Annotated in this window: 31 protein-coding genes (1 of these 31 running past the window's edge); 27 read left to right on the top strand and 4 right to left on the bottom strand. The window is 59.0% G+C overall.

Annotated elements, in window-relative coordinates; genetic code table 11:
• The coding region (locus K9B32_RS23685) for a peroxidase family protein (protein WP_224566623.1) at positions 1-8,232 on the bottom strand (8,232 nt) is incomplete at its 3' end.
• Between the two features lie 394 nt (positions 8,233-8,626).
• Between K9B32_RS23685 and K9B32_RS23680 the strand changes: the two genes are divergently transcribed.
• The 14 genes from K9B32_RS23680 to K9B32_RS23615 all read left to right on the top strand — a co-directional run bounded on the left by K9B32_RS23680 (position 8,627) and on the right by K9B32_RS23615 (position 32,774).
• On the top strand, positions 8,627-10,036 hold the full coding sequence (locus tag K9B32_RS23680; RefSeq protein WP_224566621.1) for a sensor histidine kinase: 1,410 nt from the start codon (positions 8,627-8,629) through the stop codon (positions 10,034-10,036).
• Between the two features lie 144 nt (positions 10,037-10,180).
• Complete coding sequence (locus K9B32_RS23675) at positions 10,181-10,930, top strand: GntR family transcriptional regulator (RefSeq protein WP_224566619.1); 750 nt, start codon at positions 10,181-10,183, stop codon at positions 10,928-10,930.
• 68 nt (positions 10,931-10,998) lie between these two features.
• A complete protein-coding gene (locus K9B32_RS23670) occupies positions 10,999-12,516 on the top strand; it encodes a putative N-acetylmannosamine-6-phosphate 2-epimerase (RefSeq protein ID WP_224566617.1) in 1,518 nt (505 codons plus the stop codon).
• 45 nt (positions 12,517-12,561) lie between these two features.
• Positions 12,562-13,893, top strand: coding sequence for an ABC transporter substrate-binding protein (locus K9B32_RS23665; RefSeq protein ID WP_224566615.1), 1,332 nt, complete (start codon positions 12,562-12,564; stop codon positions 13,891-13,893).
• Between the two features lie 51 nt (positions 13,894-13,944).
• Entirely contained in the window at positions 13,945-14,811 is an 867-nt protein-coding gene (locus tag K9B32_RS23660) for a carbohydrate ABC transporter permease (protein ID WP_224566613.1), read from the top strand.
• A 2-nt stretch (positions 14,812-14,813) separates the two neighbouring features.
• On the top strand, positions 14,814-15,635 hold the full coding sequence (locus K9B32_RS23655) for a carbohydrate ABC transporter permease (RefSeq protein WP_224566611.1): 822 nt from the start codon (positions 14,814-14,816) through the stop codon (positions 15,633-15,635).
• Between the two features lie 599 nt (positions 15,636-16,234).
• On the top strand, positions 16,235-17,530 hold the full coding sequence (locus tag K9B32_RS23650) for a nucleotide sugar dehydrogenase (protein ID WP_318013362.1): 1,296 nt from the start codon (positions 16,235-16,237) through the stop codon (positions 17,528-17,530).
• A 113-nt stretch (positions 17,531-17,643) separates the two neighbouring features.
• Entirely contained in the window at positions 17,644-19,299 is a 1,656-nt protein-coding gene (locus K9B32_RS23645) for a glycosyltransferase (protein ID WP_224566607.1), read from the top strand.
• Positions 19,300-19,309: 10 nt separating this feature from the next.
• Positions 19,310-20,440, top strand: a complete 1,131-nt coding sequence (locus K9B32_RS23640) for a PilZ domain-containing protein (protein WP_224566605.1) — start codon at positions 19,310-19,312, stop codon at positions 20,438-20,440.
• Between the two features lie 23 nt (positions 20,441-20,463).
• Positions 20,464-24,207 (top strand): NosD domain-containing protein, encoded by a 3,744-nt coding sequence (locus K9B32_RS23635; protein WP_224566603.1) that lies wholly within the window; start codon positions 20,464-20,466, stop codon positions 24,205-24,207.
• Complete coding sequence (locus K9B32_RS23630; RefSeq protein WP_224566601.1) at positions 24,204-25,370, top strand: alginate lyase family protein; 1,167 nt, start codon at positions 24,204-24,206, stop codon at positions 25,368-25,370. The genes K9B32_RS23635 and K9B32_RS23630 overlap by 4 nt, the downstream gene beginning before the upstream one ends.
• Positions 25,367-28,315, top strand: coding sequence for a tetratricopeptide repeat protein (locus K9B32_RS23625; RefSeq protein WP_224566600.1), 2,949 nt, complete (start codon positions 25,367-25,369; stop codon positions 28,313-28,315). The genes K9B32_RS23630 and K9B32_RS23625 overlap by 4 nt, the downstream gene beginning before the upstream one ends.
• A gap of 268 nt (positions 28,316-28,583) precedes the next feature.
• Complete coding sequence (locus K9B32_RS23620; RefSeq protein WP_224566589.1) at positions 28,584-31,457, top strand: tetratricopeptide repeat protein; 2,874 nt, start codon at positions 28,584-28,586, stop codon at positions 31,455-31,457.
• Between the two features lie 24 nt (positions 31,458-31,481).
• Positions 31,482-32,774: a tetratricopeptide repeat protein gene (locus tag K9B32_RS23615; protein ID WP_224566587.1), complete on the top strand. Its 1,293-nt coding sequence runs from the start codon at positions 31,482-31,484 to the stop codon at positions 32,772-32,774.
• Between the two features lie 32 nt (positions 32,775-32,806).
• Here K9B32_RS23615 and K9B32_RS23610 read toward each other — a convergent pair whose 3' ends face one another.
• On the bottom strand, positions 32,807-33,619 hold the full coding sequence (locus K9B32_RS23610; RefSeq protein WP_224566585.1) for a hypothetical protein: 813 nt from the start codon (positions 33,617-33,619) through the stop codon (positions 32,807-32,809).
• A 466-nt stretch (positions 33,620-34,085) separates the two neighbouring features.
• On the opposite strand from K9B32_RS23610, the gene K9B32_RS23605 reads away from it, so the two are divergent.
• From K9B32_RS23605 to K9B32_RS23545, 13 genes are all read left to right on the top strand, one after another.
• Entirely contained in the window at positions 34,086-34,457 is a 372-nt protein-coding gene (locus K9B32_RS23605; RefSeq protein ID WP_224566583.1) for a hypothetical protein, read from the top strand.
• A 563-nt stretch (positions 34,458-35,020) separates the two neighbouring features.
• The gene (locus tag K9B32_RS23600) at positions 35,021-36,460 is read left to right on the top strand and encodes an exopolysaccharide biosynthesis polyprenyl glycosylphosphotransferase (RefSeq protein WP_224566581.1); all 1,440 of its coding nucleotides are present in this window, start codon (positions 35,021-35,023) and stop codon (positions 36,458-36,460) included.
• Between the two features lie 45 nt (positions 36,461-36,505).
• The gene (gene rfbB / locus K9B32_RS23595) at positions 36,506-37,555 is read left to right on the top strand and encodes a dTDP-glucose 4,6-dehydratase (protein WP_224566565.1); all 1,050 of its coding nucleotides are present in this window, start codon (positions 36,506-36,508) and stop codon (positions 37,553-37,555) included.
• On the top strand, positions 37,552-38,448 hold the full coding sequence (rfbD, locus tag K9B32_RS23590) for a dTDP-4-dehydrorhamnose reductase (protein WP_224566563.1): 897 nt from the start codon (positions 37,552-37,554) through the stop codon (positions 38,446-38,448). Before rfbB ends, rfbD begins: the two co-directional genes overlap by 4 nt.
• Positions 38,445-39,329 (top strand): glucose-1-phosphate thymidylyltransferase RfbA, encoded by an 885-nt coding sequence (rfbA, locus tag K9B32_RS23585; protein ID WP_224566561.1) that lies wholly within the window; start codon positions 38,445-38,447, stop codon positions 39,327-39,329. Before rfbD ends, rfbA begins: the two co-directional genes overlap by 4 nt.
• Positions 39,326-39,874 (top strand): dTDP-4-dehydrorhamnose 3,5-epimerase, encoded by a 549-nt coding sequence (gene rfbC, locus K9B32_RS23580; RefSeq protein ID WP_224566559.1) that lies wholly within the window; start codon positions 39,326-39,328, stop codon positions 39,872-39,874. Before rfbA ends, rfbC begins: the two co-directional genes overlap by 4 nt.
• A 397-nt stretch (positions 39,875-40,271) precedes the next feature.
• Positions 40,272-41,309, top strand: a complete 1,038-nt coding sequence (locus tag K9B32_RS23575) for a LacI family DNA-binding transcriptional regulator (protein WP_224566631.1) — start codon at positions 40,272-40,274, stop codon at positions 41,307-41,309.
• A 245-nt stretch (positions 41,310-41,554) separates the two neighbouring features.
• Positions 41,555-42,634: a Gfo/Idh/MocA family protein gene (locus tag K9B32_RS23570; RefSeq protein WP_263491067.1), complete on the top strand. Its 1,080-nt coding sequence runs from the start codon at positions 41,555-41,557 to the stop codon at positions 42,632-42,634.
• 11 nt (positions 42,635-42,645) lie between these two features.
• Positions 42,646-43,548, top strand: a complete 903-nt coding sequence (locus tag K9B32_RS23565; protein ID WP_224566554.1) for a sugar phosphate isomerase/epimerase family protein — start codon at positions 42,646-42,648, stop codon at positions 43,546-43,548.
• A gap of 65 nt (positions 43,549-43,613) precedes the next feature.
• Positions 43,614-44,846: an ABC transporter substrate-binding protein gene (locus K9B32_RS23560; protein WP_224566552.1), complete on the top strand. Its 1,233-nt coding sequence runs from the start codon at positions 43,614-43,616 to the stop codon at positions 44,844-44,846.
• Positions 44,847-44,957: 111 nt separating this feature from the next.
• Complete coding sequence (locus K9B32_RS23555; RefSeq protein WP_112660748.1) at positions 44,958-45,860, top strand: carbohydrate ABC transporter permease; 903 nt, start codon at positions 44,958-44,960, stop codon at positions 45,858-45,860.
• Positions 45,857-46,684, top strand: coding sequence for a carbohydrate ABC transporter permease (locus tag K9B32_RS23550; RefSeq protein ID WP_224566550.1), 828 nt, complete (start codon positions 45,857-45,859; stop codon positions 46,682-46,684). The genes K9B32_RS23555 and K9B32_RS23550 overlap by 4 nt, the downstream gene beginning before the upstream one ends.
• Positions 46,681-47,751 carry an ABC transporter ATP-binding protein gene (locus K9B32_RS23545; protein WP_224566548.1) on the top strand — a complete coding sequence of 357 codons (1,071 nt, stop codon included), beginning with the start codon at positions 46,681-46,683 and terminating at the stop codon, positions 47,749-47,751. The genes K9B32_RS23550 and K9B32_RS23545 overlap by 4 nt, the downstream gene beginning before the upstream one ends.
• Before the next feature lie 45 nt (positions 47,752-47,796).
• Here the strand turns inward: K9B32_RS23545 and K9B32_RS23540 are convergent, their stop codons facing one another.
• Positions 47,797-48,828 carry an aldo/keto reductase gene (locus tag K9B32_RS23540; protein ID WP_224566546.1) on the bottom strand — a complete coding sequence of 344 codons (1,032 nt, stop codon included), beginning with the start codon at positions 48,826-48,828 and terminating at the stop codon, positions 47,797-47,799.
• Between the two features lie 48 nt (positions 48,829-48,876).
• Positions 48,877-48,981, bottom strand: partial view of an ABC transporter ATP-binding protein gene (locus K9B32_RS23535; protein ID WP_224566544.1) — the 3' end only. It continues 1,794 nt past the right edge of the window; only the last 105 of its 1,899 coding nucleotides appear in the window; its start codon lies beyond the right edge, outside the window; the stop codon is at positions 48,877-48,879.

The following is a 48,981-nucleotide window of genomic DNA, read 5'->3' as shown; positions in this document are numbered from 1 at the left end:
AAGCGGATCCGAGCCACCGTCATCGGAGCCATCATCGCCTCCGCCGTCATCGCCACCACCGTTGTTCTGGCCATTGTCGTCGCCGCCAGACTGGTCGTCGTCGTCATCGTCATCGCCGCCGGACGAGGTGTCATCATCGTCATCATCATCGTCGCCGCCAGACTGGTCGTCGTCGTCATCATCGTCGCCGTCGTCACCTCCCGGGCCGCTGTTGTCATCATCGTCATCGTCGTCATCTTCGTCATTGAGAGGCTCGGTTTCGAAGATGTGTTCAGAAAGGCCCGTCAGGCCGGTATTGCGGGCCACGATATCGGCGAACTCCTGGCCGTCGACAAACTCCTCGTAGAAATCGAAGTTGTCGAAACGGTTCAGGTAGTAGAAGCGGTCGGCTTCCTGCAGGCGATCGAACTGCTCCTGCAGCACGACCCAGAAGGTTTGCCCGACCATGCCACCGTTGATGTGCTTTTCGGCGAGACCGCCGACCCAAAGATCAACACGGTCGATGCCCTTGACGATGCCGGTGCCGTCTGCCTGGATCGCAACCTGAATGTCAGGATTGATCGCCTGGAAGCTGGCAATATCGCCCGCCTGCAGCACGAGATCGGGATAGGCCTGGCGGAACTGGTTGATCACGGTGTCCGACAGGCCATTGCGGGCCTGGAAGTCCTCCCAGGACGTGTAGGCCGAGAGCTCGCCGACATAGCCGAGCGCTTCCCTGATGTAGGGATCGGTCGATGCCGCCAGATCCATGCGCACCTGGTTCAAAGTACCGAGCCCGACATCCCAGGCGCGGGCGACATTGAAGGAGAACAGGTCGGCACTGATGCGGACGAGATCGTTGCGCACCGCGTCGACGATGTTGAAGTCCACTTCCTCCGCATCCTGAGAAACGATACCGCCGAGGATCGAATTGACACCGAGCTGCTCGTAACCAGGTTGTGGCACGTAGCCGGGAGGCAAAGGGCCCTTGAAGACGCTTGGATCATTGCTCGGATTGAGGAAGGCGTCGAAGAGTGCAACCTGCCTCGGCTCGCCATCCGGCCCGATCACGGTCATCGTCTGGCCGATCAGCGAATGGCCAACGCGATAGACCGCTGCTGCGAATTCGTGCGAGATCGCGGCCGTGGCATTGGAGTTGTATTCTTCGAAGCCATGAGTTCCATCGCCCCGGATGCCGCCGATCAGCATATCGGCAAACTCGGTGAACACGACACGCTGATACTCGGCCTCATTCACCATCTTGGCGGCCTGGAAGAGCTCTTCGGCCGTTCCCTGGAAGCCAGACTGCTCCAGAAGTTCCACATGGAAGTTGTGATTGCGCGCCCAGATCGTGTGCATCGAGGTCAGCGCAAAGTTTTCGTTGCCACGCCCATCGCCGACGACATAGTGATCGAGCAGGCTGATGAACGGGTTGGTGTCGAGGAGCAGCGCATGGCCACTGCCCATGAAGTTGGACGTCATCTGCGGCAGCATCGCCTCATTGATGTGACCGGTCGCATCGACCAGACCAGCGAAATAATCGCGGAAGCTGATCTGTCCGCCTGGCACCGCCGGATCATGGAAGATCGTATTGGCCTGCCAGTGATGCATGATCAGTTCACGCAGCGTCGGTAGCAGCCGGAACTCAGTGTTGGACGGATCCACCGCACCCTGCAGCAGGTGCGAACCAAAGCCCTGGTTCCCATCGCTCTCACGCAGGAACTGACCGATCAGCTCATGCGATCCGTAGGCCTGGTTCTGGTCGACAAAGGGCGAGGTCTTGTTGAGATGCTGCGTCACGCCATTGTCGTCGATGTCGTAGACGGTGCCACGTGTCAGATCCGCGGGGTTCCCGGAACCAGGCGCTCCATTGCCCGGCGCACCGATCTGGAGCGTTCCGTTGCCGCCTTTCGGCAGGAAGTCGAGGCCATGATCGAAGTACTGGCCGAACGCCATGAAGAAGATGTTGGCGTTGGCCGTGTTCTTCGCAAGGTTGGCTTCCTGGGCTCCCAGCACGTTGCTGATGCTGCGTGGATCGAGCCCTTCAAAGATCGGGTTGACCTGATTGTTGCCGGTCGCCGGATCGTATTCGCCAAAGTGCGCATTGGTGATCCGGATGAACGGCTGGTCGGCGGCACCCCAATCAGGGTTGCCTTCGTTGTTGCCATGGCCAGACAGACTGCGCACGCCACCGAAGCCTTCAGTGTCGTCGTCATCCTCGAAGGCAGGCAGCCCGTTCACCAGGTTCTTGAGACCCGCGAGATCGGCTGCCGTGAAGGCAAACGGTCCTAAGTTCGGGTCGTCATCCGGGGGGACGAACTGCGGCGGGACGACACCAGTGAAGGTGATCGAATGCGTGCCGTTCGACAGGGTCCTCGTTCCGTTGACGTTGTCGCTCAAGGTGTAGCCGGAGATCACCGACCCCGGAGCCAGCTCGACCACGTCCTGCGGGCGCAGGGTGCCGATGATGGTGTCGTCACCGCCATTCGAGCGGAAGACGATGCGGTGCTGCGAGTCGAGACCGGTAATGTCAACCGTGTCGTCGCCGCTGGTGCCGTCGATGGTGATCGTGCTCGGATCGAGATCCGACCCTGCGAAATCGCCAGAGACCACGAAGGTGTCGTTGCCACCACCGCCGTTGATGTCGATCTCGTCCATCCCGGCCAGTTCTGCCACGACGATCGAAGGCCCGGCGCCGACGCTGCGGGAGATAACGATTTCGGTAGTGGCCTGGAGGGAGCTGGCAGGCAGACCGGTCCGAGACAGAAAGTCCGCCTCGGTTTCGACGAAGAATGTCTCATCGCTGTTGTCGCCGCGGACGCGGAAGCGGTCAGTGCCAGCGCCACCATCGATGATGTCGCGGCCGTCGCCGACTTCCCACGCAATCGTGTCGTCGCCAGCGCCGGCGTTGATCACGTCATCACCCAGACCGCCGACGAGGTCATCGTCGCCACCGAGCGCGTTGATCGTGTCGTTGCCGCCAAGCGCGTCGATAGCGTCCGCGCCTTCGGTTCCCGTGATGATGTCGGCACCTTCCGTGGGAATCGTGTCTGGCAAGCCCGCTTCGACTTCGGCGAGCGTTACAACAGCATCGTTGAACTGGAAGTTCTCGATGCTGATGACGGCATCCTCTTCGGTCGCGCCAACCACCTCCAGCTGACCTTCGGCGTTGATCTCGAAGGTGAAATCGGCCCGATTGCCGGCAAAGACAGCGGTATCGTCGCCTTCGCCGCCGTCGAGAATATCGTTGCCGCCACCGCCCGTGAGGGTATCCTCTCCCAGTCCGCCGAAGATTTCGTCGTCGCCTGCGCCGCCTATCAGGTCATCGTCTCCAGCCAGGCCGAAGATGACGTCGTTGCCGCCGAGGCCGTCGATCGTGTCGTCACCGGGCGTGCCGACCAGTACGTCATCACCTTCTGTCGCCACGAGATTGGTAGCCGGAACGAGCGGGTCGGTTGGTATTGAAGCAACCGCATACGGAATGCCCCGCGCATCCGTGTAGCGGACGATGGCCCGAATACGGACGTCTGCCCCGACTTCGAATTCGCCATCGTTTGCCGGCGTGAACGACGGACCGCGAAAGCCGGTATCGACGAAAACGCCCGGATCCGTTTCGATCTGCCATTCGATCACCAACGGCGGAAAGATTTTGCCGCCATTCGGGTTATCCGCATCGGTGACATTCGCCAGGGAACCATCGGGATCCATCTGCACTCTGAGAAGCTGCCCAATCTGAGCCACCCCTTCGATAAGAGGGTTGCCCAACGGCGCATTGTCGTCAACAGGAACGAGTTCCACGGTCTCATCGGCGAATTGCAGGCGTTCGATGTTGCTGACTTTGTCGATGCCATCGTTCACGGCAACGCCAGCGACCGCAGTATCGACGAGATGCCGAACGGTCGTCTGTTCGTCACCGTCACTGGCGAAATCAAGGCCTTCGATCGCATATTCGCTCCGACCGCCCCGGAAAACCGCCGTATCAATATCGCCGGCGCCATCATCGGTCCTGATCTCGCGCACGATATGCATCTGATCGGGGCTGACGACGCGATTGACCAGCAATTCGAAGAGTGACTTTCCGATCCATGCTGGTTCAGGAGCTTCCGCCGCTGTGAACACGTGCTTCATGCTGTCGACGGAGGCGATCTCATCCGCTTCCACATTGTCCGATCCCGCAGTTATGCGGATCCTGACGTTCAGCCAACGATCGCCATCGAGAATGTCATCGCCACCATTGCCCTGCAACAAATCGTGGCCGCCGCCGCCGAGCAGGATGTTGCCGCTCTGGAAGAGACCATCCGCATCGAGTTCGACGATCTCGGAGAGCCCGGCAATGCGATTCAACCCCGCCGCATCGAGGCTGTCATTGAAGAAGATGTTCTCCGTCGTCGCGACAGTATCGCCAGGCGCGATCACACCAAATGTGCGCTCGTCGCCAATCAGAGTGTCGTTATGGTCCCAGCCGGACAGCGCCTCGATCTTGTCGAAGCGGTTGCGCAGAACATCCTCCTGTTCAGTCGTGAAGATCGGAATGTTCATATCCGCATGGGCATTGCGAGCAACGTCCTTGAAGATCGCCCAGTCGAAGCCGAACATACCTTCATTGCGCATGACGCTCTCGCCCTGCACCATGATGTCGTCGCCGGACTCGCCGTCGAAGTCGTTCTCGTCGTTGCCGGCGAACATGACGTCGTGGCCGTTGATGACGCTGTTGAAGAACAGTTCCGAATTGTCCCCTGCCGTCGTATCGAAGCCGCCGGCGCCCTCGATCCAGTCGTCGCCTTCATTGCCCATCAAAAGATCGACGCCTTCGCCGCCTAGGATGAAGTCGTCACCCTCGCCGCCGAAGACTTCCGTGTCGTCGACGCCGACGAAGATCGCATCCTTTCCTTTGCCGCCCATCAGGACATCGATCCCGTTGGAATTGGCGATCACGTCGTTGCCTTCGTCGCCCTTCAAAAAGTCGCCGGTATCGCCGCTGTCGGTGATGATATCGTCGCCGGCACCGCCATTGACGAGGTCGACGCCGGCGCCCGATTCGATGCGATCGTTGCCGGCATCGCCCCAGATGCCGTCGTCACCGAAATCGGTGATGATGGTGTCGTCATTGTTCGTACCGCCAACGACGATGTGCTCGCCGCCGGTGAAGCGCAGATAATTCGGGTCCGCACCTAATGTACCGGGATCGTTGCGCACTACCTTGCCGAGCCCCATGGCCTCGAGCGCGGCGTCGGTGCCTAGCGGATCAACGCCTGCCGCCGCGCCATTGTAGTCGGCCTGGTTGGCGGAATTGACTTCGAGGACGAAGTCGTACTTCGCGAAGGAATCGACGCCGATATGGCGATTGATGATGTCGTCCGCCGTGCCGCGGATGCCGTCTGCCCCTGGCTGAGAAATGTCGGTGTTCGCCATGATCATCTTGGCAAACGAGTTCTGCTCCAGCATGTTGAGGAAGTTCTGGCCCTGCGTGCGGGTCAGATAGTAAAGGCGATCGCCGTCCTGCAGCGCTTCAAGCTGCGCTTCGAAGACCGCGTTGAAGGTCGAGCCCAGGAAGCCGCCAAACGGCATCTGCTTTTCGGCAAGGCCGCCAATCCAGAGATCAATGGTATTGAGGCCGCTATTGCCGGCGTTCCACGTTCCGGTGCTGTTCAAGAAGTCCAGCCGATCACCCGGAACCACGCTCACCGTGCCGGAGGGCTCGCCGAACACGAGAGCCCAGGCGGCGTCGCGCTTGCCGGCGACCGTCGTTTGCGCGGTGATCGAACTGTGGGTGCCATAGGCAGCAATGAAATTCACAACCGAGATCGGGTTCTTCAGATTAGCCGCGAAGTCGGTCCAGCTGTCGTAGGGCGTCAGGAAGCTCGAACCGCTCGCCGCAAAGAGTTGACTGCGGGCCTCGTTCAGCGACGGAATGCCGGTATCGCGTCCGCGCGCGATGTTGATCGTCGCAAGGTCGAGCGGAAGGCCGAGCAGACTGTTGCGCAGTGCACCGGTGATGAATTCGTCGATCTCGTTGCCGCGCTCGACGGTCATGCCGCGAACGATGGCGCCAGCCGCCTCCTCCGCCGTTAGTGCGCCATCATTGTTGAAGGCAATGGGGTTCAGGAATGCCGTAATCAGTCCCATGTTGTCAGTGCCGGTTACGACACCATCCTCGTTGATGAAGACGCGCGGCATGTTCTCCGTCAGCATCGAATGGCCGAAGCGATAGACGGTGTTGGCAAACTCCGAGAAGATCGACGGATTGATGTCGGTGATGTTGTTGAAGACGAACAGGTCGATCGCCGGCTGGACCTTGCGGGCAAACTCCTCGAAGACGAGGTGTTGGTACTGCATCTCGGTCGCGAAGCGGGCACCCTGGAACAGACGCTCGCCGTCCCAATCGAGACTATCCGCGAAGGCGAGTTGTTGAAGCGCCGTCATCGTCGCAAAACCATCGGGCAGCCCCGTGATGTCGCCAACCAGCCATTCGTTGATGAAGTCAAGATCGCCGCCCTGCAGAATGATCAGCTTCTGGGAGTCGATCTGGCGGTTGTGCTCCGAGTGGAAGATATGGTGGACGGTGGTCAGGCCGATGTTTTCGTTGCCGCGGCCGTCGCCGGTGATGAAGTGTCGGTCGAGCAGCTCGTCGTCGTAGGCAACCTTGCGGCCGCGGAAGTCCGTGGCGATAGTGTTTCCGGCGACATCGTCGGCGTCTGCCGTGACAGGCGTATCACCGAGAGGGCCTTCGGGGCCGTCCGGATCGTAGACGGTGTTGGGCACGGCATTGTGAGCGATGTCGTCGAGGAAGGCGTGCCCCGTGCGAATGGCGCCGGCCGCGAAGGTGTTCACCGGAACGAAAGGCGTGCCGGCAACCGGATCGGCTGGGATGCCGGAAACCGTGATGTCATCTTCCGTGTTCGGTATTCCGTCCGCGCCCATACCGATGATGACTTGCGCGTAACCGGTTACCGGATCCGGGATGAAATTGCCGTAGGCATCCGTGCGCAGGAGCGGAATGTTCAAAACATCCAGGTCCGTCAACTCGATACCGAGCATCAGGGCCTGCGCTTTCACGTCGGCCCAGGTCGGCAAACCGTTCTGGGTGGTGACGGCGCCTTCCGTGTGGGTGCCATCCAGCAGCTTGCCCGTTGCGACAGGCTTGCCGTCGGCGTTGAGCTTGTACTCACGCAGGAATACCTGATGGGATGCGTGCGAGGTATAGGTCTGGTTCTGATCGACAAACGACGTTGTCGTATTGGTCTGCGTGTCGCCATTCGGAGTCGCGCGGGTCAGCACCATGAAGTTGGTACGAGCGTCATCCGGCGTGCCGGCGATCCCGTCCGGTCCCTCGTCGTAGAGGGGATCGTCAGGCTGCAGCGGAATATAAACGGTGCCGTTGCCTCCCTTGGTGATCAGGTCGAGACCGTGATCGAAGAACTGGCCGAAGAATGTCATCCACGCGTTGAACGGCGCGGACAGGCCCTCATCCGGCGCAACGTTCGGGATAACGAGCGTCCCTTGATCGTTCACAGTAAGACCAAGCTCTTCGGCGAGCGCTATGAATGCCGCAGCAGGATCGAGCGCGACCTCTTGTGCATGGATGAGAGCTTCTTCGGCGGCGGTAAGTGCTTCCGCCGCGTCCTGGATGTCGTCGATCGTTGTCGGGATGGCCGGGTTGTAGGCCAAGATCGCAGTGTCCAGCGCATCATTCGCTGCAGTGACCTCGCCTTGGGCAGCGACAACTGCTGCGTCGGCTTGAGCCTGCGTCACGCGAGCGGCAAACAGACGCTGGAGATCAGCTTGCGGGTCTTCGGAACCTGCGAATGTCAGCGCAGCGAAGAGTGCCGCGGGATTGGTGACGCCCATGTCGACGACGAGGTTGGAGATGATGCGCGGATCGGCGTCGGCGACGTTATTGGGAACGCCGTAGTCGCTGTTCGTCACTGTCGTACCACCCAGGGGCATGGTATCGCCATCTGCATGGTTCACCAGGGTCCCGTCGAGTAGCCTCGGCATCGCTTGATCTGCCGCGCCCCATGTCTCACGGCCCGGCACAACACTATTGTAGGTTCCGTCAACCGTCCTCAGACCGGCAGGAACATGTGGATCGGGAATGGCAAGCAGGGCACCCGGCGTCCCCGCCGAAACGACGTCCCCATCCGCATTGACATAAATCTCGGTCAGCGGCGTGCCGCCGGCATGCGCCTCAGCAATCTTGATCTGACGCAGAATGAAAATCATGTCCTGCAGATTCAGCGTAAACGCAGTCATTCCCCTCTCCTCTCCGGGCGCAAATCCCCACCCCCCCCGACGGAATATACAGCCGCCAGAAAGTGAAATACTTTTCGGTTACTTTACTTATATATTTCGAAATTTCGGGCAGACAGAGAACAAGGTCCTGCGATTGCCAAGACTATGGTATCCAAAATAAGCAACAAAGGTCGCAATACTTAAACCACCAAAGGCCCGAGGAAACGGTCCTGAAGGACACTTCGCAATGGGCTAAAGGACACCAATGGGTGGGTGCATCGAGGCGCCGCCACCATGACTGAACGTGATCAGTATTTGTTGCCAGCGGGAAAAATATTCGCAAACATTAATATAATCAGGGCCGTCCCGATTCGGGGGAAGTATGGTGTTGACGCAAAGCGAGGCGAAGAGGGGGATGCAAACGCGCTTGGTCGCTGTATGGCAATGGGCACGCGACAAAGTGCGCAATGCACGCCTCGAGGTAAAATTCATCCTTATTGCGTCGCTGATTGTTCTCGCGCTGATGTTCGTGCTCGGTCTTTGGACCACGAAGAGCATCGAGAAGGCGATCATGAAGGGTGCCGGCAGCGTGGGCGCAGCCTATCTGCAGACATTCGTGGAACCGCTCATTTCCGAGGAGGACATCCGCACGAAGAGTCTCTCGCCTGAGGTAAAGGCGAAGCTCGATCTGCTCCTTGGCGATAGTCCGCTTGGGCAGCATGTGCGTGAGATCAAGATCTGGAACCCGGACGCCAGTCTGTTTTATTCGACGGCCGGACGGAAAGTGGACCAGGAAGAGGTCTTTGACGAGCTAAAGCGCGCGCTCACTGGAGAGGTGGTCGTATCGCGTACGATGATTTCCAAGCATGCTTACTCCGGCGAGGAGCGACACGCTGAGTACATCGAGGTCTATGCGCCGCTGGTTCGTGACAACGCCGGCCAGGTCGTCCTCGTCGGAGAATTCTACGAGCAACCCGACTACCTGCTTGCCGAGATCGCCGGCGCGTGGCGGTCGACGCTGATGATCGTACTGTTCGTGTCCGTTCCCATGCTCGCCCTTCTCTATATGATCGTGCGTAGCGGCAGCCGCCTTATCGACGACCAGCACACCGCCATCAGAGCCAGCCTGCGGCATGCGCTGGAATTGTCCAATCAGAATAGGCGCCTGCGGATTGAAGCGGAGCGCGCAAGGCAGGAGGCCGGCAAGCTCAACGAAAAGATCCTCGACCAGATCGGCAGCGACCTCCACGATGGGCCAATACAGGTGCTCACCCTGGTCAAGCTGCGGCTGAGTGACATGAAGCCCTCACTGGGAGGCGGCGACACGGTGGATGTTCCCGTCGAGGGTATTGGCAGACTGCTGCGGCTTGTAACGGTCGTCCTCGACGAAATCCGCAACATCTCCTCAGGCCTCGTCCTGCCGGAACTCGATAACATTTCCCTCAATGAAACCATCCTGCTTGCCGTTCGCCGCCACACAGACCTGACCGGCAATCGCGTGGCCATCAAAGGGGCGCTCGACGTCGATCCCAGCAGGGGGCATTTGAATATCTGCGTCTATCGTTTCATCCAGGAGGCCTTGATCAATGCCCACAGGCATGCGCCTGGAAATGTACAGCAGCTGCGCTACGGCACGCGACGCAATCGCATCGTGATCGCCATCGCCGACATCGGCAGCCCACCCAAAGCGCCGGCCCTTGCCCCTCAACGAATCCGGCTGGGCAAGCTGATGCAGAAACGGCGCATTCGTGCCTTCGGCGGCAAGGTACGCACGATCCGCCGCAGCAACGGTACGTTGGTGATTGTCGTCCTGCCACTGGAGTAGTTTTTGGGACAGCCGTGCGAACGGCGCGACCAAGGCTGCGTCGGTACCATCACGCAGCATTTGCATGAATGAGATAATACCAGTATAGCTCCAGATGACGATTTCCAAGAATCTTTTAGCGATCGATCGGTCGCGAGGTGAGCTATGCCGGATATCAGCTTGATTGAAGATCTCGCCAGGCAATTGAGCCTGGCGGCAGCAGACGTGCCCCTTTACAAGCGGCTCAAGTCGGCCATCGAAGCTGCCATTCGCTCCAACGCCGTGAAGGCCGGTGCCGTCCTGCCCGGCGAACGGGTCCTTGCCGAGAGCCTGTCGCTCTCTCGCGTGACGGTGCGCAAAGCGTTGGCATTGCTTGAGGAAGAAGGCCTTCTCAATCGTCGCCATGGCTTCAAGACGGAGATCGGATCGCGGGTCGAGAAGTCGATGTCGACGTTGACCAGCTTCACAGAAGACATCCGCGCACGTGGTATGGTGGCCGGATGTGTGTGGATTTCCAAGCAGATAAGTCGCCCATCGCCCACGGAGATGATGGCGCTAGGCGTATCGGCAAACGCAAGTGTTATCCGAATGAAACGTGTGCGCACGGCTGATGGCACACCCATCGCAGTCGAGACCTCAACCGTACCGACGCGCTTTCTTCCATCGCCTGATCTGGTCCGGGACTCACTTTACGAGGCTCTTGAGGCGCGTGGTTGCATGCCGCAACGGGCAATCCAGCGCATGCGCTCGAAGGCGGCGTCCAGCGAGGATGCGGGGCATCTTCATTGCGAGATAGGCGCGCCACTCCTGATGACCGAAAGACGCTGTTTCCTGCCCGACGACCAGATCGTGGAATATTGTGAGACACGGTACAAAGGCGACGTCTACGATTTCGTCTTCGAACTGCAGCGATAAGACCAGATACAAACTGGTTGTAATCTGGTATTTTCCTTCTATCGTGATGCCGAACTGGAGTGTCGCGAGTGCAACGGGAAGACATCAGGAATAGCCTCATCGTATCTTGCCAGCCGGTTCCCGGCGGGCCGATGGATGATGCCGATTTCGTCGCTGGCTTTGCGAAAGCGGCACGTGATGCCGGCGCCAAGGCGTTGAGGATCGAGTCGGTCGCCTATGTCAAAGCCGTGCGCGCCGTCGTTTCTGCTCCAATCGTCGGCATCGTCAAGCGGGATCTTCCCGATACTCAGGTTCGCATCACGCCTTTCGTCGCCGATGCCGAAGCGCTGGCCGATGCCGGTGCCGATATCATCGCCTTTGACGCGACGAACCGGCCTCGCCCGGCTTCGGTGGAGGAGCTTATCCGCACCGCGAAGGCGAAGGGCAAGCTGACGATGGCGGACTGCTCGTCGCTCGACGACGCAAGGCGGGCGCTTGCCGCAGGCGTCGATTTCGTCGGCACCACGCTCTCTGGCTACGTTGGCGGGCCGGAACCGCTCGACCCCGATATCGAACTCGTCACGGCGATGCGGCAACTCACACCTTTTGTCATCGCCGAGGGCCGCATCCGCTCCCCCGAGCAGGCTCGAGCAGCAGCACAAGCGGGGGCGTTTGCCGTCGTCGTGGGCTCGGCCATCACCCGCACCGAACACGTCACTTCATGGTTCAATGAGGCAATCGACAAGGCATATCACAACGCCCATCGCGAGACGGTGCTTTCCATCGACATCGGCGGAACCAAGACGATGGCAGCGCTCGTCAGCGGCGATGCCGTTCTGGAAGAGATTGTCGTTGCGACCGAACGAGACGCCGGCCCTGACGCCTGGCTTTCGGGCGTGTCTGCAAGCACGGCAACCTGGCGGGACCGATACACACGGATCGGCATTGCGGTGACCGGCTTCATCGAAGGCGGCAACTGGTCAGCGCTCAATCCGGCGACGCTCCCGATTCCCGATCGCTACCCGCTTGTCGACCGCGTTGAGGCCCTGTTTGGCAGGCCGGCTTTTGCCATCAACGATGCGCAGGCCGCAGCCTGGGGCGAATACAAGTTTGGGGCAGGGACAGGCAGTAACCTGGTCTTTCTGACGATCTCGACCGGTATCGGGGGAGGGGTTGTTATCAACGGCAAGCCGCTGTCAGGGCTTGCCGGCCACTTTGGCCTGATCCGGTCTCCATCGCAGGGGCAGGCTGCTTTCGAAGATCAGACCTCGGGCAAATGGATCGCCAACGAGGCGTTGAAGACCGGCCATCCGGCCGATGCCGTCGAGGTATTCGACCGCGCCCGCAACAAAGAGAGCTGGGCGAGCGACATCATGTCCGGTTCGGCTTATCGCGCCGCGACACTGTGCCGGGATATCCAAATGATGTTCGATCCTGATGTGATCGTCATTGGCGGCGGCATCGGCCTGGCCGAGGGCTATCTCGATCTTATGCGCACTCACCTATCGGGCCTGTCGTCGAGGCTTACCCCGCGTCTTGTCGCGGCAAAGCTCGGCCATCGTGCAGGCATCATTGGCGCCGCAGACCTTGCCGGAGAGGGCAAGTAGCGGTGGGCGAATGGCATGAAACCAAACAAAAGAAAGGGAACGACGATGAAATTCAAAATGAGGTCTCTTCCTGTTGTGGCGGCGCTTCTGGCGAGCGTCACGCTGCCGGGCATGGCAAACGCAACTGTAACGGTACTCGGTTGGCCGGGTGGCTCGGAGGAAACCGCGCTCAGAGCCACGGTCGAAGCCTACAACGCCCAGGCCGGCATCGGTGATGCCGATAAGGTGCAGCTGCTGTTCTTCAACCGCGACGGTTTCTTCGACAAGCTGCAGGCCGACATGGCCGCCGGCTCAAATGCTTTCGACGTCAACCTCGTTGCCACCTATTCAATCGGCCGTTACGCGCCTTACATGGAGCCGGTGGAACTGGGTTCGGATGCAGCAAAGGTGTTTGGCGAATCCGTCCTCAAGACGATGCAGTTTGAGGGCAAGCAATATGGCGTGCCCACGGATTTGTCCTTGCACTTCATGTACTATCGCAAGGATTTGCTTGACGCGCTGATGAAGGACGAGGCGGCAAGGAAGACATACGGGGAAATTGCCCAGAAATATCTCGGCAAGGAGCTTCAGCCGAAGGATCCCGACAGTTGGACCTGGGACGATTGGGCAGCAACCTCACTCTATTTCAGCAAGCAGGCAAATCCTGCAAGCCCGGTGCGCTACGGCACCGTGCTGCAGATGAAAAACCTGCTCTTCAACATGATGGTCTTTCAATCCCTGCCGCGGTCCTATGGCGGCGACTGGATGGACAAGGATGGCAAGATCACCGTCGATTCCGACGCGTATAAAGCCGGCCTTGAGCTCTACAAGAAACTTTATGATGCCGGCGCTTCGCCAAAGGATTCGCTCAGCTACGAATACGCCGAGACCAACGCCGCGTATGGCTCGGGCCAGGCGGCGAGCGCGCTGCAGTGGAATGCGGCAGCGGCCGATCTGACCAACGCGGAAAAGTCGCCAGCGGTCGCGGACGTGACCGGCATCGTTGCGCCGCCCGCCGGCCCCGACGGTCGCGCGGATCACATCCACGGCCTCGGTCTCGGCCTCAACAAGAATGCCAAGAACAAGGAAGGCGCGACCAAATTCCTGAAATGGCTGGCAACCGAAGATGCCGCACTTCTTTATGCCAAGAGCGGCGGCTCTCCGGCCCTCTCGCCCGATGTCGTCGCCAAGGTCTCCAGCGAGCGTCCCGATCTCGTCAAGCTCGGCGAGTTCGCCAGCAAGTACGGCTACGTGATGAACGGCGCCACCTCCGCCAACGCTTTGTCGGTTTACGAGCTCCAGGCGAAGGAATTCACGGGCTACTGGTCCGGTCAGCAGGGCCTCGACGAGGCGCTTGCCCATGTCAAGACGGGCATGCAGGATCTGTTGAAGAAGTAAGGCAAACCCGGCGTCAGGTTTGGCCTGGCGCCGGCAATCCGGCGGACCATAATGGCTATTGTAAACCGTGCCGAAGGCAGAGCCTACCTGACGCCGCTTGTGGCGTTCCTGCTGCTCTTTCTGGGCTTTCCTTCTATCGTCAATCTCATCTACTCGGTCTCAACCGTCAGCTTTGAGAACCTGCGCAGTCCAAGCGTCAGCGGGTTCGGCAACTACGCGTCGGTGCTTGCCGATCGGGAATTCTGGCAGGCCGTATCCTTCTCGATGCGCTTTGGCATCCTGACCGCTCTTGCCGAATGCCTGATCGGCCTGTTCCTGGCGATCTTCCTTGCGCCGCTACTTGCCAAGCGATCGTTTCTGATGGCACCGTTGATGCTGCCATTGATGGTGGCGCCTGCGATGATCGGCCTGATGTATCGGCTTGTGCTGCACGAGTTCGCCGGGCCGGTACCCTACTATCTTTTCCTATGGTTCGGTGACAGCCCGGCCTTCCTCGACATCAACAATGCCTTTCGCACCCTCGTTGTCGTCGAGACGCTGCAGTGGACGCCGTTCGCCTTTCTGCTTTTCTACATGGCCTACGTGGCGATACCGCTGGACGTGCGGGAGGCGGCCGCACTCGACGGCGCAGCCTGGTTCAAGATCCTCTGGTGGATCGAACTACCGCTGATGCTGCCCACCCTCGTGATCGCCTTCTTCATCCGCTTCATCGACGGCTTTCGCGTGTTCGACAACGTCTATGCGCTGACCGGCAGCGGCGCGGGCGGATCGACGACATCGCTTTCGATCTACATCTACCAGGCCTTTTTCAAAGGAGGTGCGATCGGCAAGGCAGTTGCTGCGTCCGTCGTGCTGTTCGTCGCATCGCTTGCGGTGCTTTATGGCCTCAACTGGCTTGCCGGACGCAAAAGGGTATAGCGATGCTGAACATTGCTCGTTGGCTCGTCTTTGCGATCGCCGCGCTCGCGATGAACTTTCCGGTCATCGTTACGCTCGTCACCTCGCTGAAGAGTGCGAAAGAACTGTCGATCAATCCCGGCCTATGGGTCGGTCAGCCGACATTCGAGAATTACCTTCACATTCTGACTGAGACTAACCGATTCAACATCTATTCCTATCTCTTCAACAGCACGATCGCATCACTCATCGGAACGAGCCTGGCGATCATCCTTGCCTTCCCGGCAGCCTATGCGATCGCGCGAAGCGATGCGGGCAAGCGCACGCTCTTGCCGATCATCATCAACTTGCGGGCCGTGCCATTGATCATCTTCGCAATCCCGCTTTATATGATGTATCAATGGCTTGGCCTGCTTGACACGCAGCTCGGACTGGGCCTCATCCTGACGATCGTCAATACGCCGCTTGCGCTCGTCATCATGGTCAACGCCATTTCCGACGTGCCGTTGGAGCTCGACGAGGCAGCGAAAGTCGATGGCGCCAGCTCCTGGCAGGTGATGATCATGATCATCCGACCGGTGGTCAGGCCAGCATTGGTGACGACCTTCATTTTCGGCTTCATCACGGCCTGGAACGAGTTCCTCTTCGGCCTGATGCTGACCACCAGCCGGGCCGTCCCGATGACCGTCGGGGCCTCCTTTTTCTTTGCCGCCAGCGGCGGCGGCGTGCAGTGGGGCACGGCATCGGCCGTCATGATGCTCGGCGCTCTGCCGCCCGCCGTGCTGGGCCTTGTCATGTATCGACAAATTTCCGGTTCAATGACCGCCGGTGCTGTGAAGGGGTGATCAGGTAGCAAGCTCTTGGCATCCCAGCAGATGGGAGGCGATATTCACATGAGCGCGCGCACGCCAGACGCTTTCCGGAGCGCGACGGCAAAATAACAGTAATACTTGCCATGCATAGTATCTGTAGGCGCCTTAGCAATCTTGCAAAGTCCCAAAGCAAAATAACTTTACCTGTACCGATTTGATCGCGAAAAAGCTGGCAATTAACAAGTCAGAACGATAGAACTCGCCCTTGGTCTCTATGATTAGCATCCATCAAGTCGGATCCTAATCATTTGATTTAGCTTACTTATTTTTAACGTAAGTATGAGTTGCTCAAACTATATTAGTTTTGGTTAATTTTTATCTATTGCATACAACGTTATTTGCGCTTAGCATCTATGTACCGCGACAACAAAGACGGGTAAAAAACTACGTCTGGTGGGGGTTTCCTTTGACTGTAAGCATGTGTCCCGGCGAAAGAATTCGCCGGAGGGTTTAATTGTGCGCAGACGAGGTTACACATGGAAATTGAACTGAATTCCGTCCGCCTTGCCTCCAAACAAAAAGTTTCTGTTCTAGACAATTACTATCCGAGCACCGAGGCCCCTCGATATCGTGTGAGCATTTTCGGCGCCGGCTACGTCGGTTGCGTCTCCTCCGCATGCCTCAGCAAGGACGGCTTTGCCGTCGTCGCTGTTGATCCAGACCGGTTCAAAGTCGAGCGTCTTGCCGGAGGTGAGGCGCCAATCGTAGAGCCGGGCCTGGATGAGTTGCTGCAGAGCGCCCACGCCAACGACCTGCTGAGCGCAACCCACTCGGCAACGGACGCCATCAACGATACCGACATCTCGTTCTGCTGTGTCGGAACGCCGAGCCTGCCGGATGGCACACTCAACACCAATCACGTTCGCCAGGTCTGCGAAGACATCGGCAAGGCGCTGCGGCACAAGGCCGAGTTTCATATCGTCGTCATGCGCTCGACGATCCTTCCGGGGACCATGGAAGAGCTCGTCATTCCAACCTTGGAAAGGGCCTCAGGCAAGATCGCCGGACGTGATTTCGGCGTTGCCTACTATCCCGAATTCCTTCGCGAAAGCACGGCGATCGCCGACTACTACAAGCCCGGCGCCATCGTGTTCGGGCAGTATGCGGACGACACGCGCTCCATTGATGCGCTCAAGGCTCTTGTCAGCCATATTGGCGTCGCACCGCATGTCATTCCGATGCGCAGCGCGGAGATCGTGAAGTACGCCAACAACTGCTGGCATGCCGTCAAGATCAGCTTCTCCAATGAGATCGGCAATATCTGCAAGGCCAAGAGCATCGACAGCCATGTCGTCATGGACGTGCTGTGCTCCGACACGCGCCTCAACATATCCCGGGCCTATATGAAACCGGGCTTCGCCTATGGCGGCTCCTGCCTTCCAAAGGACCTGCGGGCGTTAACGGCACTTGGCCGCTCAATGAACGTGCCGACACCGGTCTTGGACGCCGCACGCCTTGCCAATGTCGTGCAGATCGAGCACGCGCGTTCGCTGGTCGACGCTGCATCGCATGAAGCGATCGGCTTTATCGGTGTGACCTTCAAGGCCGACACGGATGACCTTAGGGAAAGCCCACTGCTTGAACTCGTCGAGGGTTTTCTTGGCAAGGGCAAGGACGTGTCGATCTACGATCCGCATGTTGCCAGGGATGCGAGCCAGGGCCGCAACTTTCTCAAGCACATCGCGCCGCTACTCCACGACAACATCAAGGATGTCATCGCGAGATCCGAAGTCATCGTGGTCGGCAACAAATACCCGGGTCTCAAGGATGCGATCGAGACCGCTGGTAAACCGGTGACGGTCATCGATCTGGCACGCATCGAAACGCCGGAAAACAAAAACGTCGTCTATCACGGCCTGTGCTGGTGACGTGCTTACGCTGGCCGCTTGGCGTGGCCGGCGCACCTATTCAAACAAAAGCAAAGGGAAGCCGGAGTGCTTCTCACACTGCATTGCATGCATAAACATCGAGGCAGGAACCGATGGCAGGAATGCAATACGCTGACGGCTATGGGCCGGTTGCCGCACCAGTAGATCGTCTACTGGCGTCGTCGCCCGACGGCCGCGACGCCGGATCCGCTTCGTGGCTCGTCACCTGGAGTGAAACCCTTGAAGCGCATCTCGCCTATATTGCTCTGATCCTTAGCATCGCTTGCATTACACCACTCGATAGTCTTGTCAGCGCCCATTCCGGTGCCCTTTTCGGCCTCGGCTTCCTCGCCGTGTGGCGTTACGGTTGGGGCCTCGCGCATTTTGTGCGCTCCAACATCTACCGCTCGATGGTCTTTCCCAAGATGCGCGCCGAGGCCGAGGATGCAATGCGCAAGAGCGCGGCCACCTTGGGCGATCAGCACGTCTTTTTCCTTGTCACCAGTTTCCGCATTGACGGCGACACCACGGCAGCCGTTTACCGCGCCGCGTTCGAAGCCGCAAAGCGTGCACCCGGTGGTGCCACCGTGGTCGCTTCCATCGTCGAAATGGGAGACCAGCGTCTCATCAAGTTGCTCTACAGCCTGATCTGCGGCGAAGACACCAATGTTCGCCTCGTCATCACTCGCATCGCCGGTACCGGCAAGCGCGATGCGCTGGCCTATGCCTTCCGTGCAATCTCGCGACAGGAGCCGAAGGCCGACGATGTGGTGGCCGTCATCGACGGCGACTCGATCGTTCCACCTGATCTTGTCAGCAAATGCGTGGGCTTTTTCCGAGCGGACAACAGCGTCGGCGCACTCACGACAGATGAAGTCTCGTGCGTCCACGGCAAGGCAAAGTTCCATATCTGGTACAGCCTGCGCTTCGCGCAGCGCCATATCCTCATGTCTTCGAATGGGTTGTCGCGCAAGGTGCTGACGCTGACCGGACGCATGTCGATGTTCAGGGCGTCGATTATCTGCAATCCCGATTTTGTCAGGCAGGTCGAATCCGACTACGTCGATCACTGGCGGTTCGGCCGGCTGAAATTCCTGACCGGAGACGACAAGTCGAGCTGGTTCTGGCTGCTGCGCAACCGCTACAAGATGCTCTACATCCCCGACGTTGTCGTTGCGACCGTCGAGGAGCCTCCATCCAAATACTTCCTGCCGGCGGCGACACAACTGATGGTGCGCTGGTTCGGCAATATGCTGCGTACGAATTCACGGGCGCTGGCACTAGGCCCGTCAAGGGTCGGCTTCTTCACGTGGTGGACGATCTTCGATCAGCGCGTCTCGATGTGGACCTCACTCGCGGGACTGGCGATGGTTTTCCTCGTCGGGGTGTTCGAAACGCCCTTCGCCTTCCTCATCTATCTTCTTTGGGTGCTCGCCACGCGCTACCTGCTAACGTTGATGCTGTTCAATTCGCGCCGCCGCGTTTCGGCCCTCTATCCCTTCTTCATCTATTTCAATCAGATCTACGGATCGATCGTCAAAACCTACATTTTCTTCCACCTGAACAAACAAAAGTGGACGCGCCAGAAGACGACGCTTGCAGATAGCCGGACACGCCTTCAAAGCCGCGCGCGCGAAGCTTCGTCAACGCTTGTTCATGTCATCGCGATCGCGCTTTTCATAACGATTGTCGCCCTCGTCCTTGGGCAATTGCCAATTCCAGACGCATCCATACTTGCAATGGCCTACGGGCTGGATCCGATTAATTGAGGGAGTGGCTATGAACGTCGTAAAATTCGAAGCGGATGTACAACGCCAGCACGCACGCTACAAACTCCCGTTGAAATGCGTTATCGACGGATATCGATACAACTGCCTCGACTGGTCGGTCGGAGGCATAGGCGTTGCGACCGGAAAGACGGTCCTGCCCGAATTCAAGACGTTCCCGGTGGACCTTGAATTCCCCTTCGACGGCTTTGTGTTTACGCTAAGGGTCGATGCACAGGTTCGCTATTGCGACCCCGCGAAGGGACGCACGGGCTTCCAGTACATGTCGCTGACGGAGGAAAAGCTCCGCTTTCTGCGCTATGTGCGTGATGCCCATCTGACTGGCGAAGTCGTCACCCTCAACGATGTCCTCGATCTATCAAGCCGCTCCATCGATCCGCGCAATCGCAAGAAGGATTCCGGCTCGCAAGAACCGTCTTCTGCCGAGCGGTACAAGGCAGTGGCCAGGCGGATTCTGCGAATTGGCGTGACGTCGATCCTCGGTCTCGGGGTACTGCTTTTTCTGTGGGGCGCGCTTTATCAGAAACTCTGGACCTTCCGTGCCGACGAGTCACTTGTGACGATCGATTCCGCTGCCGTGATCGCACCATCGGACGGTGTCGTCACCAACATCGTGACACAAGGGGCAGTGAAGGCCGGTGATCCTGTGGCGACGATCCTGCCGACGGCCAACAACCGCAGCATTACCGTGCTGGCCCGTTGTGACTGCATCATTCAGGATGCTCAGGTAGGATTGGACAGCCAGGTCCGAGCCGGACAGCGGCTTCTTTCTCTCAGCATGCAAAACGCCAAGCCGCACGTCGTGGCGATGGTCGATTATTCCCAGGCCTTGCGTCTGTTTAGGGGCGCCCGTGTTCTGGTCGAGCTTCCGCATGGCGAACAAATCTCGAACGCGACCATCCGGGATCTGCCGAAGCTTACAAGCACCAATCTGGAGTCCGGCAACAAGATCCCGATCAACATCGACGTCGGAGACGCAAATCTCTCCTCCATCGTGGGAACGCCTGTAACGGTGCGGTTTGTGCAGTCGCCCTGGACGACCGCGAACCTGCCGGAAAAGCTGAACAACGCCGTCAGCACAACCGGCACAGAGAGCCAACCTGCTACCGAAACCAATGGATGAGGGAGTTGAGGGAGTTAATGCGAATGAGCAAAAAACGATACCTCGCTGGATTGACCGCCTCGGTTTTGACCGCGACCGCCCTGTTCGGCGCAATCGGGACGTATCCTGCATACGCTCAGACATTGGATAGCGTTCAGCAGATCGTCGAGAAAATCCGGCAATCTGTTCTGGATGTCGACAAGGCCAAGACACCTGCCGAGCGGATCAAAGCCTATGACCGGGCCCGCGACCAGCTTGCCGCACTTTCGGTGAGCGCGGAAGGTGGTGACGAGGCTGCCAAAGCGAGCATTGCCGACCTCGAGGCGGCCGGCATTACGTCTGATGTCGTCACAACAGGGACGCTGAGCGCCACGCTTTCAAGCCTGACCGACAAGGGCGCCGACCCGGACGCACGCGTTACGACTAGGCTGAGGATCGACGACCTTATCGACGCCCTATCGGCACCGGAACTCAAAGTATCGGCGCTGGCCGACTATGCGAGGCAGATCGCGAGCGACCACGATGCCGCTTTGACCCTCTTGGAAAGGGCAATCGATGTCAGCGTGCAGATCACCTCGGCTGAAGAGAAGAATGCCGCGCTTAACAACATCGCCCAGGTCGGCGCCTATGTCGAACCGCAGCTGACCTCGAACATCGTCAACAAGGCGGTCGGCGGCATGTGGCCGGCGCGCATGCGTGGCTTTGCCCGCTATGATATCGCCCTGCGGCTGCTCGGCGACAAGAAACTCGGCAAGAAGGAAATCAAGGCCGCCAAATTCGACGACATCTCGGCGGCAGTGAAGGCCGACCTCAAGGCCGGCCGGATAGAGCAAGCCCTGCTGTTTGCTCTCGCCGTCGATCCGGAGTCGTCCGAACACCGCGCGGACACCGTCAATGACGTCCTGAGCGCGGCCCTCAAGGCGAATGCAGTGAACCTGTTCCCGGTTTTTGCCACGAGTTTGGCCGATCGAAGCGATCAGGAGGACCTCATCGTCCGCATCGTCAAGAACCGTGTCGATGCCGACCGCCTGATCGACGCGACCGCAATGACCGACGTGATGGAAACCGGCCCGGGGCTTGCGGAGATCGACTTCACCCTTGCCTCCGAACTCAGTGATCGCGGCCTGGCGAAGATGGCCTCCCAGCAATACGACCGTGGCACGGAGATTGTCAAAGCACTAAGCGGCGATGCGAGGGAAGCGGCGCTGATTGCCGCTATCGGCGGAGCGACCGACCTCAAGCGGTTCGATGATGCCCAAGCCTTCGCAGATCAGCTCACCGACATGAAGGGCGCATCCAATGCCCTCGGCAACCTTGCCAAGGCGTTCGCAGACAGCGACGACTTGAAGAAGGCCGAAGCGCTTCTCCCGAAGATCACCACCCTCAAGGACCGTGAGCAGGCGCTCTCGGGCATAGGCCGCGCCAAGGCGCGAGAAGGAGACCTCGATGCCGCCACGAAGATCGCCGACGAGATAGCAAACGACGAAGACAAAGGCCGCGTGCAGTCGGAAATTGTCCGCGTCTGGGCACGCAATGGCAAGACCGATGATGCCATGGGCCTGGCAAGCTCCATCAAGGAACCGGAGTATCGTGTCGAGGCGCTCCTGCGACTTGCCAAAGAGATATCCGCAAAGGACGGAGCCGAGAAGGCGGCCGATGTCGTGGGCCAGGCGATCTCCTATGCAGGCGGGGTGGACAAGGCAGATAAGCGTGATGACCTGTTCTTCGACATCATTGATTACCTATCGAAGTCCAACCAGATCGAGCTTGCCAAGAAGCTCGTCAGCAAGATTTCCGACGAGAAGCTGAAGGCGAAGGCAGCTGGACGCATCGCGAGCCGGGCTGCGTTGTCAGGTGACACGAAGACCGCTATCGCCTACTTCGACAGCCAGCCTGCGGCCAGCGACGAGCATCTGAAAGCCGAGGTCATGATCGCGGCCGCGAACGATCCGGCCTATGTCAAGACGGCCATCCTTGCCACCAAAGACATTCGCGATCCGATACTGCGTGTGGCCACGTTTCGCGCCATTGCACAGGCGCAGTTGCGCCACCTTGACCGGCTTGGTTGGGGGCTGGGGAAGGGTCAAACGTCAGACTACAGAGACTGGCTGAAGAAGGCATCATTGGAGGCGAGAAACGAAGGGCTGCCCCAGCCCTCGAAGGCCGTCTTCAGCGATGGCCGTATGTCGCTGCGCACGACAGCCGTGATGAGCGCCCCGCTCAGCAAATATGGGTATCCCGACATAAGCAAGACGGCCGCAACGACGCGCTCGATGATACCGCTGCCGACGCCGGGGCAGATCTCAGTAACATTGGGAAACCTCAGTCCTTATGAAAGCAAGTTCATGGAGGACCTTGCAGGCGGATTTACCGGTCTTTCCCATGCCGCGCGCGCGCAAGGGCTTCTCTATCCGCGGATTATCGTCATCCAGAGCGGCACCTATACACTTGGTAGTCTTGCCATGCAGCTGGATAGCGCCGCTGGCGAGCCGTTGGTCGAACGGGAGGGCGATATCGTCACGCTTCGCGCGCCACTGCTCGTTGGCGAGGGCGCCGCCTTGATCCTGTCCGGGCAGGAGGCTTCCGTCTATCGCTTGTCCGCCACCGCTGGCGCCTTTCTCGCGGTCGGCGGCAAACTCTACATTCAGGACACGACCGTAACATCGTGGGATGAGGCACTGCAGAAGCCGCGCAATTCCAGCAAAGACACGCGTGGGGCATTCCGGCCCTTCATCGTCGGCTGGAGCAATTCCGAAATGTATATTGGCGGATCTGTTCTGGATTCGCTGGGATATGCAGCATCGAAGTCTTTCGGACTTACGTTCTCGGCCGGCCCAAAGACAATCGCCAAGGCTCGCGAACAATTGCGAAATCCGACGGGCATTGTCGTCGAGAACTATTTTCATAACTTCGAGTACGGCTTCTATTCCTACGAGGCCGATGACATCTCGCTCATCGGCAACGAGTACGCAAACAACGTCCTTTATGGCGTCGATCCGCACGACCGCTCGCATCGACTGCTGATCGCGCTCAACACCGCGCATGATACCATGGTGAAACACGGCATCATCATTTCCCGCGGCGTCGATGCCAGTTGGCAGGTCGGCAACGTGGTGTTCCACAACAAGGGCTCCGGCCTGATGTTGGACCGTGACAGCGTGGATAACCTTGTCTATGGCAACCTTTCCTTCGAGAACGACCAAGATGGCCTGACGTTCTTCGAGAGTAGCTGCAATCTCGCAGTTGCCAACGCCTTCATCGAGAATGGCCGCTCCGGCGTGCGCATGCGTAACAGCTGGGATATCGGCGTCCATGACAACGCCATCGTCCGCAACAAGCTCGAGGCAATCAGTGGCTACATCAGCGACCTGTCGCTCGCAGAGGATGAGCATAAGCGCGATCTGGTAATGGATCCCTATGTGCCACTGACGACGTTCACTGCGACGGACAACCTGATCGCTGCAAACGGCAAGGGGATAAAGGCTGCCGGCGTCTCGGGTCTCACGCTGGCAAAGAACGAATTCCGCAATCAGGAAGGCCGCCTGCTTGACGGCGACGCACGCCCGTTCGAGGGACATGTGCTGCGATTCAATGGACATCAGGATGTTGCAATCGCATCTAGCTGCCGTCCGCAGCGGCCGGCAAATTACGAATGTGCATTCCGGGAGGCGGGGTTCCTGGGGGAGAACGACGCACTTTTCTTTGACAGCAAAACTTCCGGCAACTGCACGGACGCCCGCGGCTCCGTGCAATTCGAAAGTTTCCATGGAAAAGGAGACAACACTTGAAAAATGCGGCTCATTTTCTCCTCGCGGCACGTAGCGGGATCGCCCTGGTCGCAGCCATTCTCAGCGCAACAGTGTTGCCGAGCTCGACACAGGCATCCGTAAGCCAAGCGGCGAACGGCGGCTATCAAGGGCTGTTTGATGTAAAGGCGCGCAAGGCCTTTCTCGCGCAAAATCCATCATCCGATGCGCGCAAGGCGTGCCTTGCAGTCGATGCCGACGCCAAATGGCTGAACATCGAGGTCATCAAGGGTCTGACGACCACAGAGGGATACGGCACAGACCAGTCTGGCAACCAATACGCATGGGCGGTCATGGTTCTGTCCGGGCGCGCGCTCGCTGGCGATAAACGCGCCGAGGAAATGCTTAAGGCCTTTCTGTTGAAGTGGGCGGACGCCAGTGCATTCTCTGAAACCGAGAAAATTCACGACGCCTACTATGCTCTGAAACGCCTGATGCTGCCGACTGTGGTGGCCTATTCGATCATCCGCGACGGGCTTAGCGATGACGAGAAGCAGAAGCTAATTGTCTGGATCGATCCGCTGGTTCGACGCACCGATCAGATTTTCGAGGGAAGCGTCGACTATAACAATCACCGCTATCTGGCCGACAGCGTCCTGATGGCCTGGGGTAGCCTGACGGGTGACCAGGCACTTTACCAGAAGGGGCTCGACCGCTTTCGCGTTATCCTGGATGACGCCCGCGCCGATGGCAGCCTGCCGCTAGAAACCCGTCGCGGTGCACGCGCACTCTGGTACATGCGCCAGTCGCTGACCAGCATGACCGTCATGGCTGAAATTGCAGCGGGCGGGCAGGACGACTTGTTCGACGCGACGGCGGCCGATGGGAAGCACAAATCCATGTGGACGGTCCTGTCCTACTGGATGAATGGCATGACCAACCCGATCCTGGTCAATGCCTACGCCGCCGAGAACTACATTCCAGGGCCGGAACAGGATTTCATGAAGCCGGATTTCGGCTTCCTGGAAAACCGGGGCAACGGACGCCACTATCTCGCGTTCCTCGAAGCGCTCGCCGTTCATGAGCCGGCAAACTTCACTCAGCGGCGTGCAGGCGCTCTCCTTGAACGAGAAGGAGCAAACGAGCGTCCTCTCATCGATGAATTCGCCGGCGGCAACGCCACATGCTTCTGGAGGCTGGGATGACACCACGCCAGAAGCATCTCTCCGTTTTGCTTGCAGCCACCTATCTGGCCTTCTCAACGCCGATGATGGCCGTCGCCGAACTGACAGCGACGCCGGCCGAACAGGTCGATCTGTTGATACAGCAAAACGACGGCGAGGGACTTCTGAAGATCGCCAAGCAGTTGCGGGGCGGAGTAGCGGTCTCGACCGCCAATTCGCTGAGAGTTCCAAACTTCCCGAAAGCACGCCAAGCCCTTGGGGCCGCCGTGACGTTGCCCGGTGCCAGACAAGCAGAAGCAAAGCTTCTGCTCGCCAAGATGATGCTGGCAGGCGAAGGAGGGCCAGTTGACGTCGATCGCGCGCTCACCCTGCTGGATGACGTTATCAAGACTGGCAATGCCGAGGCGGCCTATGTCCGCGGGCAGAAGCTGGCATCGTTTCCGAACCGCGCTGAGGAAGCGCGCAATAACCTCAATCTTGCCCTTCGCCTCGGTGACGGCGCGGCAGCATTCGAGCTGGCGAAGCTGCCCGGCGCGACACCGGCCGAGGCGGCCGCAATGACGAACTTCGGCCTCAACCTGCTGCGCCAGCGCGCTCAGCGCGGAGATGCAGGCGCCGCCTTCGATCTCGGCGGATATTATCGAAGGCTGTCGGACAAGCCCGAGGATCAGAAACAAGCTCTGGCCTGGTATCGAAAGTCTGCGCAGCTGGGCCAGATCACAGCCGTTGTCTGGGTCGCACGTCTGCTCGGCGAACCTGATACGCCGCTCTTCGATCCTGCCGCCGCTATCGAACAATACCAGGCAGCCGCCACCGCTGGATCGATCGAAGCCGCGCAGGAATTGGTGCGCGACTTTGCCGACGCCGGTCCATTGAACGTCCCGCCACAAGTCTATGATATGTGGATTGCCAAGCTGATCGACGCCAAGGACGCGACGGCGGTCCTCTATTACTCCCGGGCATTGCAGGAAACCGCCGAACAGCGCAGGCGGTCGTCGGACCAACTCTATGAGGCGACGATGGCCGGCGATGTCGCCAATGGTGAAGATCTGATCCGCATTGGCGAAAGCTTTCGCGACGGCGCAAGTGTCGTAATAGACCAGACGCGTGCTGCAAACATTTTCCGGCTCGGGGTCAAGAACGGATCCAATTCCGCTCTCACGAGATTTGCCCATTTGGTTATCGATGCCCCATCGCTGAGAAGCCACGAAAACGTTGAGCTTGCGGTCGAGAAGCTGAACGAGCTAGCCGCGAAGGGAAGCGTCACCGGCCAACTGCTCCTCGGCGACATGTACGCCAAGGGTGTTGTTGGAGAGATCAACGAGACGAAGGCTATTGACCTCTATCTCCGAGCTCTGGCAGCGGCCGAGTCGGTGGAGGTGCTCAATCGCCTGGCGGATGTCTATCTGTCGTCCGCTGATATCAACAAGCGCAAGAAAGCCTTCCCCTATATCCAGCGCGCGTCGCGCGCCGGCAGCGAAAGCGCCATGCTGAAGGAGGCCGAGGCCTATGCCGACGGTGAAATCGTCGGGCAGGATTTCGACCGGGCGGTCACGCTCTACAAGAAGGCGATTTCGCTTGGCGCCACCGATGCCCTCGTCAGCCTGGCGAACCTCTATCTCTCGCGTGGCGGAGAGACCGCATTTCGCGACGCGCATGAGGCCTTCTCCGATGCGATCGCCGCCGGGAACCGGGAAGCGCCGGTTGAAATGGCGCGGTTCCTCAAGGCAAATGGCAAGCTGGACGAAGCGATCGAGCGACTGACGACTGCCGCGCGAAAAAACAACAGCCCGGCGGCCGTTGAGCTCTACGAATATGTGTCCGAGCGGGCCCAAAATCCGAACGTCGGGGCAGAATGGCTGCGCCTAGCCCTGAAGACGGCGAGCGACGTTCCGCGCGAGAAGGTGCATCTGGCGAGCGCCATGCTGATGCCATCGGATATACGCCTGAACCTTCAGGGCGCCTCGATGCTGCGCGAACTCACGGGTGCTAGGATTCCCGGCGCCGCCGTTGCGCTTTCAAATGTCTACATCGAGGGAAAGGGGGATGCCAAAGATGTCCCCACCGGCCTCGAACTCTTGGAGCAGGCCTCACAGAAGGGTGATGTCGATGCACTCCTGAAACTTGGCGACCTCTACATGGATGGCAAGCACGTTAAAGGCGATGGCGAAAAGGCCATTGGCTACTACCGCCAAGTGCTTGCGCTCCATCCCGATGACCCGACCGCCAACATGCGCATGGCACGCGCCTATCGGGACGGGGCCGGCGTGACGCGCAATCTCGCTGCTGCTGCGACCCATCTGAAGATCTCCTCCGATGCAGGAAGCCACATGGCAACGCGCGACCTTGGCCTGGCCTATATGTGGGGCAGCGGTGTCAAAAGAGAAAAAGACAAGGCCGTTCAGCTGCTGCGCACTGCGGCCGAGCACGGCTATGCATTTGCCTGGCATGACCTTGCGGAGACATATGGTGCAGCAATCGGACCTGAGGTCGATGCGTCGCAGAACTTCCGACTGAATATGCGCGGTGCCCGGGAAGGTCATACGTCCGCGATGATCGGAGCCGGCATCGCGCTTTTATCCGGCTTTGGCACCCAGCGTGATCCCGAGGCAGGAATCCTCTGGCTGGAAAGGGCTTCGGCCAGCACGGGATGGGATACTCCCGACGCCATGTACAGGCTAGCCGAGGTCTACAAATACGGCATCGGCGTCGACAAGGATCCGAAGAAGGCGCGCGAATGGGAGCTGCGAGCCGCGAATGCAGGCAGCACCACGGCAATGTTCCATCTCGCCCTGGAACTCGAAGCCGACAACACGGACGCCAGCAAGGCCGAAGCGATCAGGTGGCTGCAGAGCGCGCGCGCGCTGCAGCATGTTCAAGCTGCAAAGAAGCTAAAAAGAATGGGTGCGGGAGACATGTCTTCCGTATCGCTGCAAGGGGTCGAAGACAATGGTGTGGAAGAGTGAGCGCCAACGCAGCATCACATTTCGCAGGCGAATACCCCGCCAGCCGCTGGGAGGTCTGAACCTGCAGGCAAACCGGGAGAGCAATTCACGCGTCCTTGCATGCACGGCGCTGATCGTGCCGGCCCGAAACGACAGTGAAGCTGGGCCGACCCATAACTGGGTCGTCCTGGTCCGAGACGAGATTATCGCGCGGGCACGCCAGCTCGACAGAATGAGATCGGCACAAGACGAGAGTGACGACGGTCCGAAGCAATGAGGTAGCATTTCAATGTCCAACGGAAACGAGATTGGGAGTGCGGCTGTCGGCCGCCGGCTTGGAAGTTTCCGAAGAACCGCGCTCGCCGCAACGCTTGCCTTTTGCACACCCGTTCTGGCGACGAACGCCATCGCCGCCACTGAGACCTTGATCCCTCTGAGCCCGGATTTTGACTACGCGCAGATGTGTGTCACTCCGCCTGCGGTGCCCGCGCCTCGCAACTGGAACCGTTGGGACGGAAAGAGCACCGGCACACTCTCGCCCGACGACATGCTGCAGGATGCGCAAACGCTGTTCAGCCCCTACAGTCTTTATCAGAGAAGCCCGGCGACCGCTGAACGCATTGCCCTCTACCTGAGCCAGGTACCATTTGCCGGAGCGGGTCGCGCACTCCATCTCTACGGCCGCATTCTTGCCGACGACGACAACGCTTCTCTGCGCGTCGATGAAATCATCAGGGTCGAGACGGAGGCGATCAAACGCGGGACGATCGAGGCGGGAACCTTTCTCGGCAGGCTCTATCGCGAAGGCGAGCTCTTACCAGTCGACCTCAAGAAGTCACAGGGATATCTCACTGCGGCAGCAAACGCCGGCGATCCGGCCGCCGAACTCGAGCTTGCGCGTCTCTACTACCGGAATCCACAACTGGCAGAGACTGCCGACGCCAACCGCCTCTATCTGAACCGTGCGATCTCGAAGATGTCCGATAGATTGGGCGCCGGCGATTGCAGCGTCCTGACCGGCTTCGCCGACATCCTGATCGACCCCGATCTGGGGCTCGACGACCAACAGACCTCGGCACAATGGCTGCAGGCTGCCGTGAAACTCGGTGATGTCAGGGCAATGTCAACACTCGCACGCCGATACCTGCAAGACAGCAGTGTCGCCGCCAACCAGCAAAAGGCGGTCGGGCTCTTGAGACAAGCGTCGGCACTCGGGCACTCGGCAAGCCGGTTGACCCTTGCGGATCTCCTGCTTTCAACCCCACCAGATGGAAGCGGCAAGAACGAAGCATTCAAACTGCTGGCTCAGGAAGCGGAGCGCGGCAACCCGCGCGCTTATGAAATGAAGGCCGCTTACTATCGTGGGGCCTATGGGGCCGGAGCCGATCCTGGTCTTGAACTGCAGAGCCTGCAGAAGGCGGCCGTGCTGCCAGACGTCAGCCTCCGCACGATGGAACAACTCGGCATCATCTACGCGCGCGGTAGCGCCGGCGCACCGAATTTCGAACTCGCCAAGCAGACGCTGGTGAAGGCCGCAGATCTTGGCTCTTCACGTTCCGCCTTCGAGCTTTACAAGCTCGCGTCGGGTGAAAAGCCGGCTATAAAGCTCGACAAGGATCCGTTGACATATCTGAGCGCGGCAGCCGACCACGGTCTCGGTGTCGCGATGAGCGAACTGTCATCGCTCTACTTCTGTGGAGCGGGTGTCGAAAAGGACCGTGCCAAGGCGCGTGTCTGGCTCGAGAAGGCGGCCGCGGCAGGTAACGCAGCAAGCCTGCTGACGCTTGCAGACGAGGCATCTGCCAAGCGCACATCTGATGGCAACGCAGCAGCCGCCAAGTTTCTGACGCAAGCCGCCGAGCAAGGCGATGTCGAAGCCATGATGCGGGTCAGCCTGTCTTACCGTGATGGCCAGGGAACGGAAAAGGATGCGGCCGCGGCTAAGACCTGGCGCCAGCGCGCGATGACCGCTGACCCCGGAGTTGCAACACTGACGGAGGCGCGTGCGGCTCTGTCACCTGATGCTCCTGAGAAGCGCGACGCTATAAAGGCGAGAGCGATGCTGGAGGCATCGGCCCCGACCGGAAATCCGGACCTGCTCTTCGAGTTGGCCAGACTTTACATCGACCCCGATCCAACGCTTGAGCCCGATCCCACAAAGGCGACAGCCCTCTTCGTCGAGGCGGCGTCCAAAGGCAGCATCTCGGCAATGCTGCGGCTGGTGGACATGAAGGTTGCCGCCACTGACGGTGGCGGAGCGGATTGGCGGCGATGGCTTGCCCGGGCGAACGCCACAGGCGACTTGCGCGCGCTCCTCAAGCAAGCCGAAATCGAAAGCGATGCCGAGCAGCAAGCGACCATTCTCAAAGCTGCCCTCAGCCGGCCGCTTTGCCTGGACAAGGAAAAGATACAGGTCGCGTTGGCGATACGAACCGTGCCGCAGTTTAAGCAGGACTATCTCGGTCTCTTCGATCAGGTGATCGCCGAGCCAACGAAGGATCCAAGCACGGAATACCAGATTGCCCGTTTCCTGCTGAACGAACGGCCGGCTGAAAAAGCAAAGGCAATCGAGCTCATGAAGGACGCCGCCGAGGGTGGAAAGCGGGAGGCCATGCGCGAGATCGGTCGCATGTATAGCACCGGCGAGGGTCTGCCGGTGGATCAGAAGAATAGTTACATGTGGCTGCTGAGAAGCGCACGGCTCGGCGACGAAGGAGCCCTGGAAAGCCTGGTGACGGAGATTTTGTCGCAACAGGCCACGCTCAACGACCCGTCCAGTGGTGACGAGAAGGTGGAAACATTGCTGCGTGATCTCGCGGCGCAGAATTCACCGCAGGTAGCAACGCTGCTCTCCAGGCTTTATCTGCGGCTCTCCGAAGGCAGCCCTGCATTCACGCAAGCGGCAAAATCATGGACCCTGAAGGCAGCAACGCTCGGGAATGGAGCCGCCATGCTCAACGTCTCCGACTTCTACGCGGCTGGCACCCACGGGTTTGAGCACTCCGATACCAAGAGCACCGAATGGCTTTCGAAGGCGGCGCATGCGGGCTACCGCGGTGCCTTTGAGAAATATGCAATCGCGTTGCAGATCGGCTTCGGCACAAAAGCCGATACCGAAGAGGCGCAACGCTGGCTGACCAAGTCGACTGACTTGGCAAACTGAACAGTCAATGCAGGAGTAGGCGTCATGAAGAGCATCCTACGCATATCGCTGACCGCTCTGATGGCAACGGCAACGATTGCGACCGCCGAGGCGGCAAAGATCGTGAAGCCGACGCCGCGACCCGTGATCGAGACATATGCGAATTGGCAAGAACTGCGGATCGCAAAGGGCTGGCCCGAAGTCAATGCGGCGGTCAAACTTCCCTTGCCCAAGCGCCTGTTGATCGCCACGGCGGCGCTTACCGCACCCGACCGAAAGGTACGCGATCCAAATTATGGCTTCGCCCTTCTGCTTGCTGTCCCAACGTCAAGAGACGCTACACGGCTTCTGGCCAAGGGCATTCTCATGAACGACTACGTCTTTGGGGATAGAACGCCGGCCGTCCTGCGCTCGCTTGCGGCGGAGGCAATGCGTGGATGCAAGAGCTGCGTGGCGGCCTACGGACTGATTCAATACACCGGGCTGGATGTCCCGCAAAATGACGAGGTTGCCTATAAGTGGTACCGATGGGCAGCCGTTGTCGGAAACGCCAAGGGCATCGAAGCAACGTCGCTTGCTCTCGCCGAAGGCCGAGGCACCGCCAAGAACATCTCTGAGGCGAAGAAATGGGCCGCTCGCCTTGAGCCGGCACGCCGGGCAAAGCTCTACACCGAGATTGCCAAGCGCATCGTGCTCAGCAAGACGCCCGAGGATATGGCAGTGAGTTCCGAGTTGCTTCTGCAATCGATCGCGCTCAATCCACTGGACGCAGGCAGACCCGCGAAGCAATTGCTCAATCTCGACTATCCGCCGTCCGTACAAGACGAAGCAATGGCCGCCATCCGGGCGGAGGGGCGAGCAGCTGATCCAAATGCGCTCAAGGTCATGGCGCAGGTCCTGTGGAAGAGGGACAAGCCGGAGGCTGTCAACGAGGCGATTTCAATATTCCAAACGCTGGCGGAACGCGGCAACGCCGACGCCATTGATTATCTTTCACGGGCTCTCGCACGTTCAGATGTCGACAAGAGCAGGAAGGATCTGATCATCGCGAGCCTCCAAACGGCTGCAGCCAGCGGGTACGCATCAGCCTCAAAGGTGTTGGGTGATGCCTACTACTACGGCACGGGCGTTACTGCCTCGCTCGAAACGGCGCAGACCTATCGCGAAAGCGCAGCCAAACAGAATGATCCGGAGGCTCAATACCTTCTGGGCATGATGATGCTTCAGTCAACCGACAAATCGCAGGACGACGCCACAGGTCGACAGTGGTTGGAGAAGTCGGCAGCGGGTGGATATCCGCTGGCGCGTGCCGCGCTCCAAAAGCTGTCATCCAATTGAGCCGAGACACCTTGCTACCACCGAAGCAACGGTCAGCAGCCGGCTAGCGGCTCGAGCTGAACCTTGCCCTTCTTCTTGTCCTTCTTTTCGGAATTGCTCTGCGAGGTGTTGCCACACACCTTGCCCTGCGGACCGCGCTCTGCGCGCACGACCGCTACTCCAACCCTGCGAAACGTATTGCCGTAGACATCATTGTTGATGCCATCCTTGTCGCTGTCCCCACCAAGACGCACCCCCGCGCCGCGCACATTGCTGACGGTGTTGTAGCGAAAGACATTGTTGTTGCCGCGAGAATCGAAGCCGCCAGAGTTCTTGTCCTTCTGGCCGGAGCATTGGTTATGCTCGACGACATTGCGGCTCGATCCTTCCTTGATATCCACGCACTCGTTGCCTTTGGTGTCGATGATATTGTGATGGACGTGATTGGCGTCCGAGGCATCGACGGATCGGTCCGGAGCCCCGTGGGCGCCCCGCTGCTCCGGGGCGGTACCGATGTAGATGCCCTCGCCATTCTTACCGCCGTCTCTGAAGGCGAAATCATAACGGCCGCAATTGCTAATCTGTGAATAGGCAATCTCGTTTCGGCGCGTCTGGTAGCGAAGCCTGATGCACTCCCCCCCGGCATTCTTGACGGACATGTTCAATATCCGCAGGCCCGTTACTCCGTCTCCACGCGTCTTGCCGATCACGTAGATGAGCTTGTCACGATAGCTGCCCTTGGTGTTGCCGGCGCCGAATTTGCCGTCGACGGTGAACCCGCGCAGTTCCGTATAGTCGTGGTTGATTTCGATCACCCTCGACGCGCCTGATCCCTTTATGACCGCGGAGCGAGGACCGGTGATCACGATCGGTTTTCCGGGTCTGCCGTTTCGAACCGTCTTGAAATCCTCATAGTATACTCCAGGTCTCAACCGGATGACGTCACCGGGCTGTGCTCTATTGAGAGCAGCCTGGATGCCGTGCGTTGGCGACGGAGAAACATCAATCGTCGTCGCGAAACTCGCACTGGCGAACGCGGCGCAGCTGCAGAAAACCGATATGCGCGCAACAAGAAAAAACGCCAAAGATCCATGAGTCATTTCGAACCTCTCCGCGATCATCAAAGGATTTAGTCGGCAGTGGAAGCAGCGCTTCTCCAAGGCAAGATCAATGGATGTTCTTGCATCTTCAAATATTCTATCACAAGACTATGTCAAATCATTGGTAGACAACCAGATATTGTCTCTTTTCTCTTCCTGTAGTTCGAAATAACCTTGTCGACCAACATGAGCTAATATAACTTTACATTCCTGACGATGAAGGAGCCGGACCATGTTGAGACTATTCCTTGCTGCCTCCGCCCTACTGTCATTATCCGTGCCCGGCGTTCTGGCCGACAGCCCCTGGTACCAGATTATTCCGGTCCCAAATGCGCCCGGCTGTAAGGTTCTTGCCGACGCTAGCGGTAGGCCTATTCAACAGCGTTACGAAAAAGGCGGCGCGCGCATCTATGCCATCGGCGGCAAGGCATGCCCGGAAAAATTCCCGGGAGAAAGCTACGCCACGATTTCGACCGCGCGATCGATTACGACCGAGGGAAATTTCGCGCGCATCATAACCAAGACGCGCAAACTGGTAGTTACCCGTGGGGGCACGGGCAATAACTATACGTTTGCAATAAACAAGCTCGATGTTCCGAGATAGCAGCGACCGGCAGAACCGATATCTTTGCCGATTGCGCATTTTTTCTCTGGCAACGCCTCGTCGCGCGATCGGCGAGGACTGTCATGTTGTCGCTGCACAACAGCGGATGTTCTGCGACCATGACCGAGAGCTGTTAGGGTGGCATGACCACCACTTGGTCGCGCGGATGAATATCTCAATGTCCACAGCACATATCATGCCGGCATCGTGCCTGCCGCCTATTAAGCACAGCGGTTTCACCAGGATCGACTTCAGCGCAGTTAAGGAAATATGACGCTGTTCTCCATCGAACTTAGTCAACTATACGGATTGATTTCCGCCACCACACCAGGATCCACCCAACATCAAGCAACGCACATATAATACTTCGTTGCTTTACGTATTTAATAAGCTAAATATCCAATTATTAAGAGGAAATACTAACGTAAAATTAATCTCGCGATCCTGAATGCAAAGTATATTCGCCAATAGTCTCAGGCGTTACGCAATAAGGCGTATTCAAGGTTAATTGTTGGGCACGTTTAACTCATGCTAACTATACAGCAGGGTTGAGGGTGTGAATCATGACCATTCCAGTCGAACAGAACTGGGGCCCGCATCTTTCCGTCAAAAGCGACCGGAAATGGTTCGGTTTCAGCAGCATTGCGATTGCCTGCATCGCGGCAACGGTCGATTTTATCGTTCTCCTTGCGGCGAGTGCTGCAGGTCATCTGCTCTACGAGCAGATTGCCTTCGGCACTGTTGCCGACCCTTCGCTTTATGTCGGGATCGGTTTACTCGTGGCGACGATTTTCATGTTGGCGATGTTCAGCGTCCATGCCTACCGACCGAGCGAGATGTTCTCGTTACGCCGCCAGTTGCTGCTGATCACGGCGTTTCTGCCGGCGGCTCTGCTGTTTCTTCTGGCCGTGATCTTGTTCTTCAAGATTAACGCGGAAATTCCGCGTGGCTCGATCATCACAGGTGCAACTCTCTCTTTGGGTGGGCTGATCGCTTTGCGCCTGTTCTGGTATAGCCACCTCAGCAGCGCGATTGCTCGTGCAGCGTTCCCCACCCGACGGGTACTTCTCATTTGCCCAAGCACGATGCCGACGGAATCGGTTGTTCAACGTGCCGCCCTCAGCGGTCTCTCCGTTCGGCATACGATGCGAATTGCCGAAGCCGATCTGGCGCTGGCATCCATGAGCGAAGCCTATGAGAAGAATGGCATAGCCGAAGTGGATGAAGTGCTGGTTGCGTGGAGCGACTATGGAAATTTGCGCGCGCTCGAGGAGTGCCTGACCACTCTGCGCCAATTCTGTGTGCCGGTAAGCGTCATGTTCGGCGGTGTCGTCGGCGACGTCGTCGAAGGCCCTGCGCAAATGGTCGGGGAGCGGCGCGTGTTCCAAACCCACCGCCCACCGCTCGATCTCTATGAACGGGGACTGAAAAGGGCATTCGATGTCGCCTTTTCCATTGCTGCACTGATTGTCATGTTCCCAATTTGTGTTGCGGTTGCCGTTGCCATAAAACTAGACAGCCCCGGACCGATCTTCTTCGTGCAATCGCGAAAAGGGTATAGTGGCCGCGTGTTTCGCATACTCAAGTTTCGCAGCATGTCGGTCATGGAAGATTCCACGGACGTGCGCCAAGCGACACGCAACGACCCGCGCGTCACGCGAGTGGGCGGCTTTATCCGATCGACAAGCCTGGACGAACTGCCGCAATTCTGGAACGTCCTTCGAGGCGACATGTCGGTCGTCGGGCCGCGTCCGCATGCATTGGTGCACGATGATCTCTATGGAGCTCTTATCGCCGAGTACGCATCGCGCCGGCATGTCAAGCCCGGATTGACAGGATGGGCCCAGATCAACGGGTGCCGAGGCGAAACACCGACAGTGGATCGAATGGCTGCCCGTGTTCGCCATGACCTTTGGTACATCAATAATTGGTCATTGTGGCTTGACCTGAAGATCGTCTTTGTGACCATGGTCAGCATGGTTGATCGCAGGAATGTCTACTAGCTGGTCATCGTTTGTGTTTTGCGTTTGTGTGAAGGGTGTGAAGCGATGATTTTGGTGACGGGCGGCGCCGGCTTTATCGGCTCAAACTTCGTTCTCGACTGGTTGGCGCAGAGCGACGAGCCTGTTCTCAATCTCGATGCGCTGACCTACGCTGGCAACAGTGAGAATCTGGCCTCGCTTTCGACAGATGCCAGGTACACCTTCGTCCGTGGAAGCATTGGCGATAGTGCGCTGGTGACGAGCCTCCTGACACGACACAAACCCCGCGCCATCGTGAACTTCGCCGCCGAAAGCCATGTTGACCGCTCGATCCATGGGCCGGAAGATTTCATTCAGACCAACATCGTAGGCACATTCCGGTTACTGGAAGCAGCGCGAGCCTATTGGGGCGGATTGGCGCATCGCGAAGGGTTTCGTTTCCTGCACGTTTCGACCGACGAGGTATTCGGTACGCTGCGAGCGGGTGATCCTGCCTTTGACGAACAAAATCGGTACCAGCCAAACAGCCCTTATTCGGCCAGCAAAGCAGCAGCGGACCACCTTGTTCGGGCCTACCATCACACCTACGGCCTGCCCGTTTTGACCACCAATTGTTCCAACAACTACGGCCCGTTTCACTTTCCGGAAAAGCTCATCCCCCTCGTCATTCACAATGCCATTTCAGGTCGCTCCTTGCCGCTCTACGGCGATGGCCGGCAAATTCGCGACTGGCTCTACGTCAAGGATCACTGCAGCGCAATTCGAAGGGTGTTGGATGACGGCTTGCCAGGACAGACCTACAATATCGGGGGCTGGAACGAGCGAACGAACCTCGAGGTCGTGATGACGCTCTGCGACGTTCTTGACGAACTTAAGCCCAAAGCAGACGGCAGCTCCTATCAGGATCAGATCACGTTCGTGACCGATCGCCCGGGTCATGACCGGCGCTACGCTATCGACGCCCGCAAGATTGAGGCAGAGTTGGGCTGGCGACCAGCCGAGACGTTCGAGACCGGCATCCGAAAGACCGTTCGCTGGTATCTCGATAATCCGGATTGGGTGCACAACGTCACCTCCGGAAACTACCGCAACTGGATCGCGAAGCAATACGCATGAATATCCTGCTGCTTGGCAAGAACGGCCAGGTCGGCCGGGAACTTCATCGAACGCTCCTTGCGCTGGGTGCGGTGACGGCGCTCGAAAGGCGTGACATCGATATGGAAGCGACTGAGACCCTCCCTGCGATCTTGGAGGAACATGCGCCCGATCTTATCGTTAATGCCGCCGCCTGGACGCAGGTCGACCGTGCGGAATCGACGCCGGAGGCCGCTTTCCGGGTTAATGCCGAAGCGCCGCAAATCATCGCTCGATTTGCCCGCGACCGCGGCGCGACGCTGGTTCATTACTCAACAGACTACGTTTTCGACGGCCGGAAAGAGGCGCCGTACGTCGAAAGTGACGACACCAATCCGCTGAACGTCTACGGGCAATCAAAGCGAGCCGGCGAGCAAGCGATCGAAGCGTCAGGCTGCAGGTTCGTCATACTACGGACAAGCTGGGTTTTCTCCGCGACGGGAGCCAATTTCATCAAGACCGTTCTTCGCTTGGCGCGGGAGCGACCGACGCTGCGCATCGTCGCCGATCAATTTGGCGCCCCGACATCAGCCGAACTGATCGCCGACGTTACGGCACTGGCAGTCGCGGCCCATCGCCGAGGGGAATTTGACGGCGGCATCTATCATCTGACGGCGCAAGGCCAAACCAGCTGGCATGAGCTTGCATCCTATGTCGTTCGACGTGCGTGCGAACTGGGGTTCACCTTGCGGACTGATGTTGCCGACATCGAGCCGATTGCGACCGAGGAATACCCCCTGCCTGCAGTGCGGCCGCGGAACTCCTTGCTCAATAGCGATGCACTCGCCGGTCGCCTGGGATTGGATCTGCCGTACTGGAGCGTGCACGTGGACAGGATGCTCGATCAACTGAAGGAACGGGAGCTGCAGGCGTGACTCGAAAAGGCATCATCCTCGCCGGTGGTTCCGGCACCCGTCTGCATCCCGCGACGTTGGCAATCAGCAAGCAGTTGCTGCCGGTCTTCGACAAACCGATGATCTACTATCCGTTGAGCACGCTGATGCTCGCGGGCATCCGAGACATACTGGTGATATCGACCCCGCAGGATACACCTCGCTTTGAGGCGTTGCTTGGAACCGGCGAGCAGTGGGGCATCAACTTCTCCTATGCCGTGCAGCCGTCGCCCGATGGCCTGGCCCAGGCCTTCATCATCGGAGAAGACTTCCTGGAGGGGTCGCCAAGCGCACTCGTGCTCGGCGACAATATTTTCTACGGGCATGACCTGCCGCTCCTGCTGGGTAGCGGCATGTCGCGCGCGAGCGGCGCAACCGTCTTCGCTTACCATGTGCTCGATCCAGAGCGCTATGGCGTCGTCGAGTTCGACGACGCGAACAGGGCTCTGTCCATCGAGGAAAAGCCGTCCCGACCGAAGTCGAACTATGCCGTCACGGGCCTCTATTTCTATGATGAGAGGGCAGTCGACTATGCCAAGCAGCTCAAGCCCTCGGCGCGCGGCGAGCTTGAGATTACTGATCTGAACAGCCGCTACCTCGATGCAGGAAGCCTGACCGTGGAGATCATGGGGCGCGGCTATGCCTGGCTCGATACGGGAACTCACGATTCTCTCCTCGATGCCGGACAATTCATTTCGACACTGGAGCATCGCCAGGGCCTAAAGGTTTCCTGCCCGGAGGAAATTGCGTTTCGAAACAAGTGGATCGACAGAGCTCACCTTGAGCACCTCGCCACCCCACTTGCGAAAAGTGGCTATGGCAAGTACTTGCTGCGACTTCTGAGCGAGGCTGAAGACAGATGAAGGCAACACCGCTCGAAATTGCCGATGTCCTGCTGGTCGAGCCGACAGTCTATGGCGACGACAGAGGATTCTTCTTCGAGAGCTTTAATCAGGCCCGGTTCAATGCGGCCGTCGGCCGCGACGTCAGCTTCGTGCAGGACAATCACTCCAAGTCGGCAAAGGGCGTCTTGAGGGGCTTGCATTACCAAATACGGCGACCACAGGGAAAACTCGTACGCGTTGTGGACGGCACTGTATTTGATGTTTCCGTCGACATGCGCAAAGGCTCGCCGACCTTCGGCAAGTGGGTGGGAGAGATTCTGTCCGCTGACAACAAGCGGCAACTCTGGATCCCCCCCGGCTTCGCCCACGGCTTTCTCGTTCTTTCCGACTCCGCGCAATTCCTCTACAAAACAACAGATTTCTACTCGCCGGAAAACGAGCGGGCAGTGATCTGGAATGATCGTGCTCTGAATATTGCTTGGCCGATCGAGGGCGCACCGCTTCTTTCTGAAAAGGACGCGATGGCGTCGACATTCGAGCACGCCGAGCTTTTCCTCGATTAAACGGATAGCTGAAGGCGATCTTTCCATAAACTCTTGAAATCGCTTGAATGTTTTGCCATCTGCCGTGGGCGGCGAGGAGAGGATGTCCACGCGTTCGATCACATTCTCAGCGTGTTGGCTTCTCGGGCGCTCACACAAACGATCGCCTGGCAGCGGTTGGCCTTTATCCTGTTTGTAACTGTCGTGCCGGTCAGGCTACGCCCGCGGATGATCACCCAGTATGGCAAAATCGATCGGAGCAGCGGCGGGGCCTTCGCAGCCATGGCCCGCGCTGTTTACCTTCGCCTTGAATTGAAGGGCGCCAGCGCCTGCCCGGTATGAACGACGCTTTCCGGAAACGTTTTAGTATGGCAGATAAGGAGGCGCAGCGTTCAATCGGGGAGGTAGATTGCCGCAGATGAAGGGAATTCGCCAACTCGCAAAGCATCTCGATATCTCGATCGGGACGGTTTCGCGCGCGCTGAATGGCAGGCCTGACGTCAATGAAGAGACGCGCAAACGCGTGCTCGCGGCCGCCGAAGAGCTGGGTTATGTGGCAAACCAGTCCGGACGCAGCCTCCGTCAGGGAACCACAAACGTCATCGGGCTGATGATCGAATCCAGCAAGGAAACGGTCGAAAACAGCGACAACTTCTTCCTTGGCGTTACCGGCGGTCTGCAGAGCGTGCTTTCCCGTCACAAGCTTGACCTGCTGATGCTGCCATGTCCGAACGACGAGGACCCCCACGAATATCTGAAGCGGATGGTCGCGCGGCGGATCGTCGATGCGATGATCATTTCGGCCACGCAGCGCGTCGACAAGCGTATCGACCTTCTGGTCAAGGCCAAGATTCCGTTTGTCGCGCTCGGGCGCAGCACGTCCGGCGGCAACCATACCTGGATCGACCTTGACTTCGAGGGCGTCGCCGCCTGCGCTGTCGATCGGCTCGTGTCCAAAGGACACCGCCGTATCGCCATCGCAGCGCCATCGAACGATATCAATCTTGGCTATATCTTCGTCGACGCCTATCGCCAGTCACTCGAGCGGCACGGCATCGCCTACGATCCGTCGCTCGTCATCCGCGTCAAATCAAGCGAGCAGGGCGGCTACCAGGCCGGTCATGAACTGCTACGGCTCGACAGCAAGCCCACGGCGATCATCCTGATATACGAGCTCATGGCGATCGGCCTCTATCGTCGCCTGAACGAAGCAGGCATTGTGCCCGGTCGCGATCTCGCCGTCATTGGCTTCCGCGAGGAACCGCGCGGGAAATTCCTGCAACCATCGCTGACCTGCTTTCGCATGTCACTGCGCGATCTCGGCGTCGAGCTTGCTGAAACCTTGCTGGCGACAATGCCGGCCTATGCCGAGCACTACCCCAAAGGTGCACGCAACACGATCTGGCCACTCGAACTTGCCCCAGGAGAAAGTGACGCCTTTTCGCTTGGCGCATAGCCAGGCAAGCCTTTCGTTCCTATCAAAATACGAAGATGCGACACTTTAGCGATCCCGCGTTGCCGGCTCTCTGTACGAAGATGAGTTCCACCGACAGAAATTCGAACGAACTTTTTTATGCTGCGGTGCGGCAGGCATTTGCCTAAGCGCCCGCGTTTTCAAGTGTTTTTCGCAGCATTTCTGTAAAAACTAGATGGCATTGACAGCAGGAAACGTTTCCGCTTAGTATCGTAAACGTTTACGGGATGCGTTTCGGGAGGAAAACCGGAAACGATCCACCGGAGGAAATCGTGATTTTGAATGCCGTTCTATGCGGGTGCGGAGCCATGTCCAAGGGTTGGTTGCGCGCCATCAAGGAAACCCCGGCTCTTAAAGCCGCCATCGAGGTCAAGGGCCTCGTCGACGTCAATCCGGCAGCGGCCGAAGCACTCGCCGCCGAATTCGGCCTGAAGGGCGCCGTCATTGGCACCGATCTTGCCGACGTCATTGCCAAGGCCAAGGCCGACATCGTGTTCGACGTCGTCATTCCGACGGCACGTTTCAACGTCGTCTCCACGGCGCTGAAGGCCGACTGCCACGTTCTCAGCGAAAAACCGATGGCGACCTCGCTTGCCGAAGGGGCCGCACTGATCGATCTCGCTGCCGAGACCGGCAAGATCCACGCCATCATCCAGAACCGCCGCTTCATCTCGGGCGTGCGCCGCATGCGCCGTTTCATCGAGAGTGGAGCAATCGGTGACCTGACCGCGATCCACTGCGACTTTTTCCTCGCCCCACATTTCGGTGGTTTCCGCGAGGAGATGGACAACGTCCTTTTGCTCGACATGGCGATCCACACCTTCGACGCCGCCCGCTATGTCGCCGACAAGAAGCCACTTGCCGTTTATTGCGTCGAACGCAATCCGAAAGGCTCCTGGTACAGGCACGGCGCCTCGGCCAATGCGACCTTCGAGTTTTCTGACGACGTCGTCTTCACCTACCGCGGCTCCTGGTGCGCCGAAGGCGAGCGCACGAGCTGGGAAAGCGAGTGGCGTCTCGTCGGCTCCAAGGGCATGTTGACCTGGGATGGCGGCGACACGTTCAATGCAGCGGTTGTCGGCAATGAGCCCGGCCTCCTGCATGGCTTTACGCCCGTAAACGTTCCCGAGCCCGCGCACGAAGAAGAAACGCATGGTCATGCCAGCGTCATTGCAGGCTTCGTCGAGGCGATCAAATCAGGCAAGCGGCCCGAAACGGCAAGCTCCGACAATATCAGAAGCCTGGCCATGGTCTTCGGCGCGATCGAAAGCGCCAAGACCGGCAAGCGCATTGAAATTTCAGCATAAGGATTAATGACGTGAGCAACCCCGCCAAGTCCATTCGCATCGGTACCATGGTCAGCGCCTCCAAGGGCGGCGCCGACAAGCGCATCGGCCAGATTGCCGATATGGGCTTTGAGAGCTTCGAACCCTTCTTCTGGCAGACGACGAACGGCCAGGATCTTGCCGAACTCGGCAAGCGCTGCGTCGATGCCATTGGTCATCGCGACATTACCATCTCCACGCTCGGCATGTTCGGCAATCCGCTGGAAACGACCGATATCGACCTGCAGACGCTGCAGGGCTGGAAGGACTGCATCGACAACGCACACCACTTCGGCGCAACCTGCATTGCCGGCTTTACCGGCCGCATTCGTAACAAGCCGCTGACCGACAGCCTGTCACGCTACAAGGAGATCTGGAGCGAGCTTTCAAAGCGTGCCGCCGACAAGGGCGTCAAGATTGCTTTCGAAAACTGCGCCATGGATGGCAACTGGGCGACCGGCGACTGGAACATCGCCCACAACCCGGACGCCTGGGAACTGATCTTCAACGAGACGCCGGACGATCACATTGGCCTTGAGTGGGAGCCTTGCCATCAGATGGTCTATCTGATCGAGCCACTGCCACAGATCCGCAAATGGGCCAAGAAGATCTTTCACGTACATGGAAAAGACGCGACGATCCGCTGGGACGTCATCAAGGAACACGGCATCTTCGGCAAAGAGAAGTTCGTCTTCATGCGCACGCCGGGCTTCGGCGACAGCAATTGGACGGACATTATTTCCGAACTGCGCCTGGCCGGCTGGTCCGGTTCGATCGACATCGAAGGCTGGCACGACCCGGTCTATCGCGACGACTTGGAAATGACCGGCCAGGTCTACGCACTGAACCATCTCAAGCATGCCCGGGGCAGCGACTTCGTCGTCGATCCGGTCTGATGACATCGTGGCCGGCGAGGAGGAATCGCCGGCTTGCGATAGGATAACCACAAAGGAGGAGAACTATGGGTATCCGCAAGTTTGCAATGATCGGCGCCTTGGCGCTCGCAGGCGTCTCTCTCTTCGGCCTGGCCGCCAAGGCCGAGGACGTCACCTTGACCGTCTGGTCGCTGGACAAGGACATCCAGCCGGCGCCAAACCTCGTCAAGGAATTCAACGCGCAGAACAACGGTATCAAGATCGAATATCGTCTGATCCAGTTCGATGACGTCGTCACCGAAGCCATGCGCGCCTATGCCACCGGCCAGGCCCCCGACATCATCGCGGTGGACAACCCCGAGCATGCCATGTTCGCATCGCGTGGTGCCTTCCTCGACATCACAGACATGATCAAGGGATCGTCGGTCATCAAGCCGGAAAACTACTTCCCCGGTCCGCTGAAATCGGTCGAATGGGACGGCAAGTACTACGGCATTCCGAAGGCGACCAATACGATCGCGCTCTACTACAACAAAGATATGTTCAAGGCGAAGGGTCTTGATCCGAACAAGCCGCCGCAGACCTGGGACGAGCTTGTCGAGGATGCGCGCAAGCTGACCGACCCGGCCAAGAATGTCTATGGCCTGGCCTTCTCCGCCAAGGCGAACGAGGAGGGCACCTTCCAGTTCCTTCCCTGGGCCCAGATGGCAGGCGGCGGCTATGAGAACATCAATGCCGAAGGCGCGGTCAAGGCACTGGAAACCTGGAAGACGATCATGGACGAGAAGCTTGCTTCTCCCGACACGTTGACCCGCGGCCAGTGGGATTCGACCGGCACCTTCAATTCGGGAAATGCCGCCATGGCGATCTCTGGTCCCTGGGAGCTCGATCGCATGATGAAGGAAGCGAAGTTTGATTGGGGCGTTGCCCTGCTTCCGGTTCCAAAGGAAGGGGCCGAGCGTTCTTCTGCCATGGGCGACTTCAACTGGGCGATCTTTGCCAGCACGAAGCATCCGGCCGAAGCCTTCAAGGCACTCGAGTACTTTGCCTCCCAGGACGACAAGATGTTCAAGAACTACGGCCAGCTTCCGGCCCGTTCCGACATCACCATCCCGGAGACCGGCGAGAAGCTGAAGGACGAGGCGCTGAAAGTCTTCATCGAACAGCTGAAATACGCCAAGCCGCGCGGCCCGAACCCGCAATGGCCAAAGATCTCCAAGGCGATCCAGGACGCCATCCAGGCTGCTTTGACCGGTCAGATGAGCCCGAAGGACGCACTCGATCAGGCGGCCGACAAGATCAAGGCTGTTCTCGGCTAGTACCCCCGCGCATAACCGGATGGCTTTCGGGCCATCCCACCATTTCCTCCCGGCAGGGGCTGTCTCGCAGCGCAAGCTCAAGACAGCCCCGTTCGGAGTATTGGAGGACCGATGAAACGGATTCTTTCAAGTGTCAGGGACGGCCGCGGCTTCGACATCACGCTCGTCGCCTTTCCGCTGACGTTCCTGTTCCTGATGGCGGGATTGCCGCTAATCTACAATGTGGTGATGAGCTTCCAGGAGGTTGACATGTTCAGCCTCGGAACCTTTTCGCGTCCCTTCGTCGGCTTCAAGAACTATACCGATCTCTTTGCCCAGCCGGAAACGTGGCCGATCCTCGGCAATACCGTGATCTTCGTGGTCGGCTCGATCGCGGGGCAGTTCCTGATCGGATTCGGTCTTGCGCTGTTCTTCTGGGTCAATTTCCCGGGCGCCTCCTGGCTGCGCGGCCTGTTCCTCGTCTCCTGGGTCATGCCCGGCCTCGTTGTCGGTGCGATCTGGAACTGGATCCTCTCGGGCGATTTCGGCGTCCTCAACTTCATCCTGAAGGAGAGCGGCATCATCGGCAGCAACATCTTCTGGCGCTCCGATCCACACTTTTCGCTCTATGCCGTCATTATCGCCAACGTCTGGCTTGGAACGGCCTTCAACATGATCCTGCTATCGGTCGGCCTGTCCGGTATCCCCGGCGACCTCTATGAGGCGGCCGAACTCGATGGCGCCAATGCCTGGCAACGCTTCTGGACGATCACGCTGCCGATGATGCGTTCGACAATCGGCGCCATCATCGCGCTTGGCCTGATCTTCACGCTTCAGCAGTTCGACCTCTTTGCCGCGATCACGTCCGGCGGTCCGAACAACTCATCCAACGTCACGCAATACTGGGCCTGGGACTTATCCTTCCGTCAGTACGATTTCGCCAAGGGCGCGACCATCTCCGTCATCATGATCGTCTTCGTCATGTTCGCCTCGGTCGTCTATGTCCGCTCCACGCGCCATGAGGTGCGCGGATGAGTGAGACGACACGCAACCGCCTTATGCTTGTGATCGCCATCGTCATGGCGGCGATTTATCTGTTCCCGCTCTACTGGATGTACGTCACGGCCATCAAGGGCGGGTCGGAGATGTTCGCCACGCCGCCAAGCTTCTGGCCCGGCGATCCGCAATGGGGCACCTTCGGCTATGTCTGGGAAAGCCGCAACATGGGTCGCTATCTCTGGAACTCGCTGGTCATCGCCGTCGGCGCCGTTACATTGATTACCGTTCTCGGCGTTGGTTGCGCCTATGTTCTGGCGCGCTATCGCAACGTCTGGGTGGATGTCGGTCTCTTCCTGATCCTGATGCTGCAGGTCCTGCCAGCGTCGCTGATGGTGACGCCGATCTTCGTCGGATTTTCGCAATTCGGTATGCTCGACTATCCACGCCTTGCCGTCATCATCGCGATTGCTGCCAAAAGCATGCCGTTCTTCGTCGTCCTGGTGCGCGCCACCTTCATGGCGGTGCCGATGGAACTCGAGGAGGCCGCGCTCGTCGACGGCAACAGCCGCGTCGGCGCTTTCTTCAATATCGTGTTGCCGCTTGCCCGCAACGGCATTTTGGTCAGCGCCATCCTGATCTTCATGCAGGCCTTCGGCGAGTTCGTCTATTCGAAGTCGATGATCCAGGCGGTCGAACTCCAACCGGCGAGCGTCGGTCTCAACTCCTTCATGGGACCGAACACCAACGAGTGGAACAACATCATGGCCTACGCCACGATGTATGTGACACCGATCCTTGCCATCTTCGTTCTCTTGCAGCGCCGCATCGTATCCGGCCTCACCTCTGGAGCCCTCAAATGACCAATCAGATCGAGCTCAGCGGCGTCAACAAGCACTACGGCGCATTCCATGCCCTGAAGAACATCAACCTGTCGATCGCAAAGGGCACCTTCGTCGCACTCGTCGGCCCGTCCGGCTGCGGCAAGTCCACCCTTCTTCGTTCGCTTGCGGGCCTTGAAAGCATTTCCGAAGGCGAGTTGAAGATTGCCGGCCAGCTGATGAACAACGTGCCGCCGCGCAAGCGCGACGTCGCCATGGTTTTCCAGTCATACGCGCTTTATCCGCACATGACCGTCGAGGAGAACCTGACCTACAGCCTGCGCATTCGCGGCGTCGCCAAGGCTGAAGCCCGCAAGGCGGCGCAAGAGGTTGCGGCGACCACCGGCCTGTCGCATTTGCTCAAACGTTACCCGCGTGAGCTTTCGGGCGGCCAGCGCCAGCGTGTCGCGATGAGCCGCGCCATCATCCGTCATCCGAAGGCATTCCTGTTCGACGAGCCGCTCTCCAACCTCGACGCAGCGCTGCGTGTTCACATGCGCAAGGAAATCCGCGCGCTGCACGATCGGCTGCATGCAACCTCGGTCTACGTCACGCATGACCAGATCGAGGCGATGACGATGGCCGACCATGTTGTCGTCATGCGCGAAGGCGTGATCGAGCAGCAGGGCAAGCCGCTCGATCTCTACGACAAACCCGCCAACAAGTTCGTTGCAGGCTTCATCGGCTCTCCCGCCATGAACTTCATCCCGGCGGTCGTCGCCGAAGACGGCAAAAGCCTGACGATCGATCTTGCCAGCGTGAAGCACAAGATCGCGACCGACCATCAGGTCCAACCGGGGCGCAAGGTGACCGCCGGCATTCGTCCCGAACATATCGGCGTAACGGCGCCGGGGCAGGGCACTTTCGACGTGCCAGTGGCAGTCGTCGAATCGACCGGCTCATCAACCTTCGTCACGGCTGCGACGACACCCGAATTGACCATCGTCGAGACGGGTCGCGGCATGGCACGGGCGGGCGAGACAATCGGCGTGACCATTGATCCCTCACAGCTGCATCTCTTCGACGAGACGAGCGGCGTGCGACTTTGATCGATATGGCGGCCGGACCCCGGTCTCGGCCGCCGCGGCCGGTCCTTATCGTCCGCCTTCGATCTTGCGATGCCGCTGGTTGGTGCCGCCGGCGCCATAGGGATAGTCGGCCACATGAGGTTGGCTGACGTCGCTCAGCTTGGTCATCTCCTCGTCCGAGAGGGAGAGCTTCGCCGCGGCGAGATTGTCCGCGAGCTGTTCACTCGTTCGTGCTCCGAGAATGACCGACGTCACTGCCGGTCGCGCGGCTGTCCAGGCAAGGGCGATCTGTGCCATGCTGGCACCACGAGCCTTGGCGATCGCCTCCACCGTCTCGATGATCGCCCATGTCCGCTCCTGCGCATTCCGCTGCGCATAAGATTCCATGCCCCGGTTCGGGTTCTCCCCGAGACGGGTGGCACCCGTCGGCATATGGTCGCGCCGGTACTTACCCGTCAACCAGCCGCCGCCGAGCGGTGACCACGGCAGCAAGCCCATGCCGGCATCCTGGCAAGCGGCTACGATCTCAAATTCGATGTCGCGCACCAAAAGGTTATACTGTGGCTGCAACGTCACCGGCCGGGTGTAGCCGCGTGCCTTGGCAATCTCGACGGCCTTGGCGATCTGCCATCCGACATAGTTGGAGAAGCCGTAATAGCCGATCTTGCCGGCGCAGACGGCATCATCGAGAAAGCGCAGCGTCTCCTCGATCGGAGTCAATGCGTCCCAGGCGTGCATTTGATAAAGATCGATGTGCTCGACGCAAAGGCGCGCAAGCGAGGCATCGAGCGCCTGGTTCAGATGGCGGCGAGAAAGACCGATGTCGTTCGGACCTGGCCCCATCGGGAACCGTCCCTTGGTCGCGATCACGGCCTGCTTGGCTTCCGTCGGCCGCGCCTTGAGCCATCGCCCAATGATCTCTTCCGACTTGCCGGCACTATAAACATCAGCGGTGTCGATGAAGTTTCCGCCCCAGGCAAAATAGTCGTCGAGCAGTTTATGCGAAGCAGCTTCGTCAGCCTCCGCACCGAACGTCATGGTGCCAAGGCAGTAGGCGGTGACGACTGCACCGCTATGGCCAAGCTTGCGGTAATCCATGGAAGATCCTCCTCTTCGAATAGTGGCGTTGCTTAGAAAGGTTTGATCCTAGGTCGCTGAACCGTTCGTCGTTGTCTCTTCGAGCACGGCGTCCGGAATGTCGTCGAAGGACGCGTAGTTCAGGTTATAGAGCCGCGAATAAAGCTTGCGGTT

The organism is Rhizobium sp. 3T7 (assembly GCF_020166565.1).
Taxonomy (GTDB): Bacteria; Pseudomonadota; Alphaproteobacteria; order Rhizobiales; family Rhizobiaceae; genus Rhizobium.
Note: the sequence above shows the minus strand (reverse complement) of the source record. Positions and strands in the feature narration are given on the sequence as shown.

Excerpts from the sequence above, each read along its gene's own strand:
- K9B32_RS23680 (WP_224566621.1), top strand. The coding sequence starts at position 8,627 with ATGCAAACGCGCTTGGTCGCTGTATGGCAATGGGCACGCGACAAAGTG.
- K9B32_RS23675 (WP_224566619.1), top strand. The coding sequence starts at position 10,181 with ATGCCGGATATCAGCTTGATTGAAGATCTCGCCAGGCAATTGAGCCTG.
- K9B32_RS23665 (WP_224566615.1), top strand. The coding sequence starts at position 12,562 with ATGAAATTCAAAATGAGGTCTCTTCCTGTTGTGGCGGCGCTTCTGGCG.
- K9B32_RS23660 (WP_224566613.1), top strand. The coding sequence starts at position 13,945 with ATGGCTATTGTAAACCGTGCCGAAGGCAGAGCCTACCTGACGCCGCTT.
- K9B32_RS23655 (WP_224566611.1), top strand. The coding sequence starts at position 14,814 with ATGCTGAACATTGCTCGTTGGCTCGTCTTTGCGATCGCCGCGCTCGCG.
- K9B32_RS23645 (WP_224566607.1), top strand. The coding sequence starts at position 17,644 with ATGGCAGGAATGCAATACGCTGACGGCTATGGGCCGGTTGCCGCACCA.
- K9B32_RS23640 (WP_224566605.1), top strand. The coding sequence starts at position 19,310 with ATGAACGTCGTAAAATTCGAAGCGGATGTACAACGCCAGCACGCACGC.
- K9B32_RS23635 (WP_224566603.1), top strand. The coding sequence starts at position 20,464 with ATGAGCAAAAAACGATACCTCGCTGGATTGACCGCCTCGGTTTTGACC.
- K9B32_RS23625 (WP_224566600.1), top strand. The coding sequence starts at position 25,367 with ATGACACCACGCCAGAAGCATCTCTCCGTTTTGCTTGCAGCCACCTAT.
- K9B32_RS23620 (WP_224566589.1), top strand. The coding sequence starts at position 28,584 with ATGTCCAACGGAAACGAGATTGGGAGTGCGGCTGTCGGCCGCCGGCTT.
- K9B32_RS23615 (WP_224566587.1), top strand. The coding sequence starts at position 31,482 with ATGAAGAGCATCCTACGCATATCGCTGACCGCTCTGATGGCAACGGCA.
- K9B32_RS23605 (WP_224566583.1), top strand. The coding sequence starts at position 34,086 with ATGTTGAGACTATTCCTTGCTGCCTCCGCCCTACTGTCATTATCCGTG.
- K9B32_RS23600 (WP_224566581.1), top strand. The coding sequence starts at position 35,021 with ATGACCATTCCAGTCGAACAGAACTGGGGCCCGCATCTTTCCGTCAAA.
- rfbB (WP_224566565.1), top strand. The coding sequence starts at position 36,506 with ATGATTTTGGTGACGGGCGGCGCCGGCTTTATCGGCTCAAACTTCGTT.
- rfbD (WP_224566563.1), top strand. The coding sequence starts at position 37,552 with ATGAATATCCTGCTGCTTGGCAAGAACGGCCAGGTCGGCCGGGAACTT.
- rfbC (WP_224566559.1), top strand. The coding sequence starts at position 39,326 with ATGAAGGCAACACCGCTCGAAATTGCCGATGTCCTGCTGGTCGAGCCG.
- K9B32_RS23575 (WP_224566631.1), top strand. The coding sequence starts at position 40,272 with ATGAAGGGAATTCGCCAACTCGCAAAGCATCTCGATATCTCGATCGGG.
- K9B32_RS23570 (WP_263491067.1), top strand. The coding sequence starts at position 41,555 with ATGCGTTTCGGGAGGAAAACCGGAAACGATCCACCGGAGGAAATCGTG.
- K9B32_RS23560 (WP_224566552.1), top strand. The coding sequence starts at position 43,614 with ATGGGTATCCGCAAGTTTGCAATGATCGGCGCCTTGGCGCTCGCAGGC.
- K9B32_RS23555 (WP_112660748.1), top strand. The coding sequence starts at position 44,958 with ATGAAACGGATTCTTTCAAGTGTCAGGGACGGCCGCGGCTTCGACATC.
- K9B32_RS23550 (WP_224566550.1), top strand. The coding sequence starts at position 45,857 with ATGAGTGAGACGACACGCAACCGCCTTATGCTTGTGATCGCCATCGTC.
- K9B32_RS23545 (WP_224566548.1), top strand. The coding sequence starts at position 46,681 with ATGACCAATCAGATCGAGCTCAGCGGCGTCAACAAGCACTACGGCGCA.
- K9B32_RS23540 (WP_224566546.1), bottom strand. The coding sequence starts at position 48,828 with ATGGATTACCGCAAGCTTGGCCATAGCGGTGCAGTCGTCACCGCCTAC.